The 57,671-nt window shown below is 32.2% G+C and carries 50 protein-coding genes (2 of these 50 only partly in view); 32 read left to right on the forward strand and 18 right to left on the reverse strand.

Features of this window, described 5'->3' with window-relative positions; all coding sequences use genetic code 11:
• Nucleotides 1-858, forward strand: partial view of an aldo/keto reductase gene (locus NMK29_RS22180; RefSeq protein ID WP_108804806.1) — the 3' portion only. Its footprint begins 174 nt before the window's first position; only the last 858 of its 1,032 coding nucleotides appear in the window; its start codon lies beyond the left edge, outside the window; the stop codon is at nt 856-858.
• Nucleotides 859-868: 10 nt separating this feature from the next.
• On the opposite strand, the gene radA is transcribed toward NMK29_RS22180, so the two are convergent.
• The 5 genes from radA to panC form a co-directional block, all read right to left on the reverse strand.
• The gene (gene radA / locus NMK29_RS22185) at nt 869-2,236 is read right to left on the reverse strand and encodes a DNA repair protein RadA (RefSeq protein ID WP_108804807.1); all 1,368 of its coding nucleotides are present in this window, start codon (nt 2,234-2,236) and stop codon (nt 869-871) included.
• A 120-nt stretch (nt 2,237-2,356) separates the two neighbouring features.
• Nucleotides 2,357-3,505: an alpha/beta hydrolase gene (locus NMK29_RS22190; protein ID WP_108804808.1), complete on the reverse strand. Its 1,149-nt coding sequence runs from the start codon at nt 3,503-3,505 to the stop codon at nt 2,357-2,359.
• A gap of 115 nt (nt 3,506-3,620) precedes the next feature.
• On the reverse strand, nt 3,621-4,598 hold the full coding sequence (locus NMK29_RS22195; RefSeq protein ID WP_199915063.1) for a lysylphosphatidylglycerol synthase transmembrane domain-containing protein: 978 nt from the start codon (nt 4,596-4,598) through the stop codon (nt 3,621-3,623).
• A 4-nt stretch (nt 4,599-4,602) separates the two neighbouring features.
• Nucleotides 4,603-4,953 carry an aspartate 1-decarboxylase gene (panD, locus tag NMK29_RS22200; protein WP_027394758.1) on the reverse strand — a complete coding sequence of 117 codons (351 nt, stop codon included), beginning with the start codon at nt 4,951-4,953 and terminating at the stop codon, nt 4,603-4,605.
• Nucleotides 4,954-4,972: 19 nt separating this feature from the next.
• Nucleotides 4,973-5,821: a pantoate--beta-alanine ligase gene (gene panC, locus NMK29_RS22205; RefSeq protein ID WP_027394759.1), complete on the reverse strand. Its 849-nt coding sequence runs from the start codon at nt 5,819-5,821 to the stop codon at nt 4,973-4,975.
• A 108-nt stretch (nt 5,822-5,929) separates the two neighbouring features.
• Between panC and NMK29_RS22210 the strand changes: the two genes are divergently transcribed.
• The 6 genes from NMK29_RS22210 to NMK29_RS22235 all read left to right on the forward strand — a co-directional run bounded on the left by NMK29_RS22210 (nt 5,930) and on the right by NMK29_RS22235 (nt 17,828).
• The gene (locus NMK29_RS22210; RefSeq protein ID WP_027394760.1) at nt 5,930-6,739 is read left to right on the forward strand and encodes a glycogen/starch synthase; all 810 of its coding nucleotides are present in this window, start codon (nt 5,930-5,932) and stop codon (nt 6,737-6,739) included.
• 14 nt (nt 6,740-6,753) lie between these two features.
• Nucleotides 6,754-8,457: a DUF4270 domain-containing protein gene (locus NMK29_RS22215; RefSeq protein ID WP_108804810.1), complete on the forward strand. Its 1,704-nt coding sequence runs from the start codon at nt 6,754-6,756 to the stop codon at nt 8,455-8,457.
• A gap of 20 nt (nt 8,458-8,477) precedes the next feature.
• Nucleotides 8,478-10,325, forward strand: coding sequence for a glutamine--fructose-6-phosphate transaminase (isomerizing) (glmS, locus tag NMK29_RS22220; protein WP_108804811.1), 1,848 nt, complete (start codon nt 8,478-8,480; stop codon nt 10,323-10,325).
• A gap of 200 nt (nt 10,326-10,525) precedes the next feature.
• Nucleotides 10,526-13,201: a TonB-dependent receptor gene (locus NMK29_RS22225; RefSeq protein WP_108804812.1), complete on the forward strand. Its 2,676-nt coding sequence runs from the start codon at nt 10,526-10,528 to the stop codon at nt 13,199-13,201.
• Nucleotides 13,202-13,522: 321 nt separating this feature from the next.
• Nucleotides 13,523-16,288: a TonB-dependent receptor domain-containing protein gene (locus tag NMK29_RS22230; RefSeq protein WP_108804813.1), complete on the forward strand. Its 2,766-nt coding sequence runs from the start codon at nt 13,523-13,525 to the stop codon at nt 16,286-16,288.
• 31 nt (nt 16,289-16,319) lie between these two features.
• Nucleotides 16,320-17,828, forward strand: a complete 1,509-nt coding sequence (locus NMK29_RS22235; RefSeq protein ID WP_108804814.1) for a G-D-S-L family lipolytic protein — start codon at nt 16,320-16,322, stop codon at nt 17,826-17,828.
• 57 nt (nt 17,829-17,885) lie between these two features.
• Here NMK29_RS22235 and NMK29_RS22240 read toward each other — a convergent pair whose 3' ends face one another.
• Complete coding sequence (locus NMK29_RS22240; protein WP_108804815.1) at nt 17,886-19,160, reverse strand: sterol desaturase family protein; 1,275 nt, start codon at nt 19,158-19,160, stop codon at nt 17,886-17,888.
• A gap of 264 nt (nt 19,161-19,424) precedes the next feature.
• Here NMK29_RS22240 and atpD point away from each other — a divergent pair, with 264 nt between their 5' ends.
• From atpD to NMK29_RS22270, 6 genes are all read left to right on the forward strand, one after another.
• Entirely contained in the window at nt 19,425-20,933 is a 1,509-nt protein-coding gene (gene atpD / locus NMK29_RS22245; protein WP_091406909.1) for a F0F1 ATP synthase subunit beta, read from the forward strand.
• Nucleotides 20,934-21,027: 94 nt separating this feature from the next.
• The gene (locus NMK29_RS22250; protein WP_027394768.1) at nt 21,028-21,303 is read left to right on the forward strand and encodes a F0F1 ATP synthase subunit epsilon; all 276 of its coding nucleotides are present in this window, start codon (nt 21,028-21,030) and stop codon (nt 21,301-21,303) included.
• Between the two features lie 496 nt (nt 21,304-21,799).
• Nucleotides 21,800-22,192 carry a LytTR family DNA-binding domain-containing protein gene (locus NMK29_RS22255; RefSeq protein ID WP_159092316.1) on the forward strand — a complete coding sequence of 131 codons (393 nt, stop codon included), beginning with the start codon at nt 21,800-21,802 and terminating at the stop codon, nt 22,190-22,192.
• Between the two features lie 130 nt (nt 22,193-22,322).
• Nucleotides 22,323-23,180 carry an alpha/beta hydrolase gene (locus NMK29_RS22260; protein WP_108804817.1) on the forward strand — a complete coding sequence of 286 codons (858 nt, stop codon included), beginning with the start codon at nt 22,323-22,325 and terminating at the stop codon, nt 23,178-23,180.
• A 152-nt stretch (nt 23,181-23,332) separates the two neighbouring features.
• Entirely contained in the window at nt 23,333-24,334 is a 1,002-nt protein-coding gene (locus NMK29_RS22265) for a hypothetical protein (protein ID WP_108804818.1), read from the forward strand.
• A gap of 177 nt (nt 24,335-24,511) precedes the next feature.
• Nucleotides 24,512-27,364, forward strand: coding sequence for a S9 family peptidase (locus NMK29_RS22270; protein WP_108804819.1), 2,853 nt, complete (start codon nt 24,512-24,514; stop codon nt 27,362-27,364).
• On the opposite strand, the gene NMK29_RS22275 is transcribed toward NMK29_RS22270, so the two are convergent.
• Nucleotides 27,342-27,890, reverse strand: a complete 549-nt coding sequence (locus NMK29_RS22275; RefSeq protein ID WP_108804820.1) for a GNAT family N-acetyltransferase — start codon at nt 27,888-27,890, stop codon at nt 27,342-27,344. The two genes, NMK29_RS22270 and NMK29_RS22275, sit on opposite strands and share 23 nt — an antisense overlap.
• 66 nt (nt 27,891-27,956) lie before the next feature.
• On the opposite strand from NMK29_RS22275, the gene NMK29_RS22280 reads away from it, so the two are divergent.
• Nucleotides 27,957-29,297, forward strand: coding sequence for a DEAD/DEAH box helicase (locus NMK29_RS22280; protein WP_108804821.1), 1,341 nt, complete (start codon nt 27,957-27,959; stop codon nt 29,295-29,297).
• A 125-nt stretch (nt 29,298-29,422) separates the two neighbouring features.
• On the opposite strand, the gene NMK29_RS22285 is transcribed toward NMK29_RS22280, so the two are convergent.
• The 4 genes from NMK29_RS22285 to NMK29_RS22300 form a co-directional block, all read right to left on the reverse strand.
• Nucleotides 29,423-30,736: a metallophosphoesterase gene (locus NMK29_RS22285; RefSeq protein WP_108804822.1), complete on the reverse strand. Its 1,314-nt coding sequence runs from the start codon at nt 30,734-30,736 to the stop codon at nt 29,423-29,425.
• A 201-nt stretch (nt 30,737-30,937) separates the two neighbouring features.
• A complete protein-coding gene (locus NMK29_RS22290) occupies nt 30,938-31,141 on the reverse strand; it encodes a helix-turn-helix transcriptional regulator (RefSeq protein ID WP_027394774.1) in 204 nt (67 codons plus the stop codon).
• Between the two features lie 2 nt (nt 31,142-31,143).
• Nucleotides 31,144-31,662 carry a DUF2975 domain-containing protein gene (locus NMK29_RS22295; protein ID WP_108804823.1) on the reverse strand — a complete coding sequence of 173 codons (519 nt, stop codon included), beginning with the start codon at nt 31,660-31,662 and terminating at the stop codon, nt 31,144-31,146.
• A 2-nt stretch (nt 31,663-31,664) separates the two neighbouring features.
• On the reverse strand, nt 31,665-32,186 hold the full coding sequence (locus tag NMK29_RS22300) for a DUF2975 domain-containing protein (RefSeq protein ID WP_108804824.1): 522 nt from the start codon (nt 32,184-32,186) through the stop codon (nt 31,665-31,667).
• A gap of 150 nt (nt 32,187-32,336) precedes the next feature.
• On the opposite strand from NMK29_RS22300, the gene NMK29_RS22305 reads away from it, so the two are divergent.
• The 4 genes from NMK29_RS22305 (at nt 32,337) to NMK29_RS22320 (ending at nt 36,296) form a co-directional block, all read left to right on the forward strand.
• Nucleotides 32,337-33,500 (forward strand): pyridoxal phosphate-dependent aminotransferase family protein, encoded by a 1,164-nt coding sequence (locus NMK29_RS22305; RefSeq protein WP_108804825.1) that lies wholly within the window; start codon nt 32,337-32,339, stop codon nt 33,498-33,500.
• Nucleotides 33,501-33,514: 14 nt separating this feature from the next.
• The gene (gene bioD / locus NMK29_RS22310) at nt 33,515-34,156 is read left to right on the forward strand and encodes a dethiobiotin synthase (RefSeq protein WP_108804826.1); all 642 of its coding nucleotides are present in this window, start codon (nt 33,515-33,517) and stop codon (nt 34,154-34,156) included.
• A complete protein-coding gene (bioA, locus tag NMK29_RS22315; RefSeq protein WP_108804827.1) occupies nt 34,153-35,418 on the forward strand; it encodes an adenosylmethionine--8-amino-7-oxononanoate transaminase in 1,266 nt (421 codons plus the stop codon). The genes bioD and bioA overlap by 4 nt, the downstream gene beginning before the upstream one ends.
• Nucleotides 35,419-35,534: 116 nt before the next feature.
• Nucleotides 35,535-36,296: a hypothetical protein gene (locus NMK29_RS22320; RefSeq protein WP_108804828.1), complete on the forward strand. Its 762-nt coding sequence runs from the start codon at nt 35,535-35,537 to the stop codon at nt 36,294-36,296.
• A 76-nt stretch (nt 36,297-36,372) separates the two neighbouring features.
• Here NMK29_RS22320 and NMK29_RS22325 read toward each other — a convergent pair whose 3' ends face one another.
• Together NMK29_RS22325 and NMK29_RS22330 are read right to left on the reverse strand one after the other, a co-directional pair.
• Nucleotides 36,373-36,810, reverse strand: a complete 438-nt coding sequence (locus NMK29_RS22325) for a cytochrome c oxidase assembly factor Coa1 family protein (RefSeq protein WP_108804829.1) — start codon at nt 36,808-36,810, stop codon at nt 36,373-36,375.
• 64 nt (nt 36,811-36,874) lie between these two features.
• Nucleotides 36,875-37,822: a hypothetical protein gene (locus NMK29_RS22330; RefSeq protein WP_108804830.1), complete on the reverse strand. Its 948-nt coding sequence runs from the start codon at nt 37,820-37,822 to the stop codon at nt 36,875-36,877.
• A 190-nt stretch (nt 37,823-38,012) separates the two neighbouring features.
• Between NMK29_RS22330 and NMK29_RS22335 the strand changes: the two genes are divergently transcribed.
• The 7 genes from NMK29_RS22335 (at nt 38,013) to NMK29_RS22365 (ending at nt 45,947) form a co-directional block, all read left to right on the forward strand.
• Nucleotides 38,013-39,122 carry a sensor histidine kinase gene (locus NMK29_RS22335; protein ID WP_234424316.1) on the forward strand — a complete coding sequence of 370 codons (1,110 nt, stop codon included), beginning with the start codon at nt 38,013-38,015 and terminating at the stop codon, nt 39,120-39,122.
• A complete protein-coding gene (locus tag NMK29_RS22340; protein WP_108804831.1) occupies nt 39,112-39,822 on the forward strand; it encodes a LytTR family DNA-binding domain-containing protein in 711 nt (236 codons plus the stop codon). Before NMK29_RS22335 ends, NMK29_RS22340 begins: the two co-directional genes overlap by 11 nt.
• Before the next feature lie 86 nt (nt 39,823-39,908).
• On the forward strand, nt 39,909-41,069 hold the full coding sequence (locus NMK29_RS22345) for a beta-ketoacyl synthase N-terminal-like domain-containing protein (protein ID WP_108805466.1): 1,161 nt from the start codon (nt 39,909-39,911) through the stop codon (nt 41,067-41,069).
• A gap of 102 nt (nt 41,070-41,171) precedes the next feature.
• Nucleotides 41,172-42,275, forward strand: a complete 1,104-nt coding sequence (gene bioB / locus NMK29_RS22350; RefSeq protein ID WP_108804832.1) for a biotin synthase BioB — start codon at nt 41,172-41,174, stop codon at nt 42,273-42,275.
• 57 nt (nt 42,276-42,332) lie between these two features.
• Nucleotides 42,333-43,199 (forward strand): cupin-like domain-containing protein, encoded by an 867-nt coding sequence (locus NMK29_RS22355; protein WP_108804833.1) that lies wholly within the window; start codon nt 42,333-42,335, stop codon nt 43,197-43,199.
• Between the two features lie 68 nt (nt 43,200-43,267).
• Nucleotides 43,268-44,407 carry an AraC family transcriptional regulator gene (locus tag NMK29_RS22360; protein ID WP_108804834.1) on the forward strand — a complete coding sequence of 380 codons (1,140 nt, stop codon included), beginning with the start codon at nt 43,268-43,270 and terminating at the stop codon, nt 44,405-44,407.
• Between the two features lie 154 nt (nt 44,408-44,561).
• The gene (locus NMK29_RS22365; protein WP_108804835.1) at nt 44,562-45,947 is read left to right on the forward strand and encodes a S41 family peptidase; all 1,386 of its coding nucleotides are present in this window, start codon (nt 44,562-44,564) and stop codon (nt 45,945-45,947) included.
• Nucleotides 45,948-45,963: 16 nt separating this feature from the next.
• On the opposite strand, the gene NMK29_RS22370 is transcribed toward NMK29_RS22365, so the two are convergent.
• The 3 genes from NMK29_RS22370 to NMK29_RS22380 all read right to left on the reverse strand — a co-directional run bounded on the left by NMK29_RS22370 (nt 45,964) and on the right by NMK29_RS22380 (nt 48,614).
• The gene (locus NMK29_RS22370) at nt 45,964-46,440 is read right to left on the reverse strand and encodes a regulatory protein RecX (protein ID WP_108804836.1); all 477 of its coding nucleotides are present in this window, start codon (nt 46,438-46,440) and stop codon (nt 45,964-45,966) included.
• 57 nt (nt 46,441-46,497) lie between these two features.
• Nucleotides 46,498-48,036: an Rne/Rng family ribonuclease gene (locus tag NMK29_RS22375; RefSeq protein ID WP_027394791.1), complete on the reverse strand. Its 1,539-nt coding sequence runs from the start codon at nt 48,034-48,036 to the stop codon at nt 46,498-46,500.
• 287 nt (nt 48,037-48,323) lie between these two features.
• On the reverse strand, nt 48,324-48,614 hold the full coding sequence (locus NMK29_RS22380) for an HU family DNA-binding protein (RefSeq protein WP_024768281.1): 291 nt from the start codon (nt 48,612-48,614) through the stop codon (nt 48,324-48,326).
• A 131-nt stretch (nt 48,615-48,745) separates the two neighbouring features.
• Between NMK29_RS22380 and mutY the strand changes: the two genes are divergently transcribed.
• The 5 genes from mutY (at nt 48,746) to NMK29_RS22405 (ending at nt 53,176) form a co-directional block, all read left to right on the forward strand.
• Entirely contained in the window at nt 48,746-49,798 is a 1,053-nt protein-coding gene (gene mutY / locus NMK29_RS22385; RefSeq protein WP_108804837.1) for an A/G-specific adenine glycosylase, read from the forward strand.
• A 43-nt stretch (nt 49,799-49,841) separates the two neighbouring features.
• Nucleotides 49,842-50,306, forward strand: a complete 465-nt coding sequence (locus tag NMK29_RS22390) for a single-stranded DNA-binding protein (protein WP_108804838.1) — start codon at nt 49,842-49,844, stop codon at nt 50,304-50,306.
• 24 nt (nt 50,307-50,330) lie between these two features.
• On the forward strand, nt 50,331-51,656 hold the full coding sequence (locus NMK29_RS22395; RefSeq protein WP_108804839.1) for a gliding motility-associated protein GldE: 1,326 nt from the start codon (nt 50,331-50,333) through the stop codon (nt 51,654-51,656).
• The gene (gene gldD / locus NMK29_RS22400; protein WP_108804840.1) at nt 51,646-52,218 is read left to right on the forward strand and encodes a gliding motility lipoprotein GldD; all 573 of its coding nucleotides are present in this window, start codon (nt 51,646-51,648) and stop codon (nt 52,216-52,218) included. Before NMK29_RS22395 ends, gldD begins: the two co-directional genes overlap by 11 nt.
• Before the next feature lie 82 nt (nt 52,219-52,300).
• On the forward strand, nt 52,301-53,176 hold the full coding sequence (locus NMK29_RS22405; RefSeq protein ID WP_108804841.1) for a DMT family transporter: 876 nt from the start codon (nt 52,301-52,303) through the stop codon (nt 53,174-53,176).
• Between the two features lie 48 nt (nt 53,177-53,224).
• On the opposite strand, the gene NMK29_RS22410 is transcribed toward NMK29_RS22405, so the two are convergent.
• Nucleotides 53,225-55,291, reverse strand: coding sequence for a pitrilysin family protein (locus NMK29_RS22410; RefSeq protein WP_108805467.1), 2,067 nt, complete (start codon nt 55,289-55,291; stop codon nt 53,225-53,227).
• A gap of 17 nt (nt 55,292-55,308) precedes the next feature.
• Nucleotides 55,309-56,634: a pitrilysin family protein gene (locus NMK29_RS22415; RefSeq protein ID WP_108804842.1), complete on the reverse strand. Its 1,326-nt coding sequence runs from the start codon at nt 56,632-56,634 to the stop codon at nt 55,309-55,311.
• Between the two features lie 170 nt (nt 56,635-56,804).
• On the opposite strand from NMK29_RS22415, the gene NMK29_RS22420 reads away from it, so the two are divergent.
• Together NMK29_RS22420 and rplU are read left to right on the forward strand one after the other, a co-directional pair.
• A complete protein-coding gene (locus tag NMK29_RS22420) occupies nt 56,805-57,278 on the forward strand; it encodes a DUF4199 domain-containing protein (RefSeq protein ID WP_108804843.1) in 474 nt (157 codons plus the stop codon).
• 96 nt (nt 57,279-57,374) lie between these two features.
• Nucleotides 57,375-57,671, forward strand: the beginning of a protein-coding gene (gene rplU / locus NMK29_RS22425) for a 50S ribosomal protein L21 (protein ID WP_108804844.1). Its footprint extends 384 nt past the window's final position; 297 of the gene's 681 nt are visible here — the first part of the coding sequence; it begins with the start codon at nt 57,375-57,377; its stop codon lies beyond the right edge, outside the window.

The following is a 57,671-nucleotide window of genomic DNA, read 5'->3' on the forward strand; positions in this document are numbered from 1 at the left end:
AAAGAAACTCAAGGAAGTACTGAACGCATAATTGGTAGTTGGTTAAAAAAATCAGGAAAAAGGGATAAGGTAGTAATAGCTTCAAAAATTGTAGGTCCTGCAGAGTTTTCTAAACATATTAGAAATGAAGGTTTTACTAAAGAAGAAATTAAAGATGCAATCCATAAGAGTTTAGAAAGATTGCAAACGGATTATATTGACTTATACCAGTTGCATTGGCCAGAAAGGCATACTAATTATTTTGGACAACTTGGATATACTCATGATGAAGAAGATGCTTGGAAAGATAATTTTGCCACAATTTTAGAGAGCCTTAATGATTTTATAAAAGAAGGTAAAATAAGACATATCGGTGTTTCTAATGAGACCGCGTATGGTATGATGCGTTATACCGAAGAAGCTAGAAAAGGAGCGCCTAAAATGATTACAATACAAAATCCATATAACTTATTAAATAGAAAAGATGAAATAGGACTTGTAGAAGTTTTACATCGCGAAAATGTAGGACATCTACCGTATTCTCCACTAGGTTTCGGGATGCTTACAGGTAAATATCTAGAGGAAATACCTAAAAACTCTAGAGTAGACCTTTTTCCTAACTATAATCGATATATGAATGAGAATAGTTATAAGGCAACTAGATTGTATAATGAGATTGCTAAAAAACATAATATTAGTCTGACACAATTATCACTAGCATTTGTGAATCAGCAACCTTTTGTAACTAGTAATATTATTGGTGCAACTTCTATCGAGCAACTAACCGAAAATATTAATAGCATCGATGTGATTTTATCAAACGAAATAATCAATGAAATTAATGAAATTCACGCGCAAATACCCAATCCAGCTCCTTAGTGGTTGGATTTTAACCAAATAAATACTCAACTACATCTTCAATTTTGGCAACAAGTTGAATGTTGATTGCGGTATTTTGATTAGAAATTTTATTGTATTTAGAAACGAAAATGGTCGCAAAACCTAATTTCTCTGCTTCCTGAATTCTTTGTTCTACTTTATTTATAGGTCTAATTTCTCCGGCTAACCCTACTTCTGCGGCAAAGCAAAAATCTTTGGCTATCGGAATATCTTCATTAGAAGATAATATGGCTGCAACTACAGCTAAATCAATTGCTGGATCATCTACAGAAATACCACCTGTTATATTTAGAAATACATCCTTAGCTCCTAATCTAAATCCTGCACGCTTTTCTAATACTGCAAGGATCATGTTTAAACGTTTCAGATTGTAACCTGTAGCACTTCTTTGAGGAGTCCCATAGACTGCAGTACTAACTAGTGCCTGTATTTCTATCATCAATGGTCTCATGCCTTCGACTGTAGCGGCGATTGCAGTTCCGCTTAGCTCTTCTTCTTTTTTAGAGATCAGAATTTCACTAGGATTGGAAACTTCTCTTAACCCACTTCCTAGCATTTCATAAATTCCTAATTCGGATGTAGATCCAAAACGGTTTTTTAGAGCTCTTAAAATTCTGTACACGTGATTTCGATCTCCTTCAAACTGAAGCACAGTATCTACCATGTGTTCGAGAATTTTAGGTCCTGCAATATTTCCATCTTTTGTGATATGACCAATTAGAATAACAGGAGTAGCAGTTTCTTTAGCAAACTTGATAAGTTCTGTGGTACATTCTCTAATTTGTGAAATACTCCCAGCACTGCTCTCTATATAGTCGCTATGTAGTGTTTGTATTGAATCTATAATGACAATATCAGGTTCAGTAGCCTCAATTTGTCTAAAGATATTCTGAGTTTTAGTTTCAGTAAGAATTAAACAATTATCTGTTTTAGATTGAATACGTTCTGCACGCATCTTAATTTGTTTTTGGCTCTCTTCTCCCGAAACATATAAAGTTTTATATGGAAGTTTTAAACTAATCTGTAATAATAATGTGCTTTTTCCTATACCAGGTTCTCCTCCCAACAAGGTAAGTGAACCAGGTACAATTCCACCACCAAGAACCCTGTTCAGTTCTAAATCATCAGTATTATATCTTGCTTCATAACTAGTATCAATTTCAGAAATTTTTAATGGTTTAGAAATTCTATTTTCTTTGGAAGATGTGTTAGGATCTTTCCAGTCATTTTTTGAAGCTTTCTGAACTACTTCCTCTGCGATGGTATTCCATTCTTTACATGATGTGCATTGTCCTTGCCATTTTGCATATTGGGCACCACAATTTTGACAGAAAAAAACAGTTTTAGTTTTAGCCATAGCTTATTAATTGGAGTAAAAATACTATTATTTAAATTGGTTTTCTAACGATATAGAAAACAAAAAGATCCTAGTTTAAGGATCTTTTCTAAGATATTTTTGAAAAAGAAGATGTCTTAATTAGTAACCAAAATCTTCTTTAATTTTATTCACTTTTTCCAGCATATAGTCTTTAGTAAGAAAAGCTATTTCATTTAATAAGAATCCATTCTCATATGCTCTCATTGCTTTTTTGGGTTCGCCAAGTTGTTCGTATCCTAAACCAAGATAATAGTATCCTAACATAGTTTCCGGATGTTCTTTAATAGCTAATTTTCCTAAAGGTTCTAATTCTTCCCATAATTCCTTTTTTTCTATCGCAGTAGAAATAGCGATAAAATCATTTACCCTAATCTGGCGTTTAAACCCATATAGTTTTTCTGTAGTATCATATATATCTACTAGATAATCATAGAGCGATGTTTCTAAAGTAAGAATGTCTTCTTTATAAGTTTTCTTACTGATTGGGCGATACATTTCGAAAATTGTTTCTAAAGCCTTTGGAACGGCACGACCTACTAGAGTATAATGAGAGGATTCGTTAAAGTTATCAAAGAAGTAATTAACCTCTGGATTTTCAATAGTAGCTAATTTTTCGTCTACTGCTATCAAGTTTTTTTTAATATTATCAGCATCGTTTGTAGCTGTAGCTAGGTAGTACCATACATCGGATTTTGCATTACTAAGCACATTAAAAATTCGCTCTTCCATGGGTGGAGTCAATTCTGGACTTAGATTTATATAGGCCTGAAAAATTGGGTTGTCTTTAAATAAGAAGTAATTGATAAAATTAGAAGTATAATCGTGACCAACGATCATTTTAAGTTGAGCTGTTCTATATGTCTGGTCAATATATGGTAATAATTCTTGGCCAATAAACTCAAAAAAGGCTGCTCCTTTTCCTTCTGGTAGATAGCTAGCTAAATCATATCTGCAATCGTCCTCTCTTGTCTTTCTTTGTAAGACTCCTACTACGATTGACTCTGGCATGTCTTCCCAATAGGAAAAATAATCAACATTACCAGCTACAGGTTCGAATAAATGATCTCCATCCAAAACAATAATAACAGGATATATTTTATCCTCATTTTTCTCATAATTCCGCGGTAGTTGAATTTTTAAATCACGGTTTTGATCTAACTTTATAGATCTAAATGTTTCATATTTTACCTGACCAAATGATATGGAGGTAAAGAGGGATATAAGAATTAAAAATATACTTTTCTTCATAAGTAGTAAGATTAAGGTTAAGCGAGTGACAAGATATAAATTATTTTAAACCTTTAAAATTTGATGACAATAAACAATTAATACATTGTTTATAAAGGATTTAATATTTTTCTTTTTATGTTGTTTTTCCTCTGTTTAAAATGGGGAGGAATAAAAATGATAACGCCCCAACAACAATATTTATTGCTGTTTGCGAACCCCAAAGAATCCATCCAAAAGCTTCTCCATCACTTTTCTCGAAGCTAAAAAAAACGAAAACAGCACCGACTACAATTGGAAATGGTAAAATACCAATCCCGCCATTAGTAGTAGACATTGAAAAAGAGCCAACTACAAATGCTACTAGAATTACTCCTAATGAAGCACTATGTAAATTAGGGACAGCAAATTTTATTACATAAAACATTAATATATATAAGAACCATATTAATAGTGTATGAAATAGAAAAGCCCATTTTTGTTTCATTTTGAATATACTTTTCATTCCATCTAATAAACCCATACCGAAATCCCTAATTTTAACTATCCACTTATTGGATGATTTTTGAAGGATCTTAAGTCCTAAAACCCCTAAAATAATTAACCCTAAAATGATTCCTAGAGTAAGTAAAGGATTAATGTTTTTTTCTTCAAGAAAATTAAGCAAATACTCAGTCTGCAAAATACCAGCTCCCGTGGTTACAATAATTAACATGATAAGGTCTATTATTCTTTCCGAGACGATAGTTCCAAATGCTTTTTCGAAAGGAATTTTTTCATAAGTTGACACAGTAAAACCGCGCAGTACTTCTCCTGATCTAGGTACGCCTAGGTTAGCTAAGTACCCAGCCATTACTGCCATAAAACTATTATATAGTTTAGGGTTGTATCCTAATGGGTTTAATAGAAATTTCCAACGATATGCTCTAGAAATATGGGAAATAATACCAAGCCCAAGAGATAATAACACCCAAATTGGATCGGCATTCTTAATGTTTTCCAATAATTCTTTTCTGTACTCTGGAGTTGCGGAGCTTAGAAAATACCATATTAAAAAAACTCCCAACATAAATGGGAGTATTATTTTTAAGATTTTTATAAGTTTAGGATTCACTCTTTTACTTTAGTAAATTATTTTCCTCATTAGGAAATAAAAGAGATGGTTTAAATTTTTTAGCTTCTTCGATATCCATCATAGCATAAGTAATAAGGATTAAAACATCTCCTTTAGCTACTTTTCTGGCAGCAGCTCCATTCAGTGTTATTTCTCCACTATTTCTTGGTCCTGGAATTGCATAGGTTTCTAGTCGTTCGCCATTGTTATTATTGACGATCTGCACTTTTTCACCTTCTACTATATTAGCAGCATCCATTAAATCTTCATCAATGGTTATACTTCCTATATAATTTAGATCTGCGCCGGTTACCTTGACGCGATGAATTTTTGATTTTACAACGTGTACAAACATGTTACAAATTTAGTTATTTTTAATTTAGGGCTATGTTATCAATAAGTCTAACTTCTCCTGCAAAAACTGCTATAAAAGCTCGATATTTAGTGTTCTTCCGTTTTCTTCGGATTGATTTCAGGTCAGAAACTTTAGCGATCTCAAAATATTCTAGTTCTAGAAGATCATTGTTTTTAAATTGTTTCGAAACCCAATCTGTTAATTCCTTTACACTTTTTGTGCCAAAATCATTTTTGACTTGACTTAATGTTTTGTAAATCAAAGGAGATGTTAGAAGTTGTTCCTGGGTTAGTCTTTTGTTTCTAGAACTTAACGCTAAACCACTTTCTTCTCTATAAATTGGACAACCTATAATTTCTAATGACATTTTTTCGATTGCAACTAATTTTCTGACAATTTGTAGTTGCTGAAAATCTTTTTCGCCAAAATAGGCTCTAGTTGGTGAAATGATAGTGAAAAAATGTTTAAGTACGGTTCCTACTCCATCAAAATGACCTGGTCTAAATTTACCTTCCATTTCATTTTCTAACCCTTTAAAATCATAATTAATGGATTTTGTTTCCTCTCCGTATATTTCTTTCGGTAGAGGAGCAAACACAATAATATCATCAGATACTTGAGATAAAAGTGCTATATCAGACTCCAAAGTACGCGGATAATTTATTAAATCTTCAGAATTATTAAATTGAGTAGGATTAACAAATATGCTGACTACTACAATTTGATTTTCATCAATTGCTTTTTTTACTAGAGCAAGGTGCCCAAGGTGTAAAGCTCCCATTGTGGGGACAAAACCAATGCTTTTTTTTTGTTTATGTAAGTCTGCAACATCTTGTTCAACGTCCAGTCTTTTCTCGTATACCCGCATTTATCTAAAAGTTAAAGGCGTGCAAAAATAAGATATTACTGGCAGACTACATAAATTTTCGTAATTTTGCAAAAATTTATTCCGAAGGAGACGAGAAAAGTAGATCATATGAAAGACAAGAGGATATTGTACGTATCATCAGAAGTAATACCTTACCTACCAGAGACAGAGATTTCATCTATGTCTTTTGAAGCACCACGAATGGTAAATAGTAAAGGCGGGCAAATTAGAATTTTTATGCCTAGATATGGAAATATTAATGAACGAAGACACCAGTTACACGAAGTAATTCGTTTATCTGGGATGAATCTAGTCATTAATGACCTAGATATGCCTTTAATTATCAAAGTTGCTTCTATTCCTAAAGAAAGGATGCAGGTTTATTTTATTGATAATGAGGATTATTTTAAAAGAAAGGCAACGCTAACTGATGAAGAAGGAAACTTGTTCCCTGATAATGATGAACGAGCAATATTCTTTGCAAAAGGTGTAATTGAAACAGTTAAGAAATTAAATTGGTCGCCAGATGTAATTCATGTTCATGGATGGCTAGCGTCAATGCTGCCTCTATATCTTAGAAACTATTATGCGAATGAACCTTTGTTTAATGATAGTAAGATTGTAACTTCTGTTTATGATCATGGATATAAAGGAACATTGGATAAAAACATGCTGGAGAAAGTAAAATTTGATGGTATTGATGAAGATAAGATCACTGATTTAGCAAAACCAACGTATAACAATGTTATGAAAGTTGCGATTGATAATTCTGATGCGATTATTATTGGGTCTGAAGAAATTCCAGCAGAACTTTCTAAACATTTAGAAACTATCGACCAACCTGTATTAGAATATAAAAAACCAGATGAATTTGCAGATGCCTATGAAGCCTTCTATCAAACAGAGGTGTTGGTATAGCAATAGGAACTATTATGAATTTGAAAAATGTATTGATCAAAATAACAGTTATAGTAACTGTTGTTTTTACTGTTGTATCTTGTGACGATGATTTTAATTCGGTTGGAAGTGAGGTAATAGGAGATGTGAACTTCCAGGATAATGAGTATAATGCGGTTCCTGTAGCTTACAGCAAGAGATTCGAAAGAGTACAAACCAGTGGTTTGCCTAACTATTTATTAGGTGTTTACAATGATCCGATATACGGACAATCTATATACAATGTGTTATCACAGGTATTGCCAGCTAGAGTAAACCCTACTTTTGGAGATAATGCAGTTTTGGATAGTGTAGTACTTAGATTGCCTTATTTTAGTGAATTAGCAGAGACAGTTACTGATGATGATGGAGAAGTGACGAATACATTTGAAGTTGATTCTATCTATGGATCAGGTACTGTGAATTTATCACTTTATAGATCTGAATATTTTCTAAGAGATTTTGATTTAGAAGAAGGATCGGAACAAAGACAGGTGTATTATTCTAATGATATAAGAGAAAATTTTGGGCCTACAGTAGAGGGTAGATTGTTATTTGAAATCAATGACTTCAGACCAGATGAAAATGAAGTTTCACTTCTTACAGAGGATGATGACACGGATGAAGATACAGATCCTCAAGTGAGTACTACAATACCAGCACTAAGACAAGTATTAATTTCTGATGCAGCTGCCATTGAGGCTACCGAACTAAATCCAAGTAATGCTAGAGTTGGTAATCAAGAACTTATAGATTATTTTACTACTGTGTTTTTGGATATGGAAGGTAGTATTGAGTTAAGTAATGTAAATAATTTTAATAATTATTTTAGAGGTGTTTATTTTAAAGCAGAATTAAATAGTGTTGACGGAAGTCTTGTGTTTTTTGATATAGCTGATGCAAATATTACACTTCATTATTCTTTTGATAAAATTGATACTTTAGACGAAGATGAGGATGACGATACAACAGACTTAGTAAAAGATACAGGAGAGTTAGCGTTGAACTTTTCTAATAACATAGTAAATGGTATTAATACGGATTTTAATGCTACTATTGAAGATGAGTTAGCTGATCAAGATGAGATCAATGGGGAAGATAATTTGTATATTAAAGGAGGAGAAGGATCATACGCCATTATAGATTTGTTTTCTGGTATGATAACTAATGAAAATGGAGAATTAGAAAATGAGTTAGATTTTTTAAGAAGACAGGATTGGTTAATTAATGAAGCAAGTATGAAATTCTATATAAATCAAGATGAAGTAGCTTCAGGAGATGCGGAGCCGGAAAGGGTTTATATTTTTAATCTGGATACAGGAACAGTTCTGATTGATTATCAAGCTGATCCAACTTCTAACCAAGCCGAGCCAATCATTTCTGTTACAGAACATTTAGGAGTTATTACTAGAGATAGTGACGAAAATGGTGAGTTTTATAAGATTAGATTAACAAGACATATAATTGATGTTTTAAATGAAGGTGATGATAATGTGAAATTAGGATTATCAGTATCTCAAAACGTTAATATTACGGCAAATGCCGAAGGATTTACCCCCACAAATACTGAAGATGAAATTATCCCCTTTTCATCTATAATATCCCATGAAGGAACAATTCTTTATGGAAATGGAACCAATGTTCCAGAAGAAAAGCGTTTAAAGCTTGATATTTTTTATACAGAATCAATAAGTAATTAACTGACAAAAAAAATTAAACCATGTGTGGAATAGTAGGGTATATAGGTCATAGGGAGGCTTATCCAATTGTATTAAAAGGATTAAAGAGATTAGAATATAGAGGGTACGATTCAGCAGGAATCGCTCTTTATGATGGAGAGGATATTAAATTATCTAAAACCAAAGGTAAAGTTGCTGATCTGGAAGAAAGGTTAGTGAATGAAATTTCTACTAATGGGAGTGTTGGTATTGGTCATACTAGATGGGCTACTCATGGAGTGCCAAATGATGTGAATTCTCATCCGCATTATTCCAATTCTGGTGATTTGGTAATCATTCATAATGGTATTATTGAAAATTATGAATCTCTTAGAAAGGAATTAATAAATAGAGGGTATACTTTTACATCAGAAACGGATACAGAAGTATTAGTAAACCTGATAGAAGATGTAAAAACTAAAGAGGGTGTAAAATTAGGAAAAGCAGTTCAGATTGCCTTAAACCAAACAGTGGGGGCGTATGCTATTGCTGTTTTTGACAGAAGAAAACCAGACGAAATTGTTGTGGCTAGGTTAGGAAGTCCTCTGGCAATAGGAGTTGGAGAAGACGAGTTTTTCATTGCATCAGATGCATCACCATTTATAGAGTATACAAACAATGCTATATATCTTGAAGATGGTGAGATGGCAATAGTTCGTCGAAAAAAAGGTATAAAAGTAAGAAAGATAAAGGATGATAGTTTAGTTGATCCCTATCTTCAGGAATTGCAAATTAATTTAGAGCAAATTGAAAAAGGTGGTTACGATCATTTTATGCTTAAAGAAATTTATGAGCAACCAAGTGCAATTAGTGATACATATAGAGGTAGAATAAGAGTTGCTGAAGGGATTATTAAAATGGCAGGAATTGATGATAATTTGGCTAAACTATTAAACGCCAAGCGTATTATTATCATAGCATGTGGAACCTCATGGCATGCTGGTCTTGTTGCAGAATATATTTTTGAAGAATTAGTACGAATTCCGGTAGAGGTGGAATATGCTTCTGAGTTTAGGTATAGGAACCCAGTAATCCATCAAGATGATGTTGTAATAGCAATATCTCAAAGTGGAGAAACAGCTGATACTATGGCTGCTATTAAATTAGCTAAAGAAAGAGGAGCTTTTGTTTTTGGAGTTTGTAATGTAGTAGGATCTTCTATTTCTAGAGAGACTCACGCAGGTGCATATACTCACGCAGGACCTGAGATAGGTGTTGCTTCTACAAAAGCATTTACTACTCAGATAACTGTACTTTCTTTAATTGCTTTAAAACTAGCGGAAAGAAAAGGAACTATTTCTAATAGTGATTTCCACTATTATCTTCAAGAATTAGAACGTGTTCCAGAAAAAGTAAAGATTGCATTAGAGTCTAATGAACATATAAAATTAATTGCTGATACATATAAAGATGCTAAGAACTTCTTGTATTTAGGAAGAGGTTATAATTTTCCAGTAGCTTTAGAAGGTGCTTTGAAATTAAAAGAAATTTCATATATCCACGCTGAAGGATATCCTGCTGCGGAAATGAAGCACGGTCCAATAGCGTTAATAGATGAGCAGATGCCTGTGGTAGTAATTGCAACTAAAAAAGGGCATTATGACAAGGTTGTTAGTAATATTCAGGAAATTAAATCTAGAAAAGGAAAGATTATTGGGATCGTAACAGAGGGTGATGAGACTGTAAAAGGACTTGCAGATCACGTAATTGAAATACCAGAAACTATTGAGTTTTTAACCCCTTTACTAACGACAATTCCACTTCAATTACTTTCATATCACATTGCGGTTATGTTAGATAAAAATGTAGATCAACCAAGGAATTTGGCAAAATCAGTTACTGTAGAGTAGTAAATAGAAATAGATAAAATACATATTTTAAATGCAAAAAAGTACGATATATCGTACTTTTTTGCATTTAATCGATAAAAAAGGGCAAAAAATTGTTTTTTAACAACTTTTTTTAGTAGTTTCGCCGGCGAAATTATTTAGATTTCATTTTTACAAATTTGAGTTTCCCCAACAAGCTTAAACTTTAAAATAACCTATTTATGAAAAAAATTACTTTTATAGTAGCGCTATTTATATGCGTTATTAGTAATGCTCAAACCGTAATTAACGGTAGAGTAGTTGATGATTTTAATCAACCAATTCCAGGAGCCAATATCTCATTGAAAGGAGATGCCATAGGAACAGTTACAGATTTTGACGGTGTTTTTACGTTAAAAGTAACTCAAAAACCACCTTTTACAATTACAGCAAGTAGTATTGGGTATGAAGATAGTTCGGTAGAGGTAACTTCAGAATCAGAAGAAGTGGTAATAGTTCTAACAGAAGGTAACATTCTTGATTTGATAGTAATATCGGCTTCTAGAGCACCAGAACGTTTATTTGAATCACCAGTAAGTATTGAAAGATTTGGTGTTAAAGAGATTAAGAACACACCATCTGTGGATTTCTATGATGGTTTGGAAAATTTAAAAGGAGTAGATGTAAATACAAATAGTTTAACCTTTAAGTCTATTAACACTAGAGGTTTTGCTTCTTTTACGAATACTCGTTTTGTTCAGCTAATTGATGGAATGGATAATACTTCTCCATCATTAAACTTTGCATTAGGGAATCTTATCGGAATGAATGAGTTAGATGTGGAGAATGTCGAGCTTCTTCCAGGAGCTTCTTCTGCATTATATGGTGCGAATGCTTTTAATGGTATATTATTTATGACTAGTAAAAGCCCATTTGATAAACAAGGTATTAGTGCGTATGCTAAAGGAGGAATTACATCTCAAGAAGCTGCTGGTAATAATGAATTCTATGATGTGGGTGTTAGAGTAGCTCATGCTTTTACAGATAATTTTGCTGCTAAAGCAAACTTTTCTTTTTTGAATGGAACTGATTGGTTTGCGACAAACCAAGATAATATAGAAAACCCTGGATTGAGCAGAGAACTAGATCCTGCTTACAATGGTTTAAATGTTTATGGGGATGAAGTTAGAGCACTTCTTCCTGGTGCTGGTGTTGTGACTAGAACAGGATATAATGAATCTGATCTTACAGATTATAATGCCGAAAGTATCAAATTTGATGGAGCAGTACATTATAAGCCATTTAACAATGACTTTGAAATTATTTATGCTGGTAAATTAGGAAAAGGACAAACAATTTTTCAAGATTCAAACAGATTTTCTTTAAAAGATTTCTTTTTTCAACAGCATAAATTAGAGGTTAGAAATAACAATTTCTTTGTGAGAGGTTATATTTCTGCTGAAGATGCTGGAGATACTTATGATTTAAGATTTACAGGAATTAATATTAACAGAAGTTGGAAAAGTGATGAAGATTGGTTTGGAGAGTATGCAACTACATTTGCAACTGCAGTAGGTACTGATCAGGAAAGACATCAAGCTGCAAGAGATTTTGCGGATAGAGATCGATTAGAGCCTGGTTCTGCTGGTTTTGAAAGCGCTTTTAACGAAGTTACAAGCACTCCTGATTTTCAAACTGGATCTAGATTTAAGTCTAAGACAGAATTGAGACATGTAGATGCGAATTATAATTTAGGCCATATCACTAATAATTTTGCTGATATCCAAGTTGGAGGATCATTTAGAGAGTATTCCTTAAATTCTGCCGGTACGTTTTATACAGATTTTGATGGAGCAATTAATTATTCTGAAATTGGAATATATTCACAAATTCAGAAAAAGTTACTAGATGAAAGATTGAAGTTAACAGGTTCTGTTCGTTATGATAAGTCACAGTTATTTGATGGTAACTTCTCTCCAAGATTTTCGGTAGGATATACACTAGGTAAGAATAGAAATCGTAATCTTCGTGCTTCTATTCAGACAGGTTTTAGAAACCCAACAACTCAAGATTTATACTTAGGACTTGATATTGGTGAAGGAGCTATCGTTGGTTCGGCACCAGATAACCTAGATCGTTTTACAAGAACTATAAATGGCACTGCAATAACAGGTCGTGCAGCCTATGAAAATTCGTATACAGCAGAATCTGTAGAAGCATTTATCAGATCTGGAGGAACAGCTGAGTTAGAAATTGCTAACCCAGATATTGTACAACCGGAAAGAGTAACTGCTATTGAAATAGGATATAGAGCAGATTTTGGTAAATTGTTATTAGATCTAAGCGGATACTATAATATGTACGAAGATTTTATTTCTACAATTGATGTAGTTAGTCCTCTAGCTGGAGATGTAGGTACTCCACAAGCTGAAGGGGCAATAGGTACAGGGAACTTTGCAGGTTTTCAAGCGGTTACTAATTCTGATGTAGACATTAATTCTTATGGTGCAGTATTAGGTATAAGTGCTAAGGTGTTTGGAGACTTTGATTTAGGAGCTAGTTATACATATGCTAAACAAGATTTTGACCAAAATGAAGATCCAGGTTTTAGAACTAATTTTAATACACCTGAGCACAAAGCAAAATTAAATTTTGGACACGATAACTTATTTAGAAACTTTGGTTTCAACACTGCTGCAAAATGGAGTGATGAATACGTTTGGGAATCAGCATTTGCTGTAGGTAATGTTCCATCGTTTACCGTTTTTGATGCGCAGGTTAATTATAGAATACCATCATTAAAAACAACTCTTAAGCTTGGAGGTACTAATATTGGAGGTAGTGAGTATTTCACTGCTGTAGGCACGGCTCCAATTGGATCATTATATTATTTAGGACTTACAATAAATAATTTCTAATTTAGAAATGAATATATTGACGATAATAATGTAATTAAATTTTTAAAAACAATCTGTAATTCAGTTAATTACAAAAATTTAATAGGATATATAAAAAAGCCTATCTTAATTTTAAGATAGGCTTTTTTCATGGAAAAAATGAAAATTCCCTTTAAAAACGTAGTTCTATTTTTGATTGAAAATCAATTATTAAAAGAAGAAATAGTGAATTTGCTATAATAACAGGGTTTAGTTTATGAAAAATACAGAATTTTAACTTTTTTTTAAAGAATTGATAAAAAAACGTATATTGTTATCATAACATAAAAACTAATTTAGGATATGAGGACAATTACGTTAGTAATAATGCTTTTTCTGGGTGTTATTTCTACTGCACAAACAACAATTAGTGGAAAGGTGGTTGATGATAATAATCAACCAATTCCAGGGGCAAACATAGCTTTACAAGGAGCTTCTGTGGGGACTGTTACCGATTTTGATGGATTATTTACATTAACACTGGAGGAAACCCCTCCCTTTACTATTATAGTAAGTAGTGTTGGTTTTGAGTCTACTAATGTAAGTATTACATCTAGCTCAAATGATTTAACAGTTACTTTAAAGGAAGGAACTGAATTAGATGAGGTGATTATCTCTGCGTCTAGAACACCAGAGAGGGTTTTTGAATCTCCAGTGAGCGTAGAACGTTTTGGAATTAAGAAAATAAAGACTACTCCGGCAGCAGATTTTTATGATGGTTTAGAGAGTTTGAAAGGTGTTGATATTAATACTAATAGTTTAACGTTTAAATCTGTAAATACTAGAGGATTTGCGGATTTTGCTAATACTAGATTTGTTCAGTTGGTAGATGGAATGGATAATTCTGCTCCTGCATTAAATTTTGTTCTTGGTAATTTGTTGGGGATGACAGAATTGGATGTAAATAGTATAGAATTACTTCCTGGGGCATCTTCAGCATTATATGGAGCGAATGCTTTTAATGGAATATTGTTCATGACCAGTAAAAACCCTTTTGATCATCAGGGAATAAGTGCATATTTTAAAGGAGGTATTACTTCTCAAGATGCTTCTGGGGATAATGAATATTACGACTATGGAATTAGGATTGCACACGCATTTTCGGATAAGTTTGCCGCAAAAGCTAACTTCTCTTATTTAAGAGGGACGGATTGGTTTGCGACAAGTGAAGTAAGTGTGTCAGATGATAATATTACAGGTACTAGATTAGATCCTAATTATGATGGGCTTAATGTTTATGGAGATGAAGTAAGTACTAACATCAGAGGAGTTGGTGTGGCTTTAGTAAATCTTGGAGTATTGCCAGCTGGAGCAGAGAATTTATTACCTAACGAAGAAGTAAGTAGAACTGGTTATTTAGAAAGTGATCTAAATAATTACAACGCAGAAAGTATCAAGTTTGATGCGGCTTTACATTATCGTCCTTTTGCAGATGATTTCGAAATTATTTATTTAGGAAAAGTTGGTCGGGGAACAACAATTTATCAAGGGGCAAATAGGTATTCTATTCGTAATTTTTTCTTGCAACAACATAAATTAGAAATCAAAAATGACAATTTTTTTATAAGAGGTTATATTACGGATGAAGATGCCGGAGATTCATATGATTCCAGATTTACAGGGATTAATATAAATAGACTATGGAAAGATGATTTAACCTGGTTTGGAGAATATGCTGGGGCGTTTGCTCAGGCAACTCTTGCTGGTCAGTTGCCAGAACAAGCACATTTAATAGCTAGACAAACAGCAGACACAGGAAGATTACTTCCAGGTACACCAGAATTTGAAAATGCTTTTAATACAGTAACTACAGATCCTGATCTTGCGACAGGGTCTAAGTTTCAGGATGAGAGTCAATTAAGACATGTGGATGTTAACTATAATTTTAGTCATATTACAAAAAACTTTGCTGATATTCAGGTTGGGGGATCATTTAGAGAGTATAAATTGAATTCTGCAGGTACTATATTTACGGATTTTGATGGTCCAATTCGTTATTCAGAATTTGGAGTTTATACACAGATTCAAAAGAAGTTAATTGATGATAGATTAAAAATAACAGGATCAATAAGATATGATAAGTCGGAGCTATTCGATGGAAATTTTTCTCCAAGATTATCTTTAGGTTATACTGCTGGAGCTGACAGAAATCATAATATTCGTTTATCAGCACAAACTGGTTTTAGAAATCCTACAACACAGGATCTATTTATTGGTCTTAATGTAGGTAGAGCAATTCTTGTAGGATCTGCTTCGGAAAATTTGGATCGAGATGTTAGAACTTTTGACCTAAGCGGAGATGGTCAATTACTAACTGGAAGTAGTACTGCAGATGTGGTTGGAAGACAAGCGTATGAAAATTCATTTTCCTTAAATTCTGTGCTAGCAGGTAGTCCTACAGTTTCAAATGTTGATTTAGTAGAACCAGAAAAAGTTATTGCTGTAGAACTTGGGTATCGCGCTAAGATTGAGAAGTTTGTGATTGATTTGAGTGGTTATTATAATCTTTATACTGATTTTATTTCTACGGAGAATGTGCTAGTTCCTCTTTATGGAGAGGTAGGTGACGGAACACTATCGCTTGCAGCATTACAAAATGGTGATACAGAGGTGTATCAGGCGTATACAAATTCTGATGTAGATATTAAGTCATTTGGAGGGACTATTGGTGTTGATACTAAAGTATTCGGCAATTTTGATATAGGTGTTAATTATACTTTTACAAAACAAGATTTTGATGAAAATGAAGATCCTGATTTTAGAACAAATTTTAATACCCCAGAACATAAAGTGAAGGCGTCTTTTGGAAATACTCGATTATTTAAAAACTTTGGATTTAATACTAGTTGGACTTGGAGTGATTCTTATTTCTGGGAAGCTTCGTTTGGTGACGGGGATGTTCCTTCTTTTAATGTTGTGAATGCACAAATTAATTATACTATTCCTAAATTAAAAGCAACAATAAAAGGAGGTGCTACCAATATCTTAGGAGATGAGTACTTTACTGCTTTTGGTACTGGATTTATTGGGTCTCAATATTACATAGGTGTATCCATAAATAATTTATAAAATAATATAAACGATTTTAAGAAATATAGATATGAATATTCAATATAAATGGCTATTAATTCTAATGGTTTTTGGGATTATAGCTTGTGAATCAGATGATGATTCTTCCGTAGAAGAAGAAGTGGTGATTACTTCTGGTACTGCAGATTTTTCTACATATGTAGCACTAGGAAACTCCTTGACAGCAGGTTTTACCGATGGAGCTTTATTTATTGAAGCCCAAGAAAATTCTATGCCTAATATCTTGGCACAACAATTTGCATTAGTAGGTGGCGGTACATTTACACAACCGTTAATGAGTGATAATATCGGTGGAGCATTATTGGGAGGAAATCAAATATTAGGTCCAAGATTATTTTTTAATGGTGCAGGCCCAGCAACGTTACCTGCTACTCCTACTACAGAAATTTCTTCGATTTTATCAGGTCCTTTTAATAATATGGGTATTCCAGGGGCTAAAAGTTTTCATTTATTAGCGAATGGGTACGGTAATATTGCTGGATTGCCTAATCTTGCGAATCCTTATTTTGTACGAATGGCTACTGATCCAAATGCTTCAGTAATTGAAGATGCTATGGCACAGAATCCAACTTTTTTCTCATTATGGATTGGTAATAATGATGTGCTAGGATATGCGTTAACTGGAGGAGATGGTACAGATCCTATAACAGATACGGCAACATTTAATGGAGCATATAATGCATTGGTAGCATCTTTAACTTCTGGTGGAGCAAAAGGTGTCATAGCGAATATTCCTGACGTAACCTCTATTGCTCACTTTACTACAGTACCCCATAATCCTGTTCCTTTAGATGCAGCTACTGCAGGCTTTTTAAATAGTGCTAGCGCCTATGGTGCATATAATGGTGGGCTAGATGCCGCATTGGCTTTTTTAACAGCTAACCCAATGACTTTAGGGGCTCTTTTTCCGGCTACTGCCGATATGACTTCATTAGAATTAGCTACAGCCGAAATTGCTAGAAGAAAAATAACTTTTAACGAAGGAGAAGGGAATGCAGTTGTGATTTTAGATGAAGATTTAACTGATTTAACAATTATTAATAATGCACTAGTTAGTATAAGACAAGCCACGGCTGAAGATCTTTTAGTACTGCCGTCTAGTAGTTTCATTGGTACAGAAGCTATCCCTGGAAATCCACAAACTGTAAACGGTGTGGCTATTCCTTTGGCTGATAAATGGGTATTGACACCAGAGGAGCAAGCAGAAATTGCTACAGCTACTGCAGCATTTAATGCTACAATTTCTGCTGCGGCACAACAAGCGGGATTGGCATTTGTGGACGCAAATGCTTTGTTAGTTGCTGCTTCTGATGGGGGAACTACCTTTGATGAATTTTTATTACAAGGTAATTTAGTGTTCGGAGGATTGTTCTCATTAGATGGAGTGCATCCTACTGCGCGTGGATATGCATTTATAGCTAATGAAACTATGAAAGCTATTAATACAACCTATGGTTCTAATTTGCCAATGGTAAAAGCGGTAGATTATCCTACATTTTATTCGCCAATGTTACAATAGCACTTAAATGTTTTAAATGGAAAGCCAATAAAGAAAAATTTTTCTTTATTGGCTTCTTTATATAGTAGGTTTACCTGTTCTAGTAACATATCTTCTTTCAATAAACTGAAAGTAAATTGATATTATAAAAGATGAGATGATGTATATGAATATTATAGTTGTCATTCCTGACAGTATCTCATCTATTCCAAACCAAGTGTCTTCTTTAGTAATGAAATATACCCCAAGGCTAAGTTTTATAAATTCAACATAAATAGAAATAATGTTTCTATCCATTAAAGAAGTATATGCGAATATAGAAGTAACTAAAAAGATTGCGTAGTTTATAATTTCTATAAAGTTAAGATCACCAAAGCTTATCAATAAGTAATATAGTAGCGCTATGGTAATTATTAATTGCATCCAAGACCATATTTTTAATGATAACGAGCTTTCTGGTTGATACTTTTCTCTTGTATAAGGGTCAGTAATGACTTCGATAGGATATTTTTCTTTAACATCTTCTGGTCTCCATCCAGTTGGCATATACCATATTCTAATTTTATCAAAAGTGTTTTTAGTTCTCCAGGCATCTTTAAATATCCCCCAAACATGTATGAAATTAATTAGAAACGGGTTCCAGGTATTTACTTGTTTTTTAACGCCATATACAGGTGGCTTTTCAGGAATCTCTTTTTGAAATGTACCAAAAATCTTATCCCAAAAAATAAAGATTTGAGAATAATTCTTGTCAAGATACTCATCATTTATTGCGTGGTGAACTCTATGATGTGATGGGGTAACAATAATATGTTCTAAAACACCCATTTTATTTATTAAGCGAGTATGATACCAAAATTGTGCGAATAAATGTATAGGAGCTACAAGGGCTACAACACTTGCAGGGATGCCTAATAATGCCAAAGGTATATAGAGAAAGAAATAAATAGAAACAATAGCAGAAATACTTTGACGAAGTGCGCATGCCAAGTTAAATTCTTCACTACTATGATGTATAATGTGTCTATTCCAAAATAGATTTATAGTGTGATTAAAACGGTGAGACCAATACCCTACAAAATCTAACCCCATAAATGTTAAGATGTAGACTAAAAGAGAAGATTCGATCTTAATTAATGCGATATGATCTACCATCCAATCATAACTAATGATAATTACAGCTAGACCTGTTAAGCTCCTTAAACTATCCGTAATACCAGAACTAATACTAGAAATGGTGTCCATAGATTGGTTTACCTTAACTCCTTTCCATCTTCCGACTAAATACTCTATAAAAATTAGAACTATGAAACCAGGAATAGCATAAGTTAACGCTTCGGCATATGTTTCCATAGTTTAAAAAAATTAGAAAAAGACTTTATGTTTGTAGGAAAATTACAATTTTATGATTTTAAAATCAAATAAAACGGTACTAAAATCAATACTTTTTAGATGCTATCTAAACTTTAGATTTCAACATTGAAAAAACAAAATAAAAGAGGCTATTTTATTCATTTTAAAAGCCTATATTTGCAGCCTGAAAAAAGGTCGTATTCGATACATTCGGAAAAAGGGTCTTTTTAAATAGTTAAATACTAAACATTAAATAGTTATATAATGTCTCAAGTTACGGGTAAAGTATCACAAATTGTAGGTCCGGTTATAGACGTAGCATTCGCTGCCGGTACTGAATTACCAAAAATTTACGATTCGTTAGAAATTAATAAAGTAGACGGTACCAAGTTGGTGTTAGAGATTCAGTCTCACATTGGTGAAGATACTGTTCGTACTATTGCGATGGATTCCAGTGATGGATTAAGCAGAGGAATGGAAGCTGTTGGAACAGGAGCTCCAATTCAGATGCCTATCGGAGGAGATGTATACGGACGTCTATTTAATGTAATTGGTGACGCAATTGATGGTCTAGGAGATCTTCCTAAAACAGGAGATAATGGTCTTTCTATTCACCGTCAAGCACCAAAATTTGAAGATTTATCAACTTCTACAGAAGTTCTATTTACAGGTATTAAAGTAATTGATCTTATCGAGCCTTATGCAAAAGGAGGTAAGATTGGATTATTTGGAGGTGCCGGAGTAGGTAAAACAGTATTGATTCAGGAGTTGATTAACAATATAGCAAAAGGTCACGGTGGTCTTTCTGTATTCGCTGGAGTAGGAGAAAGAACTCGTGAAGGAAATGATTTACTTCGTGAGATGTTAGAGTCTGGTATTATCAAATATGGTGATGACTTTATGCATTCTATGGAAGAAGGAGGATGGGATCTTTCTAAGGTTGATAAAGAAGTAATGAAAGAATCTAAAGCTACTTTCGTATTCGGACAGATGAATGAGCCACCAGGAGCACGTGCTCGTGTTGCACTTTCTGGTCTTACGATTGCAGAATATTTCCGTGATGGAGCTGGAGATGGACAAGGAAAAGATGTACTTTTCTTCGTAGATAATATCTTCCGTTTTACACAAGCAGGTTCTGAGGTATCAGCACTTCTAGGGCGTATGCCATCAGCGGTAGGATATCAGCCAACACTAGCTACAGAGATGGGTGTGATGCAGGAGCGTATTACTTCTACTAAGAAAGGATCTATTACATCTGTACAGGCAGTTTATGTACCTGCAGATGATTTAACGGATCCAGCACCAGCAACAACATTTGCTCACTTAGATGCAACAACAGTATTATCTCGTAAGATTGCTGAGCTTGGTATTTACCCAGCGGTAGATCCATTAGATTCTACATCAAGAATTCTTACAGCTGATATATTAGGTGATGAGCACTATAATTGTGCACAAAGAGTAAAAGAGCTTTTACAGCGTTATAAAGAATTACAAGATATTATTGCTATCCTTGGTATGGAAGAATTATCTGAAGAAGATAAATTAGCGGTAGGACGTGCACGTCGTGTACAACGTTTCTTATCTCAGCCATTCCACGTAGCAGAGCAGTTTACAGGTATCCCAGGATGTTTAGTAGATATTAAAGATACTATTAAGGCATTTACGATGATTATGGACGGTGAATTAGATCACTTACCAGAAGCAGCGTTTAACCTTAAAGGGACAATCGAAGAAGCTATCGAAGCTGGTGAGAAAATGTTAGCTGAAGCATAAATTAGTATAGAGAAGTTAGTACTGAAGTAGTGAGAGTGATTTTATCTCCTTATGTACTTAATACTAATTACTCAATACTCAATACTTATAAAATATGTATTTAGAAATAGTAACTCCAGAAGCAGTTTTATTTAGTGGTGAGGTAACTTCTGTTGCTGTGCCAGGTGTGAACGGAGAATTTCAGATGTTGGATAATCACGCACCAATCGTTTCTTTATTAGGAAAAGGAAATGTAAAAGTGTATGGAGATATGAATCTAGAAGAAGAAGTAGCAGAGAAGTTTTCTAAAGAAAATGGAGTTACACTTCTTTCTATTAATTCTGGAACTATCGAAATGAAAGATAACAAAGTAATCGTTTTAGCTGACTAAATGTATTTTTATTAGTTAATACAATTCTAAAGATTATTATATTTAATCCCTGTTATATATTAACAGGGATTTTTTTATGCTTTTTAATAAGTCTTTTCCATATTCTACTTCTCTTGCAAATCATGTAAAGATTGCGACCATTTTGAGTTTCGCAGTAGTTTTTATACTTATTTTTTTGCAACCTTTTGGAGCAAATAACTTTAATCACCCTTATAAGGAACTTTATTTTATAGGCTATGGAATTATTTCGTTTATAGTATATCTTTCTCTTTATTTTTTATCGAGATACTACTACTCGAATTTTAAAAGGTGGAGATGGAGGGAAGAATTTGTGTTTTGTTTTCTCTACGTTTCGATTGCAATTACTATTTCGTTTTTTTATACTGAACTATCTATAAATAAAAGATCAAACTTTATCAATTTTGATTTTTTCATTAAGTGGTTTCGATTTATATTTCTTGGTTTTGGAATAATTTTATCCATAGTATCATTCTTTTTGAGAAACTACTACGGAAAAACAATTGAGAGTATAGAAAAAACTGATTTAAGTTATAATAGAAAAGTGTTACTAAAGAGTTCTTTGAAAAAGGAATCTTTTTTGGTGATATTAGCAAAAGTTATTTATGTTAAGTCAGAAGATAATTACGTAAATATTTATTACGAAGAAGGACAAGAGATAAAGAAGAAAGTAATGCGTAACACACTTTCTTCGGTATTTGATCAATTAGAAAGTATGATTAGAGTACACAGATCATATATTATTAATCCTCGTTATATTTCTTCATTAGAAGGTAATGCGCAGAATGGTAAAGTGCGTTTGGATAATATAGAAGAAGTCATTCCTGTATCTAAAACTTATTTTGATGAGGTAAAATCTCATACGAATTGACCCCAGAAAAGTAAAATTTCACCACAAAAAATATTTCTCTACCACAGAAAGTATGTAATCATCACATTCTTTTTTTTGTGTGTAGTATAGCACGTTTATTTGAATCATTAAACGATTAGAAATATTACAAATGAAGACATTTATTAAAGCGGTAAAGATAATTATCGCAGCAACAATTCTCTTAATAGTTGGGAGTACACTATACATCAGATTTTCTAGATATACTGATGCAATGGTTTATCACACCAATGGATTAGAATATGAAAATTTTGAAACATCTATGAATTATTCAGAGTACTATTTTGAAATTGATCAGAATACTCAATTACATGGAGTTCTTTTTAAACCGAAGACTCAAGATCCAATAGCTACTATTATTCATTATTCTGGTAAGGGTATGCATTTAATGGCATCTCAAAAGTATTATGAGATTTTAACGAAAAAAGGATTTCAAGTATTTAGTTTCGAACGTAGGGATTTTGGAAGATCTACTGGTGTGGCTGATAATTCATTAACGCTTGAAGAAGATGCTTTATATGTATTTGATAAGATCATAGTTGATGAGAATATGACAGAAAAACCAATAGTGATTTGGGGGCAATCATTGGGAGGATCATTTGCTATAATGAATGCGGCAGAGCGCAGTGATAAAATAGCTGGAGTAATTGTAGAGGGTACGTTTAATTCGTTTCCTGATATAGGAAAAGTATATGCCAAAGCAATAAACTTAGAAAACTTTAAATGGATGATACCATTATTAATGAATAATGATTTTCCTGCCGAAAAAGAAATAAAAAAGATAAGTAAGCCAATAGTTATTATCCATAGTGATGCGGATGAACAGGTTCCTTATGAACTAGGGAAGAAACTTTATGAAGCTTCAGATAAAGCCAACACAGAGTTTTGGAAAATACAAGGAAAACATATTAGAGGAATATTCGATTATGAAGAACAATATGTTCAAAAGTTTATAGATATAATAGATTAATTAATTTTTCATTGTTAAGTAATTTTTAAAGAATGATAACATTCATAACTTTTGATCAATGTTAGTTTCATAAAGTCTTAAAGTTGAGCTAAACCAAGCTAAGAACAGCAATATTAATTTTAGTGCTTAACTAACTTTTAAATTACCAAAACATGAAAAAAATTCTTGCACTTTTAGTTTTAATTACAGTCTTTTGTGGATGTGAATCAAATGAGGATATCTACCTTTTTGACGAGAAATTACCAGAAAGTAAAAATTCTAGTTTCTATTTGGATCTAGCTTATCAGCACGCTCCGGTACATTATCAAGATGTAGATCGCACAGGTTCTCATGGTTTAAGTGGAAAAGCAGATTATATTACTCGCTATGATTTCGATGGTGATCTTAATGCTAAAAATAATTGGGATAATATTGCCAATACTTCCAGAAAAGGAAACGCTGTGGGATATTACTCTGTGGTAGAAACAAGTACGCATTACTTTATTACATATGCCTTTTTTCACCCAAGAGATTGGACTGATATATGGTTTTTATACAGGCTTGATGAGCATGAAAATGATCTGGAAGGAGTGCTTACTATAGTTAAAAAAGATAATTCTACTTATGGTAAAGCGATTGGAGCTGTAACGGTATTTCACTCCGATTTTTATTCTTATATGGCATCTAATTCTGGTTTGATTAATGGAAATGAAGATATAGATGGTACTTTAACTACACAAAATCATAACGGAATTAATCGTTTTAAAACTTCTGCCGAGGCAAAAGGTCATGGTATCAAAGCGCACGCAAAACAACAACCAGGAGGAAGCGATTATGTAGTATATTTTCCAAGTAAAACTACTAGCGAATACCCATCCGATATTTATGATAGAAACGTAAAATATAAATTAGTTAATATATTTGAAAATGGAGGTATGTGGGATCAGCGTTTTAATACTAATCTTTTTAGTAATGCTAAATCATTTCAGAAATCCTATGGTAATGGAAGTGCCAATGCACCTTGGAATTGGGATGATAAAAATGACGGAGGCAATCAAGGTTTATTAGCAGGAGGTATTGCATATTATCCTGCGCATTTAGTGGATGAATATTTTAATGGATTAGGAAGTTTTAGTAAAACTTATATCTACAATCCATACTTGGGGATAGAATAATCAAAAATAGTGTTGAATTTATATAGAGGAGCCAAAGCATAGATGTACTTGGCTCCTTTTTTATATTATAATTGATTAAAAATTAGATTATAGTAAGAATTTTGTATAAAATTATGTTAAAGAGCTATTTGTAGGTAAAACGTTTTATACATTTCGGGGAAAACATAGCTAAACGTAATGATTAAGAACATAATTGCTCTATTTTTTTTCAGTTTTACAACATTGATTTTTGCTCAGAAACGATCTTTGACCCATGATGATTATGATTTTTGGAAGAGTATTACTGATACCAAAATTTCTAATTCAGGGAAATTAATAGTTTCCGTGATTGAGACCGCTACGAAAAGAGGAGATGGCTATATAGAGATTTATAATACAGAAAGTAATAAAAAATTCACTTTTTTTAACGGATATGATTCTTCGATCACAGAGGATGAGAGTTTTGTAGTTTTTAAACGAAAACCGAAGTATGAAACTGTTCGAAAAGAGAAAAAGAAAAAATTAAAGAAGGATAAAACTACAAAAGATGATCTTTTTGTTTACGATGTAAAAGCCAATAAAATTTATGATTCTATTACAAGAGTAAGCTCTTATAAAGTTCCAGATGATTCTAATGGTTGGCTGGTAATAGAAAAGTTTAAGAATAAGAAACCAGAAAAAAAGAAAAAAGATACGCTAAAGGCTAAAGCAAAAGATACTGTAAAACTTAAATTAGGAAAGGCATTTAAGCAGAATTATGCGCTGGTATATGATCTAAACACTAGACAGCAAGATACTATTTTGCAGATCAAAGATTTTGTACTTTCAGAGAAGGGAAAAAAGTTCTATTATACAAAGAAAGACGAAAAGAAAAAGAAAAAAGATATTGGAGTATTTGAATATGATATTGTTTCTAAATCCAAGTTTTTGATAGATTCTACTAGATATATTTATAATAAGTTATCGGTTGATAAGAGTGGAGAACATTTTTCATTTATAGCTGCTAAAGATTCCACTCACGTAGATTCTTTGCAGTATGAGTTATTCTATTATAAAAACCAAAAGCTAACAGACTTAGTAGATGTTTTAGGAAAAAATCTGAGAAACAATTGGGAGTTAGAAGATGGCCAGACACCCTTCTTTTCTGAAAATGGCAGTAGACTTTATTTTTATTCTAAACCTAAAGTACAATTTAATCAGGATACGACACTTTTAGAAGATGAAATTCCGCAAGTAGATGTGTGGAACTGGAAAGATAAAATGATACAGCCTGAGCAAAATGCACGGTTTGAGGAATTAAAAAAAAGAGCGTTTATATCATATTATGATACAGAGAAATCGTCTGTAGTACATATACAGGATGATACATTTGAGGATCTTATTTTCGATAAAGATCAACAGCAAAAATATATATTAGGAGCTACAGGATCCCCTTATGATAGTGAGCGTTCTTGGTTATTGCCTTGGACCAGAGATTTTTATGTTATAGATACATATACAGGTCAAAAACGTTTAGGACTTACCAAAACTGCTTTACGACCTTTTTTGTCCCCAGATGGGAGGTATGCATTATATTACGATATTTTTAAGAAGCATTGGTTTTCCTTGGAATTATCTACTCTAAATAAAGTTAATCTTACAGAAAAAGTAAAAGTTGCTTTTTATGACGAAGATGACGATCATCCAATGCTACCCTATCCTTATGGTTTTGGAGGTTTTGATAAAGACGGGAATGGATTAATTTATGATAAATTTGATATTTGGAAGGTTTCTATGTCTGGAGAAACTAAGCCTATTAATATTACTGCCATTGGTAGGAAAAAGAACATAGAATATAGAACAGAAAGGTTAGATTCTGAAAATCGAGATAATGCATCTTATTCTGGTCAAGATTTATTGATTACAAGTTTTGATAAGACTACTAAATCCTCTGGGTTATATGTTTTGAGAGATAATAAATTAGTTGAAAAAATTAAACCTACTGAGTTCTTTTTAGATGAATACAACAAAGCAAAAAAAGGAGAAGTTATTACTTTTAGGAAACAAAATTTTAATACGTTTCAAGATCTACATTATACCAATAATAATTTTGAAAGTATAACCCAAATAACAAAGGCTAATCCTCAGAAAGAAGAATTTAAATGGGGTACTGCAGAGCTTTTTAGTTGGAAAGCTTATGATGGTACCAAACTAGATGGAATTATTTATAAACCAGAAGATTTTGATCCCTCTAAAAAGTATCCTCTTATTACTTATTTTTATGAAAAGAGATCCGATAGTTATAGAACATATTATACACCTAGACCAAGTGCTTCTATCGTAAATCCATCATATTTAGTAAGTAATGATTATATCATGTTTGTGCCAGATATTGTGTATGAGGATGGAAAACCTGGTCCAAGTTCGTATAACTGTGTAGTCTCTGGAGTAGAAGCTTTAGAGAAATTAGGTTATGTAGATAGTGAGAACATAGGAATTCAAGGTCAGAGTTGGGGTGGATATCAGGTGGCATATTTAGTAACTGTTACTAATAAGTTTAAAGCGGCAATGGCAGGAGCTCCAGTAAGTAATATGACATCTGCATACGGAGGAATTCGATGGCAATCTGGACTGAGTAGAGCGTTCCAGTATGAAAGATCTCAGAGTAGAATTGGAAAGAATTTATGGGACGGGTTTGATTTATATATCGAAAACTCTCCGTTATTTGGAATTCCTAAAATAGAAACTCCCTTACTTATGATGCATAATGATAAAGATGGAGCAGTTCCCTATTATCAGGGTATAGAAATGTTTATGGGTATGCGTAGATTAGGAAAACCTGCTTGGTTGTTGGTATATAATGATGAAGCGCATAATCTTAGAAAAGAAAAGAATAGACAGGATTTATCTATTAGAATGATGCAATTCTTCGATTATTATTTACAAGATAAACCAGTGCCAACATGGATGACAAAAGGTGTTCCTAGGATTGATAAAGGAAAAAATCTTGGGTATGATTTAGATGAAAAACCTGTGGAGGTACAAAAAATTACTCCCAGTTCCAATAGATAATATGCCAAGATATTTGGTCAGCTTCATAAATTAGTAGTGTTTTGAAACCTATAGCATTATGAGCGTTTAAGGAGCGTATGTTGTCTGAAGCTACTTCAGTAATTAAAAGGTCGTATGTATTCTGTAGTTTGGTTTTCATATGTTGATATAAACCTCTAAAAATACCTTGGCCGCGATACTCTTTATCAACACAAACTTGTCCCATGACGATATATTTGTTTGGTTGATCTAATGAGCTTTCAATTTTTTTGAACATCGGTTTAAGAACTTCAATATCATTTCCAAAGTTCGAAGTCATACATAATGTATAGCCAATAACTTTATCCTGATCTTTAGCAATAATATGAGGTTGTTGGTCATTCATCTTTTTTAAGATGTTAAAATCGTGTTCTACTGTAACAAAACCTTCTTTTTTCTTCTCTTCTGAGGAAATTGAAGTAGTAAGATTTTTTTGTTGTAGTAAAAGGATTTGTTCCAATTCCTTATGAGATGTTACGGTAGTGTATATTAGATGTTGAATAGTCATCTTTTTAACTTTAGAATTTAGATATAAAGATAGTATTATACTCCTATCTTTGACCAAAATATTTTTATGTCAAATCAGTTTTTAAATCTAGGAGTTGCTGCTCCTTTGCAAAAGAGCTTAGAAGACTTGCAATTTTCTACTCCTACGGATATTCAGGAGAAATCAATTCCTGTTTTGTTACAAAAGAAAGATGATTTTGTAGGATTAGCAAAGACCGGAACAGGAAAAACAGCAGCTTTTGGTTTGCCTTTATTACAATTGATTGATTTGGATACTCCAAAAGTTCAGGCGGTAATCCTTGCTCCAACAAGAGAATTAGGACAACAGATTTATGATAATTTAGTGTCTTTTTCTACCTATTTACCTGCCATATCAATCGCTTCTGTATGTGGAGGGGTTCCTATTAAACCACAAATAGAACGTTTAAAAAATACTACTCATATCGTAGTGGCGACTCCTGGACGTTTAATTGATTTAATAAAGCGTGATAAAATTGATATCACAGCTGCTGATTATTTGATTCTTGATGAAGCCGATGAAATGATTAGCTCCTTAAAAGATGGATTGGATGAAATCGTTGCAGTCTTACCAAAAAAAAGAAGGACTATTTTGTTTACTGCAACAATGCCAGGAACGATAAAGCAATTGATTCAGAATTATATGTCTAAACATGTGATTCAGGTAACTGCAGATATGGAAACGGTTGGTCATCAAGGAATCGATCATCAATATGTGGTCGTAGAACCTATAGAGAAATTAGAAGTTCTCATGCATTTTCTTAGTTCTAAAGAAGGAGAGCGTGGGATTATTTTCTGTAAGACGAAAGCAGCAGTTAATAAATTAGCAAAAAACTTAGCAATTAATAAGTTCTCTTCTGGGGCACTTCACGGAAGTTTATCACAGCCTATACGTGATAGGATAATGGGGCAATTTAGAGAAGGTCATATTGATATTCTTGTCGCTACAGACTTAGCCGCTAGAGGAATCGACGTAAAAGAGATATCCTATGTGGTGAATTATCATTTACCGGATGTGTATGATACGTATGTACACCGCAGTGGACGAACAGCAAGAGCTGGAGCCAAAGGACTTTCATTAACGGTATTACAAAAAGAAGAAGTTGAGGATTTAGCCGAATTTACAGAAGAATTAGGAATTACATTTAAGAAATTCAAAAAGGCAGATCCGCAAAGTATAGAAGAGAATAATACACTTTTGTGGGCTAAGAAAATATTTAAAACTAAGCCCAATCATGATGTGTCGGCTGAGTTTAAAGAAAAAATCAAAACTGTTTTTCATCATCTTACAAAAGAAGAATTGATCGAGAAAATACTAGCTAATCATTTGAAAGAAAAAATGAATACAGTCTCTCTAAAAACAGAAATACCTAAAAAGAAAAGACGATAGTTATTAGAATATAGGAAGAAACTGTAACTAGCTTATCTATACAATTACAGTTTCTTTTTTTTATAACGATGTAATACCAATCTTACCTTTCATTAAGGGAGATCAAAGGATGTATTGTGTGGATTTTAATATGGATGACTAATTGAAGAAAGTCTAATAATATTTCCTATTGTAGATGTTATCATTTTCCAATCATTTATTTTACCAAAAGAAAAATCTCTTTGATACATATCATAAGTGTGTTCTTGTTTAAGTATACCAATATCAACAACTTTTAAGGTATCTTTTTCAAAAACTAAAGCTTCAGAAGATGTCTCGATAGCATTAATATCATATACCTTTCCATCATAGAGAGGTTTGATTTTCGCAACATTTGTATGTCCAACTATAATTTGGGATGCATTATAGGTCTCAAGAATGGTATCGATTTGTTGCGGAGTTGCTTTTTTAACTTCGTCGTTTTGTCTAACGTAACCTCTGTATTGCGTAACACCTGTTTTTCCTAAAATAGCCTCTTTTAGGCTATCATCTACTGATTTGTTTTCCCAATAATCCCACATTGCTTGATTAATTTGTTGTAGACTAAAGTTTTTGTTGGCAGTATCAGGACTTATTCCGCCATGGGTAATAATCATAGAACCAATTTTAACAATAACGGGTCGAGTTCTTAACCATTTTCCTAAATAGGTTTTATCAGAATAAGCATCTTTAAAAGACATCATTTGTTCTATTGCATATAGGTTAAGAGGATCTACTCGACTAAAATTTCCTTTAAGAATATATTGTTCGTGATTTCCAATAAGATAATGTACCATACCACCAGCTGCTCTCGCTTGTTCTGATAGAGCAACTATTTTCCATAAGACTTTGCTGACTTCATTACCACGGTCAACCATATCACCTGCAATTACTAAATGATTTTTGTTAAAGTTCCAATTTCCATCAGAATCAATAACATTTAGATTTTTTAGGGTACAATCCATATATGTGTGATCTCCATGAATATCACTTATAAATACAATTTTATTAGGTGTATTGTTTACTTCAGTAACCGGTTTGTTGATATTTGGTAACATGAAATTTAGTTTTTTATCTCCTGTATCTATGCTAAATTTTTTAATACTGTTACTATAATTTTTATGGTATACATTACCATTATAAAACCAATCTACTGATATATCTTGATTTTTATTGTAAGTAACTATTGGTCCTTCCATAAAATCCTTAGTGAAACTAGTAGAATCAGCAGTACCGGACAAGTTTATGTTTATATCTATAAATTTTTCTTTTATAGGAACTTGAAGCGAAGTATAGACTCCGTTTTCAGAAAAGAAAACCGAACTTTGATTGAGTTTATAAATAATAAGAGTGAGCATAATTAGAATTATACCTAACACTGGATAAAAAATGAATACACGTATTTTTTTTGATTTTTTCATGAGTTTAATTTTTAAAATAAGACAAAAGAGTGGCCTATCGAGGCTTTTTGTAAGCTCAACAAACTGACAGCTAGAATCCTGTGGACTCTATAAAATTTTGGTTGTAGAAACGGTTTTTAAATAGGAGTACTTAAGAATAAACTTAGTAATAAAGTGATTGATTTCGTTTAATTGATGCTACAATGATTGGTTTTGAAAACGTTAAGGTTGATATTCTAAAATATCTGACGGTTGGCATTCTAATGCCTCGCAGATTGCTTCTAATGTAGAAAAACGTATTGCTTTGGCTTTTCCTGATTTTAGAATAGATAGATTGGCTGTAGTGATCCCTATTTTTTCTGCCAACTCTTTACTTTTCATTTTTCGCTTAGCGAGCATAACATCTAGATTTATAATTATTGGCATAGCTATATTGTTAGTTCGTTTTCTTCTTGTAGTGTAAAACCTAATTTGAATATGGTAGCAATAAATGCTGCAAAAACACCTAATCCCAAGTGTAGTAGTCCAGGAGTTATATCGTTAAAAACAATTTTGTTGCTTATCAGAATTCCTATAATTACATAAGCTATGGGTAAAATTAGATTTAATATGGTAAACCATCTCAAGTATTTTATAGCTTCTTCTGTAAAAAGTTTTTTAGCACTAAATGTTTTAAAAATCAAAGATAGTACCAAGAAAAAAGCTGAATATAGTATTAGAAAACAGAAAACACCTATAAATGTAATTGTATTATAACCTCCTTTTATCATAGAATTCGTAAAAGGGATGTATATCTGCAATTCATCTGATTCCGTGATAATAAAATTATTACTTACTAAGGATACTATTAGAAATAGTAGAAAAGCTCCATACCCCATCATTATTAATCGTGTACTATAAAATAATACAGTTGATAGGGATTTTTTTCCAAACATTTTTAGCTCCATAATTATACAGTTAATTGGTTTTCGGATTGAATTTCTACTCCTCTTTTAAAGATGAATGCAATAATAAAAATAATTCCAGCCATGAAAAGGAATTCAGAACTTCCCCAGTCTAATTCAAATATAAATCCCTTTTTTAGTAACCACTTGCAATAGTGATTTGCTATATATGCTAATAAACCTGTCCATAAGGATACATAACTAATAGAAGAAATTAATCTGGCTACAACTTTGGTAAAGGGTTTATCAAAATCAATTATTGAAAAAATCTTAATTACTAAATAGAACAAATAAGCTTTTAGAGCAGTTACTGAAATAATTAATGATAACACAAAAACATAGTACTTAACAGAAGATTCGTAAAGATTAGATAAGTCTATATTTAGATATAAGTTTTCTGTGGCTTTTGGGTTTATTAATAGACTAATTCCTCCAGATATTAGTAAGGCTCCTAGTTTGATACATAAGCCAATAAATAATATCCAAGATACTATTTTCATTAATGTTGTAATTTGTTTTGTTTCCATAGTTATTATCGTTTTACGATAACAAATATATAAAAATTATTGAAAAACAATAATTTTTTATCAATAAAGAATACTTAATTGTTGTTTTTCAAAACTACAAGTATAAGCTAGAATAATTCTAATGGTTCCATTTTATTGTATTTTTACGGCATGAATGGTTTTCCAAAAAAACTTGAGAAAAGACTTAAGGATAGAGAAGATAATATGGCATTACGCAGCCTTTCTGAACAAGCTGCGGTAATAGATTTTGCATCGAATGATTATATAGGTTTTTCTTCTTCTAAGTTAATTTTTGATAATACTCATAAATCATTAATAGAAAAAGGGATTCATCAAAATGGTGCTACAGGTTCTAGATTATTGTCTGGGAACCACCCATTATATGTTGAAACGGAAACAATGCTTACCACTTTTCATAATGCCGAAGCTGCTTTGATTTTTAATTCTGGATATGACGCAAATGTTGGTTTTTTTTCATCTGTTCCGCAAAGAGGCGATATCATTTTATACGATGAATTTATACATGCTTCTATTCGAGATGGAATAAAGATGAGTAATGCTAGGTCTTATAAATTTAATCATAATGATATAGATGACTTAAAACAAAGGCTTCAACAAACTAGGGAGAATAAAAAAAGTAGTAGCGAACCTTTAGAAGTGTATGTTGTTACAGAATCGGTGTTTTCCATGGATGGAGATACACCTGATCTAGGTGCTTTTAGTACATTTTGTAAAGAGAATAAGTGTCAGCTTATAATTGACGAAGCTCACGCTACAGGAGTTTTTGGAGATAATGGTGTTGGTCTTGTCCAACAATTAGGATTGGAAGATAGCGTATTTGCTCGTATACATACATTCGGTAAAGCGATGGGTTGTCATGGTGCAGCTATATTGGGATCTTCGGAGTTGAAAAGCTATTTGGTAAATTTTGCCAGAAGTTTTATTTATACTACTGGATTACCTCCTCATTCTTTAGTTACAATTCAGACTGCTTTGATAGAACTTCAGACAACATTAGAAATTGAAAAGTTAAAACAGAACATATTATTTTTTCAACAAAAATTGGAGGAAACAAAACAGCGATCTCTTTTTATAGAAAGTAATTCAGCAATTCATTGTTGCATTATTTCTGGTAATGAGAAGATAAAAAAGATTGCATCGCAAATACAGGAAAGAGGTTTTGATGTTAAGCCCATTTTGTCGCCTACAGTTCCCGATGGAAAAGAACGATTACGATTTTGTCTCCATAGTTATAATACGAAAGAAGAACTTGCTGAAGTTTTAGAGTTGTTAGCTACCTTTACCAAAAATTAAAAACACATCATATCATGTCTAGTAATTCTGAGACAAATTCAAAAAAAATATTTATTACAGGTATTGGAACAGATGTCGGAAAAACGATTGTATCGGCTATAGTCGTAGAGGCATTAGAAGCAGATTATTTTAAGCCAGTTCAAGCAGGAGACCTTACATATTCGGATACAGATAAAGTAAAAGAATTAGTGTCTAATACTACTTCAAAATTTTATCCAAATAGTTATGCACTGCAAACTCCAATGAGTCCTCACGCAGCAGCAGAAATTGATGGAGTTACAATAGATTTAAAGACAGTAAAATTACCGAAAACTAATAATGATATTGTTGTTGAAGGAGCAGGAGGGTTATTAGTTCCTCTTAATGAAAAAGAAACTATTCTAGATCTTATAAATTCTGATTATAAGGTAATAGTAGTTTCTAGACATTATTTAGGCAGTATAAATCACACATTGCTAACAGTAAAATTATTACAAGAAAAAGGATTTGATCCAGTAATTATTTTTAGCGGAGAAGAGCACGTAACTACAGAAGATATTATTCAGAAAATGACAGGCACTCAAATTATAGGCAGAATAGATAATGAACCTTATTTTGATACTATGGTGGTAAAAGAGTATGCATCCGTTTTTAAGGATAAATTAGAAGCTTTATGAATTTAAAAGAAAGAGATAAGAAACATCTTTGGCACCCATTAACACAGCATAAAATTCATCCAGATGCATTGCCTATAGTAAGAGCAGAAGGAGCTTTGCTATATGACGATCAAGGAAAAGAATATATTGATGGAATTGCTTCATGGTATACTGCGATCTATGGGCATTGTAACCCTTATATTATCGAAAAAGTAAATAATCAAATGCGTAACTTGGATCAGATTGTTTTTGCAGGATTTACACATGAACCTGCAATTAAACTTTCTGAAGAACTGATTGATATATTACCAGATAATCAAGAAAAAATATTTTTCTCTGATAATGGATCTACAGCAAATGAGGTAGGGATTAAAATGGCATTGCAATATCATTTTAATAAAGGAGAAAAAAGAAATACGATTATTGCTTTTCAGGATGGGTTTCATGGGGATACATTTGGAGCAATGTCTGCATCAGGCCTATCTGTTTATAATGGCCCATTTGAGGATTTTTTTATTGATGTACAACGAATTCCAACACCTAACAAAGAAAATTTTGATGAGGTAATAAAAAAGTTACTAGAGATTATCAATTCATATAATGTAGCTGCTTTTATCTATGAACCTCTTGTACAAGGAGCTAATGCTATGCATATGTTCGATGCAGAATATCTTAATGAAATTCTAAAAATTTGTACTGCGAATAATATCATTACCATCGCTGATGAGGTGATGACAGGTTTTGGTAAGACCGGAAAAGACTTTGCCTCGGAATATATAGAAACCAAGCCTGATATTATTTCTATGTCTAAAGCTTTAACTGCTGGTTTTGTGCCCATGGCTGTTACTAGTTGTACTCAAAATATATATGATGCATTTTTAGACGATTCTGTTGGTAAAGCATTCTTTCATGCACATACATACTCCGCTAATCCAATAGCGTGTTCTGTTGCAATAGCCGGAATAGAACTTTTAAAATCCGAAGAAATACAGCATAATATTAATACCATTATTAAATCACATCAGGACTTTGATGCTATCATACGAAACCATTCTAAGGTAAAAACTACCAGACAAAAGGGAGTTATTTATGCGCTAGATTTAGACGTAGAGATGGATCGTTATGGTAAAAAAAGATATGAAATATTTGATCATTTTATGAAAAATGGGGTTTGTCTTCGTCCGTTAGGGAAAACAATCTATTTATTGCCGCCTTATGTTATTAAGAAAGATCAGTTAGATAAAATTTATGATACAATTATTTCTGCTTTAAACTCTTTGTAAACAGATAGCTATAAAATAACTATAAAATTTGATCAAATTTTAGGGTAACAAATATCGCTTTTAAGACACTAACTATCGACTTCGCGTATAGCGAGGATAATTAAACCCATTTAATAATGAAAAAACTTTTATTTCTATCTGCGATTACAATTTTTGCAAGTTGTGATAGTGATTCTGTCTCTGATGAATTTGATAATGCCAACGGGGATACTGCAAAAAAATTAATAGAAACCGTTGAATTTAACCCTGCGCAAGTTGACGAAGAAGATCAAGTGTTTACAGTGAACTACGATGCCAATAATAAAGTAACAAGTGCATCTAACGGAATCGAAACCGCTGTTTTATTACACGAAAACGATGAGTTGTCAACGATTACAGGAGATGGTGATCCTTTTAGTTTAAGTGAATTATATCAAGATCCATATGATGCATTTGAAACAGGAGATGTATTGGAATATGATACTAGTGGAAATCCGATTTCTATTAGTGTACTCGAGGAGTATTATGAGTATAATCAAACTACAGGAGAATATGAAGAAACTATAGAAGAGTATATTGCAACAATTACATATGATGCTACACCAAACCCTTATTTCTATACGTTTGAAGCTGCCGGTTTAATTGAAGTTTTAGATAAAGTTCAATTAAACTTTAGTATGATGCCGCAAAGTCCCGAAATTGTTAGAGCGCGTGCACTATTTCCTTTAAATAATATTAAATCTATTGTTTACAAGGATGAAGACGGTGAAGTTGTTGGTGAACTTAAAATTGAATACGTATATGATGCAGATAATTATCCGACTTCTGCAACATTAACAGTGATTGATGAAGACGAGTTGTCTTTAGTATATACATTAACATATATTTATAAGCAATAATCTTGTATAAACTACTCAAAAAAATAAGAGGACTTCTTGAAAAAGAGTCCTCTTATTTTTTATAATACTTTTTGGGTTAATTTTCTTCGGATCCTTTTCCCCACAATAAATCGACTTGTTCGTTTGTTTCTTCTAGTATTACATATAGTTCAGAATATGTCCAAGTGTCATTTTGCTTAGTACCAACAATGTATATTCTAGCTTCTCCATTAGGACCTTTGATCGGGATAGAAATATCGGCAGAACCTTCTTCATTTTCAAATTTTAAGCTACCATTCATTATACCATTAGTTTCTATTGGTTCTCCTAACATTTGTACGATATACTCATCTTGTTGTGCTTTTAAAAGGCCGTCTTGATAAGGTCCAGAGTTTGTAAAAGCTTTAGAAACTCCGAAGACAACTGAGCCTAGGAATACAAAAAAAATAACGATTAAAGTAAAACAACCTCCTACAGGTACTACCCAAGGCCAATTTCTGCTAAACCAACTTTTTTTAGATGTTTGTTCTTCCATATTATAAAGTGCTTTTTGGTTACTCTATAGGTAGGAATTTCTGTTGTTTTGTTACAAGATATATTTATTCATAAAGATAGTTTCCTGCCGCGTTGCCCATTTTTCTCATATTATGACCAACATTAGGAATTACTTTTAGTTCCCAATTAAATAGATACCCCATTTCTTCGGCTTTTGATTTGGCTACTTTAAAAAAGTACTTTGCCCTTGCTAATCTATGTAATCCTTGTTTGTCTACAGTTTTGGAACGCAGTAAAATTCCGCCAGTTTCATTTTCATTATCTAATTCGCCAACAAAAATTACTAGTTTTTGAGAAAAAGCTTTTTTTAAATCTTGTTTTGAAAGGTTAAGATCTTCTATGCCAAACGGATATTTTGTGTCAAAATCGGTTAATGTATAGCTACCAGAGTTTGCAGCAATTATTTTATTTGCTTTCGATTTGGTATGCAAAATAGCAAATCGATGTAAAATCTGTCCTCCCGCAGAATGCCCGAATATATCATAACTTTCTTGAGAACTATTTAGGGCAGTTGTTGCTAATTCAAATATGGTATCAAAATCATGATATATCCATGTTGTTTTATCTAGATTTAGTTTGATAGAAGTTTTGTCTTCATCAAGAAAAACCTGATTTGTATTTTTGATGAAAGATATGCTTTCCCGGGTGTTTACATCTTTGACAATTCCTCCTAGATGATAATCTTCATAAGGATATTCTTTTTCAGGATAACTGGGAGATAAGATTAGAATATTGTGCTTTTCAGATTCCTCAATCCAACTATCTCTATAACTATCACCATTTCTGCCAGACCCAGGAATCACTAATAAGACTTTTGATGAAGAGTTAAATGTTTTTGGTTTGTAATAATGAACCGTAATAATTTTGTTTTCATTCCCTTTACCTCCTTTAACGGTAAATGTTCCGGAACCTTCTTGGATAGATATTTCTTTATTTTGACCAAATGTAAAAGATACACAAGCTAAAATTATAATGTATACTATTCGTTTCATTTTGATATAAATTTTAATGTTTTATCAAAAATTGAAAATTTATTGTGTATTATTTTTTGATGTCGATTGCTTAGATAATTAAATGCCTAGAAAAGTAGTTTTCAAAGCCCAATTGTATTTGTCATTAAAACTCTACAATTCATTAGTTTTATGGAGTTATTCGTCGAGAATTAAAAATAATCTAGACATAATGATTATTTTAGATTATATGATTTTTGATTGGATCTTTTTAGAAAAACTAATAGTAAGAATACAGAAAAAGGAATGGATAAGGCATTTGATTTTTTGGGTTGTAGTAGTCTTAAGCTTTATCGCAAGGGATCGAATTCTTGATGAGCATACTTTGTATACATCTTGGGTTCGTCAGATATGTCTTTTAATTCCGCAACTAATCGGATCCTATTTTTTAGCATATTATTGGATTCCAAAATATATCGTTAGTAGTAAGAAGTTCCTTTATATATTATTTCTGTTTCTGATTGTATACGTTACTATTGTTTTAGCAAGATATTTAATTATTCATGTTTCAGAAACCCTTACTAGAACGTTGCCTTATAGACAAGAATCTTTAGTAGAAATAGTATTGGATTGGAAGAAATTATTATCAGAATACTTCACTCCTATTTATGCTGTGGTACTAGGGTTTCTTTTTATAAAATTCTTTATTCATTATATGGAGACTAAACAAAAAACGTTACAAATCGATAAAGAAAAAATTGAGACAGAATTAAATTTATTAAAAGCACAACTAAACCCACATTTTTTGTTTAACACTTTGAATAATATTTACCTTTTAGCATTAGAAAATTCTTCAAAAACAGCCTATTCTATTGAAAAATTATCTGAGATTCTAGATTACATTTTATATCGATGTACTGATAAATATGGCTCTTTAAGAGGTGAGATAAAGATGTTAGAAAACTATATAGAATTAGAAAAGTTGAGGTATGATGATCGATTACAAGTGACTCTAGAAAAACATATAGAAAAAGATATAAATATAGCACCACTGATTCTGCTGTCTTTTGTAGAAAATGCTTTTAAGCATGGTGCAGGAGAAGATAGTGGTTCTCCTAAGATCGATATTTTGATTAGTTATACTAATGAATTATTTATATTTAATATCTCTAATACCGTTGATGCTGTCCCAGACGATAGTCAAAAAAAGAAAATTGGACTTGCCAATATCAAAAAGCAGTTAGATTTATTATATGATAACCGATATAAATTAGAAATAAATAGCAACCAAAAAGGTTTGTTTGTGGTAGAGTTGAAAATAGAAATTACTGATGAAAACTAGATGTTTACTTGTAGATGATGAACCGCTGGCAATACGATTGCTAGAAAATCATATCTCCAAAATAGATTCTTTAGAGATAGTTGCTACTTGCAATAATGCAATCAAAGCGTTGGAGGTTTTAAAAAAAGAGCAGGTTGATTTATTATTTTTAGATATAAAAATGCCAAATATTACAGGATTAGAATTTCTAAAAATCTTAAAAACACCTCCAAAAACTATCATTACTACGGCATATAGAGAATATGCGTTAGAGGGATATGATTTAGATATTTTAGATTATTTACTGAAGCCTATTACTTTCGAAAGATTTTTTAGAGCAATAGAACGTTTTTTTAGAAATGAGCAAGAGCCGTTTTCGTTTTCTAAAAAAAATATGGAATCTACAGAAGAATGTTTACTTGTAAAAACTGGAAATAAATATCATAAAATACATCCTGACGACATTATTTATGTAGAAAGTCTCAAGGATTATATAAAAATATATACGGATACAAAAGAGATACAAACGAAATATAAAATTAGTGATTTTGAAAAAGTACTTCCCGAAAAATCATTTTTAAGAATTCATAGATCTTTCATCATTAACTTAGATAAAATAACTGCCTATACTCAGCATGATATAGAACTAGGTCTTATAGAAATTCCTATTGGCATTAGTTATAAGGAAAAAGTATATTCTAATCTAAAAATCAAAAAGTAATTTAATAATTACGATCCAATATCAATTAATAAATTAACAGTTGAACATGCGAGAACAAACCCCTACATTTGTTCAAAAATTAAGTGTTGAAAAACCCAATATCGATAACTGGAATTTCATCTATATCCCCTCTAGGAATTTCATCTGAGGAGATCTGGAACTTATATAAACAATCATCACATCAGATTACTTTTGAAGACTTTGCTGGAAGTATTGCGCCAGTTGCAAAATTAAATTCAACGTCCAAAAAAGAAATAGAAAAACTTAAGGAAAAGAACTCTCAATACGCTTCTTTGGATGATTCCGTTTTGTTTGCTTTATTCGCAGCAAGAAATGCTGTAAAGGATGCGAATTGGGGAGATGAAGTAGATTTTGGAATTAATGTTGGATCCTCTAGAGGAGCAACGAGTCTTTTTGAAAAATATCATAAAGAATTTATAGAAACTAATCAATCCTCTACATTAAGTTCTCCAACTACTACATTGGGTAATGTATCTTCTTGGATTGCCCAGGATTTGGGATCTAATGGGCCAGATATAAGTCATTCCATTACCTGTTCTACAGCACTACACGCAGTATTAAATGGTGTTGCTTGGTTACAATCTGGTTTAAGTAATAAGTTTTTAGTTGGTGGTAGTGAAGCTCCTTTAACTCCTTTTACTATCGCCCAGATGAAAGCTTTAAAAATTTATGGATCAGAAACTAAAGATTCTTATCCTTGTCAGGCTATGAATTGGGATAAAACTAGAAATACAATGTTTTTGGGAGAAGGCGCAGGAGTGGCTTGTTTAGAAAATGGAATTTCAGAAAATGCTATTGCTTTGATTACGGGAATTGGATATGCTACAGAATCATTAACGCATAATATATCCATATCTACAAATGCCGATTGTTTCCAGAAATCAATGAAGATGGCCATAGGAACAACGAATGTAGAAGATGTTGACGCAATAGTTTTACATGCTCCTGGAACTGTAAAAGGAGATCAAGCAGAATATAATGCAATAAACGCTGTTTTTGGAGAAGCTGTTCCTGCGTTGACAACCAATAAATGGAAAATTGGTCACACATTTGGAGCGAGTGGAATTTTAAGCATGGAGTTAGCTGTTTTAATGATGAAACATCAGGAATTTATATCAGTCCCTTATGTAAATCATAAAGTAATTCCTAAAAAGTTGAATAAAATTATGGTAAATGCTGTAGGGTTTGGAGGAAATGCGGTAAGTATTTTGTTAGAACTACCATAAAAGTGAATATAGATTGTTATTAAAACTATCGAATTTGATAAAGCTAATTTGTGTTTTTTGATTTTAAACAATTACTTTTGAAAATTCACATACCATTGATTTATGAGCGTTATTAGACACGATTGGACATCACAGGAAATATTAGATATATACAATAAACCATTAATGGAGTTGCTTTATGAAGCAGCATCTGTACATCGTGAATATCACGATCCTAATACAGTTCAAGTTTCTACATTGCTATCTATTAAAACAGGAGGTTGTCCAGAAGATTGCGGGTATTGCCCACAAGCAGCAAGATATCATACGGATATAGAAGGTAATGATTTAATGAGTGTACAGCAAGTAAAAGCACAGGCACTTCGAGCTAAGGCTTCTGGGAGTTCTAGAGTTTGTATGGGAGCTGCTTGGCGTAATGTAAAGGATGGACCAGAGTTTGATAATGTATTGGAGATGGTAAGAACTATCAATAAACTTGAGATGGAAGTTTGTTGTACGTTAGGTATGATAACGGAGAATCAAGCTCAGAGATTAGCAGAAGCAGGATTATATGCTTATAATCACAATTTAGATACATCAGAAGAATATTATAAAGAAGTAATTTCTACCAGAGGTTACGAAGATCGATTAAAAACAATTGATAATGTTCGTAAAACGAACGTTACTGTCTGTAGTGGTGGTATTATCGGAATGGGAGAAAAAACAGAAGATAGAGCCGGTATGTTAGTGGCACTTGCAAAATTAAGCCCGCAACCAGAATCTGTGCCAATTAATGCACTTGTAGCTGTTGATGGTACTCCAATGGAGGATCAAACACCTGTTGAAATTTGGGATATGATTAGAATGGTAGCTACTACCAGAATTGTTATGCCACAGACACAAGTTAGACTTTCTGCAGGAAGAACAGAAATGAGTAGAGAAGGACAAGCGATGTGCTTTTTTGCAGGAGCCAATTCTATTTTTGCAGGAGACAAGTTGTTAACAACTCCTAATCCAGATGTGAATCAGGATATGGAAATGTTTAAAAAATTAGGATTAAATCCACAGAAACCATTTGTAAAGAAAGCACAACCAGATACAGTGGAAGCAGAGGATTCTAAGTTTGAAACTAAAGGAGAAAAACCTAAATGGTCTAGACCAGAGCATATCATTGAAAAGAATGAACTTGCTAAACAAAAAGGGAAAGAAGCTTTACTTAATAAATAATTTTTTTGAGTTTATTAAAACTTTGAAAGATAGGGTTTTAGAATTATTTTTTAGTTAGTGGGATTAAATTTAGAGCAAATATCGAGGGTAAAGACAATTACTAAAGAAGAGTTTTTGAGGGATTATTTTATACCTCAAAAACCAGTAGTGATTGAACGATTAATTGAAGATTGGCCAGCGTATCAAAAATGGAATTTAGATTATATAAATGAAGTTGCAGGAGATAAGGAAGTACCTTTGTTTGATGATAGACCGATAAACTCTGAATTTAAATTTAATGAACCCCATACTAGCATGAAAATGAATGAGTATGTGGATCTGTTAAAAAAGGAACCAACAAATTATAGAATTTTCTTATATAATTTATTGAAAGAAGTTCCTAAACTAAGAAAGGATTATAAGTATCCTGAAATAGGATTAAGATTACTGAAAAAAATGCCTTATTTGTTTTTCGGTGGTGGAGGTTCTAAAGTATTTATGCATTATGATATAGATTTAGGAAATATTCTTCACTTTCATTTTCATGGAGAAAAACAATGTATATTATTTCCTCCCTCAGAGACTAAGTATTTGTATAAGGTTCCTTATGCATTAATAGCACACCAAGATATTGATTTCACTAACCCTGATTTAGAAAAATGGCCTGCTCTTAAGAAAGCGCATGGTTATATTACAAATCTTACACACGGTGAAACGTTGTATATGCCTGAAGGATATTGGCATCAAATGACCTACATTACTCCTGGATTTTCTATGAGTATCCGGGCAATGGCAACCAGATTTGGGAATATGAATAAAGCAGCTTACAACATTTTTTTTATGCGCCATTTCGATAATGTTATGCGAAGGATTGGCGGTCAGAAATGGATGAATCGTAAAAATGAGTTGGCTATTAAAAGAACAAATAGAAAGAATAGTTTATAATTATAGAAAGCTTGCAACCCTTTTAATTTCTTTTTGTCTTTATTATTAGAAATCATAAATCTTTCTAGATGGAATTTGTGAATATTATTCTATTAATAAGTGTTTCGCAAGGATTTCTTTTCGGTATTGCGATTTTGTTTTCTCCTTATTTTAAAAGTTCCACTAATAAATATTTAGGGTATTCAATCTTGATTTTAGCATTCTTGATGTTTAATGTATATCTAGATGCCTTAAATGTATATGAACAATATCCAGAGTTTTTAATTTTATATGATATAGAATGGATATTCTTATTCCCAGTTTTTTTCTTCATATATATATTAAAATCAATTGATCAAGATTTTATGGTAGAGAGAAAATGGAATTGGTTGTACATTCCGTTTATGTTTTCCGTGATTTTAAATGTAGTTTATAATTTAGAACACATTTACAAATGGGAGATATCGTTTTTATCTGATCAAGCATTAATGTATGAATGGGCTTTTGGTCTGCAAGAATTCGGATATTATTCTTATAATTTTGTAATCGCTATTTGGGCTTATAATATTCTTAAACATAAAAAATATACCAACCAAATACGTGGTAAATGGCTCAAAAAATTATGTATATATGAGGTTTCATTAGTTACTTGTTGGATCTTAATAGACGTTGCTGATATGATTTTTAATATAGGCTACGATATAGGCATCTCTATTATATGCACTATTACTTCATTTTTTATATTTTGGATTGTATATAATGGGATTTACTCTTTGAAAATAAGTAATTTTAAGAATAGTGATGTCAATTTTAATGAAGATACTCTAGAGCCTAAAAACCCTAAAGTTTCAACTCCTGAACTTTCTTTTTCTAAAGACAATATATATTTCCAAAAGCTAGAGAATTTGTTGGAAAAAGATTATATCTATCGAAATCCTAATTTGAATCAAGAGATGGTTGCACAAATTTTAAATATAAGCTCAGGTTATCTATCTCAGATCGTGAATGATGTTACTAAAAAGAATTTTACCGCCTATATAAATTCGTATCGTGTAAATGAAGTAAAGGAGATGATACTTAATGAAGAGTTTGATAAATATAGTTTATTATCAATTGGTTTAGAAGCAGGATTCAAAGCTAAATCTACATTTTACACTTCTTTCAAAAAAGAAACTGGATTAACTCCTAACCAGTTTAAAATTGATCATAAAAAGGTACAGTTTTTTTAAATTTTAATAATTCCGAACATCGTTTTTTTATTAGCTATCTAGTTTTGAATCAAATCAAAGGTTGGATCAATTCATTTTGATTCATGGATTAATCTGATGCAACTGATTGATTGTTTAATTGTCAATAGTGATATAATTCTTAAAACGTAATGTTATGATTTTAGATTTTTTTAAAAAGTATTTCTTAGTGTTAATTATGATTTTTTTTGTTGGATGTAAATCAGATGATGACACTCCAATAATTGAAGAAGATACTATAAATGGATTTTGGTTATCAGAAGATAAAGGGTATGTGATTGAATTTACAGATGATGAAGACATCCTTTATAATGTAAATACTTCTGGTTGTTCAATTGCGGATGATAATTTTAAAATAGAAGAATTAGCAGGTCTTCAATTAGAGGTGCTAAATAATAATGAACTGATTGGGAGATCAGAATTAATAGCTTCAGATATTAAATTTATAAGGTTAGAGAATCAAAATGAATTTTGTTTAGCTGATCAGATTTCGGAGACGGATGATCCAAAAGTTAATTTTGATCATTTCTGGAATATCTTTAATGATTATTATGCTTTTTTTGAAACAAGAAATGTGGATTGGTCACAGTACGAAGATTTAGGCGAACAAGTAACTTCCGAAAATTTTTATCAAATTATTGGTGAACTAGTTTTATTGCTAAATGATGGTCATGTTGCAATTGATGATGAAGAAAATAATATTAGTATAGATGCTGGTTTACCCAATTTATTAGAGCGATTAAATGCAGGATTAACAGGAGATTTAATTATAGATTCTGATGAAACTTATAATGCGCTTTATAATCAGCGGTTAGAGGTTATCGGGTTAAAATACCTTGGTGGAGAATATGAACTAGATGAGAGTGGAAATATTGCTTGGGGTATAATTAATAATAATGTTGGTTATATAAATGTTTTAGGAATGCAAGGCTACAGTGACGATGAAAGTACAGAGTTACAGACTTTGAATACTGTTTTGAATGAAATGATGGATGATTTTAAAAACTCCGGAGTTTCTAAACTCATAATAGATGTTCGTTTTAATGGAGGAGGATATGATATGGTTTCTGTAGAGATAGCATCTAGATTTATGGATCAAGAAAGATCTGCATTTTCTAAGAAAGCTAGGTTAGGAGATAGTTTTACAGAAACGACTTCCGTTTCGGTTAGCCCTAAAGGAGATTTTCAGTTCACTGATGAGATTATTTTACTAACAAGTCCATTAACCGCTAGTGCTGCAGAAATTTTTACTCTTTGTCTGAAAGATTTGCCATATGTTACTATTGTAGGTGATAACACGAATGGAGTTTTTTCTGATATTTTGGTTCACGCATTACCAAACGGAGCATTTGTCGGATTATCTAATGAAATATATAGTGATGCTCAAGGAGTAATATACGAGTCAATTGGAGTAGGACCTCTTGAAGTAAACAGAGTTCCTCTATTCACAAATGATGATTATTTAGAAGAAAAAGATAGTGGAATAGATAGAGCTGTTGAATTACTGAGTAATCGTAACTAAGTGATATTTTTTGTGATTAAAAAAGCTCATTAACTTTCTCAAAAACTAATTGGTTTTCCCACCCTCTATAGAGAAGATAATCAATTAGCTTTTTTCTTTTTTTGAAGGTGTCCGAATCTGTTATTGAATTAAATTTCTTTTCTGCCAAATCATGAAAAGTTTCCAGGTATTCATTTTCAGAGATTTCTTTTAACGCTACTTTAATACAGTATTCGGATATTTGTCTGAATTTTAATTCTCTAATAATTCGTTGTTTACCCCATTTCTTAATTCGGAATTTTCCTCTTGCAAAACTTTTAGCAAAACGTTCTTCATTAAGAAAATTATGTTCCAAAAGGTGTAGAATGATCTTTTCTTTTGCCTCAGGAATCAGTTTCATAGTATTAAGTTTTTGAGAAACATCCTTATGACAACGATCTTGATAAGCACAGTAGTGCTCCATTTTTTTAATTGCTTCTGTAACGGTAATTGCTTCGGGTGTTTTATGGTACATTATTACAAATATAACAAACAAAAAAAACCCAGCCTACAATGTAAGCTGGGTTTCATTTTATTTTATCATTTCTCCGTCTTTATCGTGGAAATGATATTCTAAATACGTGTAAGCGTCTCTAGGTATAATTTTTACCCATCTTTTATGGTCCATGAACCATTTAGATCGGGCGGATGGAAATCCTTTAGTTAAAAAAGCTGCAATAAAAGGGTGCGCGCTAAGCGTTAACTTTTTATGTTCTTTTTTAATTAATTTTTCTAAATCGACCTTTATTTTATCTACTAAAACTATTGGCGCCTCAACTTCGCCATTTCCTCCGTTAGGATTTTCCTCACGGGTTTTGATATTCATTTCTGGTCGTACACGCTGTCGCGTTATTTGAATCAGGCCAAACTTACTTGGCGGTAAAATTTTATGCTTTGCCCTGTCGTCTTTCATCTCTTCACGTAAGTGGTTGAAAAGTGTTCTGCGGTTATCAGCATTATTCATGTCTATAAAATCGACTACGATAATACCTCCCATATCCCTAAGACGTAGTTGGCGTGCTACTTCGGATGCACTGATTAGGTTGACTTCTAGTGCAGTGTCTTCTTGGTTTTTGGCTTTGTTAGATCGATTTCCACTATTTACGTCAATGACATGCATTGCCTCAGTGTGTTCGATTACAAGATAGGCTCCCTTACTCATGGATACCGTTTTACCAAAACTTGTTTTGATTTGTCGTTCGATACCATGTTTTTCAAAAACAGGTACTTTAGACGTGTGTAACTTTACGATAGATTCTTTTTTTGGTGCAATTTCTTGCAGATAATCTTTGATTTGGTTGTAGAGATCTTCTTCATCTACAACGATCGAAGTGAAGGTGTCATTAAAAACATCTCTTAATATAGAGGATGCTCTATTCATTTCACCTAAAATTTTTGATGGATGGGGTGCTTTGTATAATTTTTTACACATAGACTCCCAGCGTCCCACCAAGTTTTGCAAATCTCTGTCTAGTTCTGCTACTTTCTTGCCTTCTGCTACAGTACGAACAATAATTCCAAAACCTTTTGGCTTAATACTTTTTACGAGTCTTTTTAGACGTTCTTTCTCCTCTGATGATTCTATTTTTTGAGAAATAGATACTCTGTTAGAAAAAGGTACTAATACAATATATCTACCGGCAATCGAAAGCTCTGAGCTAATTCGAGGGCCTTTTGTAGAAATAGGTTCTTTTACTATTTGTACTAATAGCGATTGATTTGATTTTAACACATCGGTTATAACTCCGTGTTTATCAATATCGTTCTCAAAAGGAAAATTCTTAAGAGAATAATCTTTTAATTTACCTGTGCTTACACGTTTAATGAATTTAAGTAAAGAAGATACTTGAGGGCCCAGATCGTGGTAATGCAGAAATGCATCTTTTTCATAACCCACATTTACAAATGCGGCGTTAAGACCTGGAACAGCTTTACGGATTTTGGCAATAAAAATATCACCTACTGCAAAATTGCTGTCGTCTTCTTCCTTATGTAATTCAATTAGTTTTCCATCTTTTAATAAGGCAAAATCAGTAGAGGAACCAGATCTAATGATCAATTCTTTGTTCACTCTGATTAGATTTTTATCCACCTCGATATGTTCGAGACAGATGGATTAAACAAATTTTTTCACAGGAATTTTATAATTCCGTTGAAACAAAGTCTTATAAAGGTAGTGATATAAGATACTTTATTTCGATTTCAAAGAACATTCTTAAATAGAAAAAGTAGTTAGAAAACTACTTTTTCTTATGGCGATTAGCTCTTCTTCTCTTTTTACGCTTGTGCGTAGCTACCTTGTGTCTTTTACGTTTTTTACCACTTGGCATAGTGCGTCTATTTATTGATTATTAATTGTTACTTAACTTCTACGTTAGTTTTTACACCTTCCACAAATACTTTTGCCGGTTTAAAGGCAGGAATATTATGTGCAGGTATTTTGATTGTAGTGTTTTTAGAAATGTTACGGCCAGTTTTTTCAGCTCTTGTTTTGATGATAAAGCTACCAAAACCTCTAAGGTATACATTATCACCGCTCTCTAAAGAACTTTTTACTTCTTCCATAAAGGTTTCAACAGTTGCCTGAACATCTCCTTTTTCAATTCCTAGTTTTTCTGAAATTTTTGCTACAATATCTGCTTTAGTCATTATATTACCTATTTAGGGGTTTTTAAATTTTCAAGGGGGCAAATATAGCAATTTAAAATCCAAAATATCAATACTTAAGATGAAATTATCATCTTTTAAAGGTTTAATTTTACAAAACTTACAATTTTCATATGATTTTTTATAAAAAACTCATTACGTGGTACTTACAAAACAAAAGATCGATGCCATGGCGAGAAACAACCGATCCATATCACATTTGGTTAAGCGAAATCATACTTCAACAGACGCGAGTTGCACAAGGATTGCCATATTATTTGTCATTTACCGATCAGTATCCTACTGTTTTTGATTTAGCAAATGCAGAAGAAGAACAAGTGCTAAAACTTTGGCAAGGATTAGGTTATTATTCCAGAGCCAGAAATTTACATACCACTGCAAAATATATAGCAAATGAGCTTAATGGTGTTTTTCCTTCTAATTATAATGATTTATTAAAACTAAAAGGTGTGGGTGATTATACTGCCAGTGCTATAGCTTCTATATGTTATAATGAAGTGGTTCCTGTGGTAGATGGTAATGTATATCGCGTTTTATCTAGATATTTTAATATTGACACTCCTATTAATAGTACTCAAGGAATTAAAGAGTTTAAGAAAATTGCTTTTGAGTTAATTGATCCAGAGCAACCCGCTACCTATAATCAGGCAATTATGGAATTTGGAGCGTTGCAGTGTAAACCACAAAATCCATATTGTATCGTTTGTCCATTAAATGATAGTTGTGAGTCATTAAATAAAGGAACAGTTACATCATTACCGGTTAAATTGAAAAAAACTAAAGTCAAGAAAAGATATTTTAATTACCTGATATTTTCTGTCAGTGATCAATATACTATTATTAAACAGCGAACAGGCAAAGGTATCTGGCAGAATTTATACGAGTTTCCACTGATAGAAAGCGAGAATGACGTAGACCTTGATTATATAAAAGAAAATGTTTTATTTAAAAGTTTGTTAGGAGATGTATCTTATGATATCACTTGCTATGAAGAAACATTTAAAATACACAAACTTTCGCACCAGCACTTATATACTCGATTTTATATCATAAAAACCAATAAAAAGCCCAAAATCGATGCTGAATTAGAGCAGATTAAAATAGATAATATTCGTGAATATCCAGTTCCTATATTATTAGGTAATTTTATAGATAGCTTTTTTTAGGTATGATGCTTTTTTATTACATTTACTATAAATAATAAAGGATATGTCTGGAACGTTGAATAAGGTAATGCTTATTGGTCATACAGGAGATGAAGTAAAGATGCATTATTTTGAAGGAGGAAATTGTATTGGTAGATTTCCACTGGCAACTAATGATTCTTATGTAAACAAAACCACTGGAGAGAGAGTTACTTCTACAGAATGGCATAATATTGTGGTGCGTAATAAAGCAGCCGAAATATGTGAAAAATATTTAAAGAAAGGAGATAAAGTATATATCGAAGGTCGTCTTAAAACTAGAAAATGGCAAGACGAACAAGGAAAAGATCGATATAGTACAGAGATACAGTGTACTGATTTTACATTTTTGACTCCAAAAACGGAAGGACAACAATCTGAAACGACTGCAAGTAGTCAGCCAGTAGGTAATGCAAATCCTTCAGTTGGTGCAACACAATCAATATCATCCCCATCTACAGAAATGGAAGAAGATGATCTTCCGTTTTAATATGTTTAACTAAACCGCTATAATTTGGATCCTGATCCCGAACCTTTATTTGTTTTATTTGTTGCTTTTGATTCTATACAAGCAATTAATTTACTTGCCCTTATTTTACTATTGATTTGTTCTGCATTAATTTCGGGCAGTGAAGTCTCCTTATTTTCACTTACTCCGTCAGATCTTAAAATAGAAGGAGAGGAAGAGACTGCAAATCAAAAGATAATATCAAAGTTATTAAGTAGACCAAAGAAATTATTAGCTACAATATTAGTGGCTAATAATTTTATAAATATTGCTATTGTATTACTCTTTGATGCTTTAGGAGAGATTTATTTTAAAGATCTTGATATCGTTTGGTGGGGCTGGATGGATGTAAGATTTGTAGTAGAGGTAATTATTGTAGCATTCCTTATTTTATTATTTGGAGAAATTTTACCAAAGATATATGCGAGTAGAAATAAAGTAAAATTTGCCAATTTTATGGCAAGACCATTAGGAGTTTTGGACTGGATTATTACTCCGATTAGCTTGCCAATGAGAAGTGTGACGATGCGAATTCATAATAAATTAGGTAAGCAGAAATCGAATATCAGTGTTGATCAATTATCACAAGCATTGGAGTTAACCTCAGACACTGATACTACTTCTGAGGAGAAGAAAATTTTAGAAGGTATCGTTTCTTTTGGTAATACTGATACCAAACAGGTAATGAAACCTAGGATAGATATTTTTGCCTTAAATCGAGATATGAAATATACTGAGGTTATTCCTGAAATTATAGAAAAAGGATATTCTCGTATTCCGGTATATGAAGATAGTATTGATAAAGTTGTTGGGATTCTTTATGTAAAGGATTTATTGCCTTATATCAATCATAAAGATTATAATTGGGTAGATCTTGTAAGAGAACCCTATTTTGTTCCAGAAAATAAGAAGTTAGACGATTTACTTAATGATTTTAAGAATAAAAAGAATCATTTAGCAATTGTGGTAGACGAATATGGTGGAACAAGTGGTTTGATTTCTTTAGAAGATATTATTGAAGAAATAGTTGGGGATATTAGTGATGAATTTGATGACGAAGATTTAATATTTTCTAAGTTAGATGATCTCAACTACGTGTTCGAAGGAAGAACTTCTTTAAAAGATTTTTATAAAGTGCTAAAGTTGGAGGATCATGCTATTTTTGAAAATAAAAAAGGGGATGCGGAGACGATTGCCGGATTACTTTTAGAAATATCTGGAAGTTTCCCAAAAAGAGGAGATGTAATTGTATTAGAAAAATATATATTTAAAATAGAGTCTTTGGATAATAAACGTATCAAAAGAATTAAATTGACGATTGATGAAGAGTAAATTTTATAATTTTTTTGTGATAGTGATTGCAAGTGTTTTCTATTCTTGTGGTGGAGATGTTTTACCCAAGCCTAAAGGTATGTTACGATTGGCCTATCCGTCTCCAAAATATGAAAAGGCTACATTGGATTGTTCATATACTTTTGAAAAAAACAATATAGCAACTTTCGAGAAAGCAAAAAACAATAAAGAATGTTGGTATAATATTGATTATCCGAAACTGAATGCAACTATTTACGTTTCGTATTACAATGTAGATAAAAACTTAGACTCGTTATTAAGAGATGCACAAAACTTAACACAAGAACACCATATTAAAGCTGATGGAATAGATCAAAAAGATTTTATTCTGCCGGATAAAAAAGTTTATGGAAGCATTTTTGAAGTTACGGGAAATGCTGCTTCTTCTTGCCAATTTTATGTAACAGATAGTCTTAATCATTTTGTTTCTGGTTCAGTGTACTTTAAAGTAAAACCAAATTATGATTCAATTCTTCCTGCGGCGAAATATCTAAGAAATGATGTTGTTCATTTTATGGAAACAATTCAATGGAAAGAATAACGCTAAACGTTCGTTAATTTTTCTATATAAAACATTACCACTTGTTTAATTTTATTGATTTTTGCAGCTTATTAAATGACTGATGCAAAACTCAAAACTAAAATGGATATATCTTGCGATACTTTCGCTGGTATGGGGTAGTTCATTTATACTAATTAAGAAGTCGTTGATAGGTCTTACCCCTATGCAGTTAGGAGCTTTAAGAACCCTGTTCGCAGCAATTTTTTTGTTCCTGATTGGTTTCAGAAGTATGAAAACCATTAAGAAAGGAGAGTGGAAGTGGATTGTTGTTTCCGGTTTTTTAGGGACATTTATTCCAGCATTTTTATTTGCTTTTGCAGAAACAGAAATAGATAGTGGTATCGCTTCTGTTCTTAATTCCACAACTCCACTTGTTACCTTAATATTAGGGGTACTGCTATTCTCTATTCGATTTAGTAGAAATCAACTGATTGGAGTTGTTGTTGGGTTAATTGGATGTTTGGCTCTTATATGGGAAGGAGCTTCTATAAACCCTAATCAGAATTATTGGTACGCGGCGTTAGTGCTTTGTGCTTCTGTTTGCTATGCGACTAACGTAAATATAATAAAACGTTATATGCAAGAAATTTCTCCTATGGCGATAGCTAATGGTAATTTTGTTGTATTAGTAATTCCTTCTATTATAGTACTATATTATTCTGATTTTTTTAATAATACGGTAATAGGTAATCCTGAAGTACATACAAGTTTGATGTATATTTCTATTCTTGCAGTAGTGGGAACCGGAATTGCTAAGGTTTTATTCAATAAATTAGTTCAAATGAGTAGTCCTGTTTTTGCCACTTCGGTAACGTATACAATTCCGATAGTAGCTTTAATGTGGGGGTTGCTGGATGGCGAAGAATTTTCTTTTTATCAAGTAATTGCTACTGGGATAATAATTTTAGGAGTATATATCGCTAATCGAAAAAAATAAAGGCCCGTTTATTAGAACGGACCTTTATAAATAACTGAGTTATAGATTTTATTTAAAATCTTCTTCTGTTACTCCTTCGTTAATTTTAATTTCTGAAACATTAAAATCAAACTTCTGTGGACCAGCAGATATTGACATTGTATGAGGGAATTTGATTCCATTTACCTCTTTGTAATTGCTATATCCAATTGTAGAAGGTATTTTTTGACCTCCTTGTTCCTGGATTACAATATCTTTTATTTTTAATCCTGTTTCCGTATCGAAATAAGAGGTTCTCTTATCGCTTATTTTAACTTTATAGGCTTTACCATTTTCGTAAGGTTCAAGACCTTCTAGTTTAGCATCTGTATTTTTTAGTTCCGGGAAAGGGTATATTTCTTTTTTTGCATCAGCAATTTGAGCTTCTGTATAGTCAATTTTTTGACCTTGAGCCATAGCATATCCTTTAGTACCGTCGAACACATTTTTGTTTACAGAGTTACCTCCAAATAATATATCGGTAAGCGTTTGGTTTTTCGAAGTAACTTTAGAAATCATCTGAAGTGTTGCTCCTCCCATAGATGCTTCGGCTGTAGTAAAAGTAGATTGTACTGCTGTCAATTTATCTTTACCGCCTATAGCTTTTAAATAATTATCTAAAACTGACTGGGCAGTAACTCCCTCTGGGGTAGCTGCATTGTAATCAGGTTTTTCAGTTTTATTTCCATATTTGTCAAAATATAGAATAGGAATTTTCTTTCCTTCGAAGCTAATTTTCTCCAGATTTTCTAAAACATCACTTCCTTTACCAACTAATACAATTCTAGCTTTGTCTAGATTAAAATATTTGTTAGCAATTCTTTTAATATCAGCTTTGCTAACTGCGTTGATTTTTGCAATAAAAGTTTCGTAAAAATCTTTTGGAAGATTTTGAGTTTTGATATCAATACTTCTTGCGGCTATTGTTCTATCATTTTCGGAAGCTAGAATAAAGTCTCCTAAGAATTTTGCTTTTGCATTTTTTAATACTTCGTCATCTACATCTTCAGTTCTAATTCTTTTAATTTCTTTTAGAGTTTCTACAACAGCACTATCTGTTACCATATTTCTTACTTTGGCTGTAGCTCTAAATAGAGTTTTAAAGTTTTTGTTTCTTGGTAATGTAGATCGTCCTCCGTATGTATACCCGTGTTCTTCTCTCAGGTTCATATTGATATAACTACCAAATGATCCACCTAGAACATAATTAGTAACTAATGCAGCGTGATGATCTTCGTCAGCCATCTTTAAGTTAGAAACGTTCATTACAGCCATTTCTGTTTGTACAGCATTTGGCATATCAATAAAATTGATCTGTCTATATTGTGCGTCTTTAACTTCTGGAATTCCAAAAGAAGGAGCTTTCCCGGCTTTCCAAGAAGTAAAATTCTTTTCTACTAATTCTTTAGCTTTATCATTACTGATGTCTCCACTAATTACCATATATGCATTTGCAGGAACAAAGTAGTTTCTATAGTATTTTTCTACATCTGCTAATGTGATATTATTAATTGTTTTTTCTGTGATGTACTCTCCAGCTGGGTGATTTTTTCCGTAACCAAGAACGCTTCTTACTCGATCAGCAACTGCTTCTGCACTATTTTCTCCTGATTTAATACCTTCGATAAGTTTTTTCTTTTCAAGGTCTAACTCCTCTTGCGTAAAGTTTGGATTTAAAGAAGCTTTTGCAAAAAGTTCGATGATACGATCAGAATATTTAGATAAGGATTGTGCGAATCCACCTGATGCTCCCGTATTAATGAAAGCACCAAGAAAATCAACTTCTTCATTAAAAGCATCTTTGCTAATGTCTTTAGTCCCTTTTCCCATTATTTGGGATACTATTCCTTCGATTCCAGCTTTGTCGCCTTCAGCATTTGGAGGGTTGTCTAATGATAAGCTTACTGTGATTCTCGGTAGCTTTTTGTTTTCTACAACAAGAACGGTAAGTCCATTACCCATTTTAAATGTATATGGCTCTCCTAAATTTATAACAGGAGTAGGTCCTGATTTTGGCATTTTTGATCGATCTATCTGTGCTTGAGCACTTATTGCAACCAATAAAAAAGCTATGATAAAGGTTATATTTTTTTTCATTTCTGTATTCATTTATATTATTTGCTTGACTCTGGTAAGTAGTCAAGATTAAGACGTTGATTTTTATTCAGATATTTCTTAGCAACATTTTGAATGTCTTCTCTGGTAATTGATCTGTAGATTTCAATTTCTTTATTGATAAGATTAGTATCGTCATAAAGCATGTTGTAACGAGCCAATGAATTTGCAATTCCTTCAATACTAGAGTTAGAGTTCACGAAGTTATTTTCAAATTGATTCTGAAGTTTATTGAATTCTCTTTCAGAAATTAGTTCATTTTGTAACTTTTCGATTTCACTATCCATTTCTGCTAGAAGTTTATCTAAACTAACATCTCCAAGAGGTAAAGCTCCCATTAGATAAGTGCCATAGTCTTCTTGAGAATCTGTAAAGGCGATTACTTGTAATGCCATTTTTTTATCCTCTACCATGTTTTTCTGCATTCTAGAGCTGTTTCCTCCTGTTAAAATAGTAGAGATATAATCTAACACATAGGCGTCTTTTTCAGTTTGCTTAGGCGTTCTGTATACTAATACTTTTGCAGGGATTTGGATGTTTGCATCTTTTTCTACCGCAGTGATTTCTGATGTAATAGGATCTTCTACTATTGTCGTTCTTGTTATTTTTTCTCCATTATTTTTAATAGAACCAAAATAATCCGAAATCATTTTCTTAGCATCTTCAATTTGGATATCTCCAGCTACTACTAAGGTTGCATTATTTGGGTTATAGTATTTTTTATTAAAAGCTACGAACTCATCAAGTTTAGCAGCGTCAAGGTCTTCCATACTTCCGATCACAGATTGACCATAAGGGTGTTTTTTGAACAGATATTTATTTATCCCAGTCTTGTAAATAATTTTACCATAAGGCGCATTATCTATTCGTTGTCTTTTTTCTTCTTTTACAACTTCATTCTGGGTGTCTACTCCAATTTTATTGATTACAGGATGTAACATACGTTCAGATTCCATCCATAATCCTAGTTCTAGATTGTTAGAAGGTAATGTTTCGTAGTAATAAGTTCTATCCTGAGTAGTGTTAGCGTTGTTTCTTCCACCGTTTGCAGAAACGATATCAAACCACTTTCCTCTTTCTATGTTTTCTGTCCCTTCGAATAATAGGTGTTCGAAAAAATGAGCAAAACCGGTTCTTCCTTTTTCTTCATCTTTTGCGCCTACGTGATACATAACACCTACAGTTACTACAGGTGCTTTATTTTCTTGATGTAAAATTACATGTAGACCATTATCTAAGTTATATTCTGTAAATTCTACTTCTTGAGCACTTCCGGAAATTCCAATCAAGAGCGCACAAGCGATTGTGTAAAGTTTATTTTTCATTAGTAATAATTTTGTTTATTGAATTTTTGCAAAGATCGCATTTTGTTATGATTTTAACGAAAAAGAATTTTATCGACCTAAAGTACTTGTTTTTAATAAATTAACAGTTCTTTAAGCCAAAGAATGACTAATTATCCATAAATTTCTGTTAAATCTAAATAATAAAAATTATGAAAAAGTCTACAATTCCCGTTAGATATGGTTCTTTAATCGCAGTAGGGCTGATTGCGTATTTTCTAATTTTATCATTATTTGGGGTGCAAACAAATCCGGTTTTTAGTTTAGGTAATGGAATAATTGTTGCCTTTGGATTGTATAAAGCTATGAAAGATTATAAATTCGAAAAGAGAAGCGAATTTGAATATCAAAAAGGTTTTATGGCTGGATTGTTCACAGGATTCAATGCTACTCTTATTTTTACTATTTTCTTTGCTATTTATGTTACTAATATAAATACTAATTTTCTTCCAGAAATGCTAGCTAATTGGAGTTCGCATTACCATGTGGGTGTAGGAATAGTAGTGTTTGTAGCAGTTATTATGGGTTTTGCAACTACCTTTGTCTTAACATTGTCTTTTATGCAATTATTAAAAGAAAGTTGGAACATCAAAAAAACACATAATTCTCCTCCTATAAAAGCGTAAAATATTTGTCAGTTAATTAATTAGCAGTATATTTGCATCCGCTTATTTTAGATAAGTGATAGTTCTTTATATAAAAAATTAATTAAACGTTACGCTATGTACGCAATTGTAGAGATAGCAGGGCAGCAATTTAAAGTTGCAAAAGACCAAAAAGTTTTTGTTCATCGTTTAGCAGGAGAAGAAGGAGATAAAGTTTCTTTTGACAAAGTACTTCTTACTGCAGATGGAGACAAAGTTACTTTAGGCGCCCCGGCTATAGATGGAGCTCAAGTAGGAGCAAAAATCACAAGACACCTTAGAGGTGATAAAGTTATTGTTTTCAAGAAAAAGAGACGTAAAGGATACCGTGTTAAAAATGGTCACCGTCAATCTCTTACTGAAATCGTAATTGAA

The organism is Aquimarina sp. Aq107, from assembly GCF_943733665.1.
In the GTDB taxonomy this organism is placed as follows: Bacteria; Bacteroidota; Bacteroidia; order Flavobacteriales; family Flavobacteriaceae; genus Aquimarina.

Coding starts and splice junctions, on each gene's coding strand:
- NMK29_RS22300 (WP_108804824.1), bottom strand. CDS start 32,186: ATGGAAACAAAACAAATTACAACATTAATGAAAATAGTATCTTGGATA.
- radA (WP_108804807.1), bottom strand. CDS start 2,236: ATGGCTAAAACTAAAACTGTTTTTTTCTGTCAAAATTGTGGTGCCCAA.
- NMK29_RS22275 (WP_108804820.1), bottom strand. CDS start 27,890: ATGACTATTCAACATCTAATATACACTACCGTAACATCTCATAAGGAA.
- NMK29_RS22250 (WP_027394768.1), top strand. CDS start 21,028: ATGTATTTAGAAATAGTAACTCCAGAAGCAGTTTTATTTAGTGGTGAG.
- bioB (WP_108804832.1), top strand. CDS start 41,172: ATGAGCGTTATTAGACACGATTGGACATCACAGGAAATATTAGATATA.
- NMK29_RS22405 (WP_108804841.1), top strand. CDS start 52,301: ATGCAAAACTCAAAACTAAAATGGATATATCTTGCGATACTTTCGCTG.
- NMK29_RS22380 (WP_024768281.1), bottom strand. CDS start 48,614: ATGACTAAAGCAGATATTGTAGCAAAAATTTCAGAAAAACTAGGAATT.
- NMK29_RS22335 (WP_234424316.1), top strand. CDS start 38,013: ATGATTATTTTAGATTATATGATTTTTGATTGGATCTTTTTAGAAAAA.
- NMK29_RS22225 (WP_108804812.1), top strand. CDS start 10,526: ATGAAAAAAATTACTTTTATAGTAGCGCTATTTATATGCGTTATTAGT.
- NMK29_RS22340 (WP_108804831.1), top strand. CDS start 39,112: ATGAAAACTAGATGTTTACTTGTAGATGATGAACCGCTGGCAATACGA.
- NMK29_RS22360 (WP_108804834.1), top strand. CDS start 43,268: ATGGAATTTGTGAATATTATTCTATTAATAAGTGTTTCGCAAGGATTT.
- gldD (WP_108804840.1), top strand. CDS start 51,646: ATGAAGAGTAAATTTTATAATTTTTTTGTGATAGTGATTGCAAGTGTT.
- mutY (WP_108804837.1), top strand. CDS start 48,746: ATGATTTTTTATAAAAAACTCATTACGTGGTACTTACAAAACAAAAGA.
- NMK29_RS22420 (WP_108804843.1), top strand. CDS start 56,805: ATGAAAAAGTCTACAATTCCCGTTAGATATGGTTCTTTAATCGCAGTA.
- NMK29_RS22305 (WP_108804825.1), top strand. CDS start 32,337: ATGAATGGTTTTCCAAAAAAACTTGAGAAAAGACTTAAGGATAGAGAA.
- NMK29_RS22215 (WP_108804810.1), top strand. CDS start 6,754: ATGAATTTGAAAAATGTATTGATCAAAATAACAGTTATAGTAACTGTT.
- glmS (WP_108804811.1), top strand. CDS start 8,478: ATGTGTGGAATAGTAGGGTATATAGGTCATAGGGAGGCTTATCCAATT.
- NMK29_RS22325 (WP_108804829.1), bottom strand. CDS start 36,810: ATGGAAGAACAAACATCTAAAAAAAGTTGGTTTAGCAGAAATTGGCCT.
- panC (WP_027394759.1), bottom strand. CDS start 5,821: ATGCGGGTATACGAGAAAAGACTGGACGTTGAACAAGATGTTGCAGAC.
- NMK29_RS22230 (WP_108804813.1), top strand. CDS start 13,523: ATGAGGACAATTACGTTAGTAATAATGCTTTTTCTGGGTGTTATTTCT.
- NMK29_RS22285 (WP_108804822.1), bottom strand. CDS start 30,736: ATGAAAAAATCAAAAAAAATACGTGTATTCATTTTTTATCCAGTGTTA.
- bioA (WP_108804827.1), top strand. CDS start 34,153: ATGAATTTAAAAGAAAGAGATAAGAAACATCTTTGGCACCCATTAACA.
- NMK29_RS22295 (WP_108804823.1), bottom strand. CDS start 31,662: ATGGAGCTAAAAATGTTTGGAAAAAAATCCCTATCAACTGTATTATTT.
- NMK29_RS22210 (WP_027394760.1), top strand. CDS start 5,930: ATGAAAGACAAGAGGATATTGTACGTATCATCAGAAGTAATACCTTAC.
- atpD (WP_091406909.1), top strand. CDS start 19,425: ATGTCTCAAGTTACGGGTAAAGTATCACAAATTGTAGGTCCGGTTATA.
- NMK29_RS22240 (WP_108804815.1), bottom strand. CDS start 19,160: ATGGAAACATATGCCGAAGCGTTAACTTATGCTATTCCTGGTTTCATA.
- NMK29_RS22415 (WP_108804842.1), bottom strand. CDS start 56,634: ATGAAAAATAAACTTTACACAATCGCTTGTGCGCTCTTGATTGGAATT.
- NMK29_RS22280 (WP_108804821.1), top strand. CDS start 27,957: ATGTCAAATCAGTTTTTAAATCTAGGAGTTGCTGCTCCTTTGCAAAAG.
- bioD (WP_108804826.1), top strand. CDS start 33,515: ATGTCTAGTAATTCTGAGACAAATTCAAAAAAAATATTTATTACAGGT.
- NMK29_RS22410 (WP_108805467.1), bottom strand. CDS start 55,291: ATGAAAAAAAATATAACCTTTATCATAGCTTTTTTATTGGTTGCAATA.
- NMK29_RS22260 (WP_108804817.1), top strand. CDS start 22,323: ATGAAGACATTTATTAAAGCGGTAAAGATAATTATCGCAGCAACAATT.
- NMK29_RS22320 (WP_108804828.1), top strand. CDS start 35,535: ATGAAAAAACTTTTATTTCTATCTGCGATTACAATTTTTGCAAGTTGT.
- NMK29_RS22330 (WP_108804830.1), bottom strand. CDS start 37,822: ATGAAACGAATAGTATACATTATAATTTTAGCTTGTGTATCTTTTACA.
- NMK29_RS22270 (WP_108804819.1), top strand. CDS start 24,512: ATGATTAAGAACATAATTGCTCTATTTTTTTTCAGTTTTACAACATTG.
- NMK29_RS22370 (WP_108804836.1), bottom strand. CDS start 46,440: ATGTACCATAAAACACCCGAAGCAATTACCGTTACAGAAGCAATTAAA.
- NMK29_RS22365 (WP_108804835.1), top strand. CDS start 44,562: ATGATTTTAGATTTTTTTAAAAAGTATTTCTTAGTGTTAATTATGATT.
- panD (WP_027394758.1), bottom strand. CDS start 4,953: ATGTTTGTACACGTTGTAAAATCAAAAATTCATCGCGTCAAGGTAACC.
- NMK29_RS22235 (WP_108804814.1), top strand. CDS start 16,320: ATGAATATTCAATATAAATGGCTATTAATTCTAATGGTTTTTGGGATT.
- NMK29_RS22190 (WP_108804808.1), bottom strand. CDS start 3,505: ATGAAGAAAAGTATATTTTTAATTCTTATATCCCTCTTTACCTCCATA.
- NMK29_RS22290 (WP_027394774.1), bottom strand. CDS start 31,141: ATGCCAATAATTATAAATCTAGATGTTATGCTCGCTAAGCGAAAAATG.
- NMK29_RS22265 (WP_108804818.1), top strand. CDS start 23,333: ATGAAAAAAATTCTTGCACTTTTAGTTTTAATTACAGTCTTTTGTGGA.
- NMK29_RS22390 (WP_108804838.1), top strand. CDS start 49,842: ATGTCTGGAACGTTGAATAAGGTAATGCTTATTGGTCATACAGGAGAT.